Raw genomic sequence first — 56,464 nt, 5'->3', positions numbered from 1 at the left:
TCAGGATCTATCCGTTCGCAGACGTCAAAGAATTCGCCGGCCATCGGTGCCCCAACCATGTCGGCCCACGGCTCGACGACCATCAGCCTGCAAACTTCGATCAGGCGTTCAACTGGTGCACCACTTCGATCCGCCGCTGTTCTGGCCGCCGGGTGGCGCGAGACCAACCACTCTGCGAAGACTGCGGTGAAGATGTCCTCCTTATCCTTGAAGGTCCGGTACAGCAGCGTACGCGAGATGGTCGCGCGTTTCGCAATGTCGTCGAGCGACGTTTTCGAAAAACCAAAATTGAGAAAACACCAGCGGGCAGCCGTGAGAATCTTCAGCCGCCGCGCCTCTGCTTCGTCCTGGGTGAGCTTGTTTGACATCGCGAACTCTTTTGACAATAAACATACTTTCTGTCAAAGTATTTCAAATTGAGCGGAATCATCCGTAATAACAATAGGATCGACTGAAACCTTGGATGTGGGGTTGATCGGGAACGGAGAGAATTTTTGAAGCGGACGGGCTCGCTCTCAAGCGCTGCAGCCGTCTTGCCACTGGGGACCGGAGCGAGGACTTGAAATCCCTCGGCACCCAAGCGCTATGCCGTCTCGCCCCCACCCGCCCGCACCATCTGCGCTGACGAGGCCGACTGCGCCCAAAGCATGATCCAGAAGCAGATGATCGCGACCGTGAGCAGGTCGAATCCGTCCACGAACGCAATGCCCGCGACCGCCACCGCGAAGGGGATGGCAATCGCCATCGTCAGCATGACCGCTATCATCATCGCGGGCAAATCGACGATGAGGATGGCGGCATAGAGCGCCGCCTCAAAGAAGGCATAGACCTTCAGTCTCGGCGCGCAGAGATAGAGCGCGTACATCGCGAGCACGGTGATGCGCATCGCGGCGTCGGGATGATCCAGCAACCAGTCGTCGAGCGCCCTCAGCGACGGGATCCTCGTGCCCCTGCCCTGTGCCCTGACCATGCGCCACACGACAGCGGCGAGCGGCGCGAGCAGAAGCGCGACCGCAATGAGCCCGTAGAGCACGGCAACGACCGGCTTGCTGTCGGCGAGCGACACGCGGTCCGCAAGCGTCTGGGCGAAGAAGAGCAGCGACGGATTGTCCTCGCCTCCCGGCGAATGCTGTTCGGGAATCTGGCCGAGGATCGCGTTCAACCAGCTTGAAGACAGCTCCGGGTAGAACACCACCGACACCAGAATCGGCAGCGCGAACATGCCTGCCGCCACCGCGATCAGGACGAGTTTGCGACGTCTCGATTGCGGCAGCAGATAGAGCGCGGCAAGGACCGGAACGAACACCAGCTTGAACGAGGTGACGAGACCGAGCAGGGCCGCACCGGCGAGTTGCGGCACGAAGCTCGCGTCCCCCTGCCCTTCGGATTGCGCGTGACGCAGCAGCAGCGCAAGCGATGCAGCCGTCAGCAGGCCGCTCAGCATCGCGAAATTGCCGCTCGCCAAAACCCATTCAAACCCGAGAAATCCGCCAAGCGCGAACACGCCACGCAGCACGGCATCGCGCGGGCCCTCGCGCCTCCCGCCGAGACCGGGCAGCAGCAGGACGCAGATCAGCCCAAGAACGAGATAGATGGCCTTGTAGTGCGCGACCAGAAAGCCGCCGGCACAGAGCGGCCGAAAGGCATCGAGGGTGACTGGAAGATAGGGATAGGAAAGATCGGTGTCCTTCAGGTTTTTGACGAAATAGGGATCGCGTCCCTCGCGATGGGCGTCCACCGCCGCACAGTTCACCCGCACGTCCGAGCCGAAGGTGTTGTTGACGCTGAGATCGACGGCGACGGCGGTCGGGAGCAATACGGCCAAAATCAGCAGGAAACGGCTCAGCCGGCCCCTCGGCGGCATCCCGGCCGCAAGCGGCCGCCCCTCACCCGCATCTGCGGACGAGGCAACGCTCGTCATGGACGCACGCCGTGTTGCTCGAGACGCGTCGGCTCGGCGCGAAAATCGAGCAACAGGATCCAGAAGCACATCAGCGCGACCGCAACCTGGACGAAGCCACCTTCGATCGTGATCCCCGTGATCGAGACCAGCGTCGGCACGGCAACGCCGATGGTCAGCACGGCTGCAAGGGCCGCGGCCGGAAGATCGACGATCAGGACGGCGGCGTAGACCGCGAGCTCGAAGAGCGCATATTCCTTCAGGCGCGGCGAGCAGAGATAGAGGCCGTACATCGCAAGCACCGTGATCCGCATCGCGGCCTGCGGATGATCGATCAGCCAGCGGTCGAGGCGCGCCGGCAACGATCCCTCATTGTTGCGGATCGCACGCAGCAGCGACCAGCCGAGCGGCGCGAGCACGAATGCGGTCGCCGCCAGCGCGTAAATGGCGAACACGAGCGGCTTGCTGTCGACGAAGCCGACCCGGTCCACGATGGTCTGGGCGAGGAGCAGCAGCGACGGATTGGTTTCCTCGATCTGGACCGAATGCTGACCGGGGATTCCGCCCGTGATCGCGAGCAGCCAGCTCGCGAACAAGCCTGGATAGAAGACGACCGAAGCCAGGATCGGCAACGCGAAGCCGAGGCCCGCCACGATCATCAGGACCAGTTTTCGCCGCCGCGACAGCGGCAGGAAATAGAGCGCAGCCAGGACCGGGCAGAACACCAGCTTGAACGACATCACGAGACCGAGCAGCGCCGCGCCTGCAATCCGAACGACGTCATTTCGATCGTCGGGCTTCGCGGGGCGAAGCAGAAGGGCAAGTGCCGCGGCCGTCAGTCCGCCGCCCAGGATCGCGAAATTGCCCGAGGCCAGCACCCATTCGAAGCCGACGAAGGCGCCGAGCACGTAGAGGCTCCGCAGCGCCACATCACGCAGATTGCGCATCCGGCCGATCCCGGGCAGCACCAGGCCGCAGAGCGCGGCGATGACGAGAAAGACGCCGCGGTGATGCCCGACGAGAAAGCCGCCCGCGCACAGCGGTCGAAAGGCGTCCAGCGTCACGGGCAAATAGGGATAAGAGAGCTTGGTGCCCTTCAGATTTTTCACGTAGTACGGATCGAGCCCGTCGGCATGCGCATCGACGGCCGCGCAGTTGACGCGGACGTCCCAGCCGTAATTCACATCGAGCGCGCTATCGTTGGCGAGATTGCCGATCACCAGCACCGCCACCAGCGCGATCAGGCAGGCAAGCCAGGCGTTGCGCTTGCCGGCCATGTCGGCCGACGGTCCCGACCATCGTGCAGTTCCGGTGATGTCGGACACGTCTGATACCCTGCCTGTTGCCTGAGTTCCCTCGGCGCCTGACCCGGCGGCCGGTCTGGCCACATTGGACAGGATGCGTTGCGGATTCATCTCTCCGATGGGTTGTCCCCGCGGTTATGGTGAATCCCTGGTTTCCAACCATCGCCTATCGCGACGCGCGGGCGGCCAGCCAGGCATCGAGCGCCTCGCGCGTGTCCTGCGTCGCTGCCATCCGTGCGAACTGCTCGCTTTCGATGGCGAGGCCCTCCGCGATCGAGACGTTGAGGCCGCGGGTGGCAGCGGTGATGACCCGGGCCACCGCGAGAGGCGAATGCCGCGTGATGCGGCCGGCCAGCGTGAGAGCGGCGTCCAGGAGCTGCTCGTGCGGGACGACGCGATTGACCAATCCAATCTCGAGCGCGCGTTGCGGCGAAAAGGAATCGCCGGTCAGAAGATATTCCAGCGCCCGCTTCCGGCCCGCGAGCCGTGGCAGGCGCTGCGTGCCGCCGAAGGTCGGCGTGATGCCGATCGCGATCTCCGGCTTTGCAAATGTGGCGCGCTCGCTGGCGATTGCGAGATGGACGGCTTCGGTGATCTCGCAACCGCCGCCGAAGGCGATGCCGTTGACGGCGGCGATGACCGGTTTCGGAAACGCTTCCATGCGCGCCGTCATCGCCTGCCCGCGCCGCACGAAGGCTTTTGCCGCGGCATCGGGACCGGCCTTCACGCTCTCGGAGAACTCGGCGATGTCGGCGCCCGCGGAGAAGGCGCGATCTCCGGCGCCGGTCAGCACGACCGCGCGAATGTCTTCGTCGTCCTCAATGCGGTCGAGCATCGTCATCAGTTGATCAATCAGCGCGTAGCTCAGCGCGTTGAGCTTGTTCGGGCGGTTGAACGTCAGCAATGCGACGGCGCCGCGTGTTTCCGAGAGTACGAGATCAGGCAAGTGCAGGCTCCTTCCAGGCGCGAACAGGCGCGGAAGTCAGCCACAGCGGTTCCGTTGTGTATACTCACTAGGCGGTATACATTGTGCCGATGGCGGCAAGGGGTGACAGCACACGCGAGCAGATCGTCGTCGCGGCGACGCGCCTGTTCTATGGCGAGGGCATCAGGGCGGTCAGCATGGATGCCGTCGCGGAGAAGGCGGGCGTCACCAAGAAGACGCTCTATTATCACTTCACCAGCAAGGACGAGCTCGTCGCCGAAACCATCGCAGCCCGGGACCAGCCGACGCTCGAGCTCTACATGCGCTGGTTCGCCGAGACCGACGGAACGGTAGCGGACAAGGTCCGCGGTCTCTTCACCAGGCTCGGCAAATCGGTGGATACGCCGAAGTGGCGCGGCTGCGGCTTCCTGCGCACCATCGCCGAGCTCGCCAATACGCCCGCACACCCCGCGGTCAAGGCCGGCGCGGCCCACAAGAAGCGCTTTGAGGCGTGGCTGGAGACGGAGCTACGTGACCACGGCATTCACGGCGCGGCGGGACTTGCGCGGCAGATCGTGATCCTGCTCGACGGCGCCACGACCGTGATGCTGATCCATCGCGATCTCGATTATGTCGACGCGGCCGGCCGACTGGCGCTCGATCTGGTCGAACAGGCACCTCGCGCGAGCTGATCCCGGGCTGCCTGAGCCGGCGACGTCTTCACCATTTGTTGTCCGTCCCCGGCCCCGCCGGACAGCCATCCCAAAACATGGGTTGTGCGATGCAGCATGTACCTTAGATATGACCTTTGAAATCAGGGGTGAGCTGCTTGTCCGACGTCAATGCCGACGACTGGGTGTCCTCCGGACACCGTCCGATGGGATTTCCCGAATTCGTTGTCGTGATTGCGTCCATCATGGCGCTTAATCCGCTGGCGATGGACATGATGCTGCCGGCGCTGCCCAATATCGGGGCGGCCTTCGGCATTCCCAACGCCAATCATCTCCAGCTCGTGCTGTCGACCTTCCTGATCGGCTTCGGTGCCGGTCAATTCGTCATGGGCCCGCTGTCGGACCGGTTCGGGCGCCGGCCGGTGCTGCTCGGCGGCATGGCGGTCTATGCGGTGGCGAGCGTGCTGGCGGTCGCGGCGCCCTCGTTCGAGACGCTGCTGCTCGCGCGCGCGCTGCAAGGCCTCGGCACCTCGGCGACGCGCGTGATCGCGACCTCGATCGTGCGCGACTGCTATGCCGGCCGCCGCATGGCGAGCGTGATGTCGCTTGCCATGATGATCTTCATCGCCGTCCCCGTGATCGCGCCCTCGTTCGGACAGGCTGTGCTGCTGGTCACGCAATGGCGCGGCATTTTCGTCGTGCTGATGCTCTACGGCATCATCGCGCTGGCGTGGAGCGTGTGGCGGCTTCCGGAGACGCTGCCCGAGACGGAGCGCAGGTCGCTCGCGCCCGCCGACGTGCTCTCGGCCTTCCGCCAGACCGTCACCAACCGCCAGACCATCGGCTATGCGTCGGCCGCCGGCGCCGTCATGGGCGCGCTGTTCGCCTTCGTGTTCTCGGCCCAGCAGGTGTTCACCGGCATCTATCATCTCGGCCACTACTTCCCGCTCGCCTTTGCGGCGATCGCGGCCGGCACAGCGGTCGCCGGCTTCCTCAACGCAAAACTGGTCGGGCGGCTCGGCATGCGCGTGATCTCGCACGGCGCGCTGACGCTCTACACCGTGGTCGCCGGCGTGATGCTGCTGACCGAGATCCTCGGCGTGCTGCCGCTTCCCCTGTTCATGGTGCTGTCGGCGCTGATGATGTTCTCGTTCGGCATGATGGTCGCCAATTTCACCGCGCTTGCGATGGAGCCGCAGGGCCACATCGCCGGCACGGCCTCCTCGCTCTACGGCTCGATCACGACGCTGATCGGCATCGTGGTCGGAACAGCGATCGGCCAGAGTTTCGACGGCACGCTGCTGCCGTTCTCGATCGGATTCTTCCTGTCGACGCTTGCGGCGCTGGCGATCGTTCTGGTGGTGGAGAAGGGGCGGCTGTTCAAGCCGCATCATCGCCCGATCGTGTGAGGAACTTCGCAGGCGCCTCGATGTTGTCCTGCAGCATTTTCGAGAGGTCGCCTCATGGAACCGAAACGCAACGAAACCGATCACGCGTCGGAACCGACTGAGGCGCAGCGAAAGGCTGTTGGCGCCAAGCAGCCCGCCTTCACACCTCCCTTCGCAAGCGAAGGCCTTGAACGGGTGCGCGACAGCCACTGCTGAGAGATGCGCCCTATTCCGGGCTGCGCCGGCTGGCGCCGAACTCCAGCTCTGCGCTTTCGGGCGATGCGCCGCTGTTCGCACGCGGGGGCACCATCAGCACGATGACGTCCCGGCTCAGGCCCGGCCGGCCCCACAGCGAGGCCTGCACGGTGAACTCCCGCCGGACAAAATTCCCCGCGCGCGCAGACACAAATTCCATCCAGCGGCCGCAATAATCCTGGCCACGGAAGCAGAGCGCGGCCCAGCCGCGATCGAGCGTCGTCTTTCGCGGCAGGCCCCAATCGTACTGGTGCTCGAACGGCCGCGCATAATGCGGATGATCCGGACTGTAGAAGGCCGTGGCGAAGGCGAGCGAATCGTCGCCACTGACGGCGCCGAGCGGCTCGCCGGTCAGCTCGCGCCATTGCCGGGTGAGCTCGCCAGCTGCTTGCGCGTAAAGGTTCCGTCCCTCTTCATAACCGCCTCTATTGCGATAGACGGCATGGATTGGTGCGGCGACCAGCACCGCGACAAGCGCAACGCCGGCGACAATGACCGTGACATTGACGGTGTAGAAGCGTTCGAGCGGGTAACGGGCGCCACAGACGATCAGCACGACGAACAGGAACAATCCCTGCAGGGCCCATAGCGACGGCAAATCCGTCCCCATCGCGAGCGCGGTGAGGACCGGCAGAGCGATGGTGCCGATGGCAACGTAGAAGAGAAGCCGAAGGCTCGGGCTCATCGCGACGAAGTCGGCCGGGAACTGCTTGAGGCGCGTGCCCGCGATGAGCACCCAGAGCACGGCCGCGACGCTGATGGCCGCGACCAATCCCAGCAGGAAATTCGTCACGTCGTCGAGCGAGCTGACGGCATTGCCGTTGGCATGGTTCAGCGCGTAGGTGAAGGTCGATGCCCCCGTGGTCGCGAGCCAGTAGATGTGCGGCGACAACACCGCGAGTCCCGTGACGACCGAGATCCACGGCGACGCGGAGGTGAAATAGGCGCGCCGCGCCGGGTGCGCCAGCGCGGCGAATGCAAAGCTCGTGAGCAGGAAGATCGAGTAATATTTTCCGACCATGGCGAGCGCCGCGGTGCATCCAAGCGCGACCGCCCACACGGCGGACCTGGTCTCGAACGCGCGCAGAAAGCACCATGTGGCGAGCGGCCAGGTCGCGAGCAGCACGGCGTTGGCGTTGAAGCGCTGGGCGTGGAATTGATAGGCCGGCGTCAGCATCAGCAGCAGCAGCACCAGGATGCGCTTGTGCCCGGTCACGAATTGCCGCGCGACGCAATCGACGAAGACCAGCGCGAGGCCGGCGTTCACCATCGCCATCAGTTGCAGCGACCAGTCGCTGACCGGGAAGACGGCGGTCCAGCTGGCGGCGATCCAGCCCATCAGCGGCGGATGCTTGTGATAGCCGAAGGCGAAGTGCCGCCCCAGCGTCCAGGCTTCGAGCGTATCGGGATGCAGGCCGCCGCCGGCATAGGCGATGGCGAGATACAGCGTCCAGACCGCAACGAAGCACGCAATGAGAAGCGGCACGGCCCAGCCGGCCTCCACGCCGTCGAGCCAGCGCAGCAGCGGCCGCCGCCAGCGCGCCGGCGCGCGATCCGACCGTTCGGCCATCGCCTGGAGTGCAAAATCGATCGGCACGGGAATCAGATCAACAGATTCAAAACGATGGAAGGGAAAGTGATACTCGAAGACGAGCCATCTATTTCAGTTTGGAAACAAATAGCAATCATTGGAGTCTGGAAGACTTAAAAGCTCCCCGGCTTTCACCTCCACGGGGACCGCCAGAAGACACCGGCGCCGCTGATCACGGTGGCGCCGCGTGCTGATCGGCACCAAAGGTGCAGGAAGCACCCTCGCCCGGTTCCGGCGTGCCTCACTCGGACTTGTCGATGTTCCAGAACACCGGGGTCGCCGGGCCGTCGATGACGCCGCTCAGCGACTTGCGCCATGCGCTCGGCGACTGATACTGGCCGAGCGGTATGTACAGCACCTGGTCGTAGGCTTCCTGCTGGATCTCGGCCGCGATCTTCTTCTGCTCGTCAAGCGAGGCGGCGCGGACGAAGGCGTCCTTCAACTGTTCCACCTTGGCGTCCTCCGGCCAGCCGAACCAGCCGCCCTTCGTGCCCTGCCCACCGACGGCGATGTTGGAAATCGGGTTCGAGGCGTCGGCGCTGACAAAGTTTGTGACGAACATGTTCCAGCCGCCCTCCTTCGGAGGCTTCTGGCTGGCGCGCCGGCTTACCACCGTCTGCCAATCGGTGGCCTGCAAATCAACCTTGAAGCCGGCATCGCGTAGGTGCTGGGCCATGACGATCGGTTGAGCCTTCAGCGTCACGACGTCGCCCGGCGCCATGAGCACGACCGGTGTGCCGTCGTAGCCGGACTCGGCGAGCGCCTTTCTGGCTGCAGCCATGTCGCCGCCCTTCGCAAGGACCTCACCGCCAATCTCCGTCGCGAACGGCGTGTCGCAGATGAAGGCCGCAGCGCACGTCTTGTAGTATTTGGGATTGCCGATCAGAGCATCGAGCACGTCCTTCTGGTTGACCGCCAGGAATGCTGCGCGACGAACCTTGACGTTGTCGAATGGCGGATGGAGGAAATTCATCCGCGCACCAGTCTGGAATCCGAACTTGTTCAGGATATCGACCTTGAGGTCCTTGTCGGCCTCAATGGTGGGCAACATTTCGATGGCAGGCACTTCCATGAAATCGATGTCGCCCGACTGCAGCGCGTTCAACGCCGTCTGCGCGTCCGGCATGGTGATCCATTCGACGCGGTCGACCTTCACCACCTTGCCGCCGGCCGTCCAGCTCGGCGGCTCCTTGCGTGGTACGTAATCAGTGTTTTTGACATAGACCGACTTCACGCCCGGCTGGAATTCAGTCGGAACGAATTTGAAGGGGCCGGAGCCGATCTGCTCGGGAATCTGCTTGTCCACCGGGGTATCGGCCAGACGCTTCGGCATCATGAAAGCGACGCGCGAGGACGGCTTACCGATCGCGTCCAGCACCAGCGCATAAGGCTCCTTCAGCTTCAGCGTGATGGTCTTGGGGTCAGTCGCCTCGAGACTCGCAGTGAACAGCATCATCTGCTGCCCCATGCTGTCGACAGCGGCCCAGCGCTTCAGCGAGGCGACGCAGTCTTCCGCCGTCACCGGCGTACCGTCATGCCACTTCAGGCCATCGCGCAGCGTAAAGGTGTAGGTCAGCTTGTCATCGGAGATTGTCCAGTCCGCCATCTGCGGCTGGATCTTGAAGTTGGAATCCGTCGCGATCAGCGTGTCGTAGACCATGTAGCCATGGTCACGCGCGATATAGGCGCTGGTGAAAATCGGATCGAGGATGCGCAGATCCGAATGCATCACCGCGGTAATGGTCTTGCCCGCGGCAAGAACCGGCGTGGCCAGTGCCGAAAGCGCCAAGACTGAAAGCGCGGAGACTGAAAGCGCCGAGACCGAAAGCGCAACTCTGGAGGCGAACGCACGACGCAAATGTCGGAACATTGAAGCTCTCCTGGAAAGCGGCGCCGCTGACGACAGCGGCGCCGCTTGATGATCGGGACCAAAGGCGCGAGACGCGCCTTGGTTTGACTTGGCCTTGTTTGACTTGGCCTTACTCGGACTTGTCGATGTTCCAGAAGATCGGCGTCGCCGGGCCGTCGAGCACGCCGGACAGCGACTTCCGCCACGCGCTCGGCGCCAGGTACTGACCAAGCGGGATGTAGATCACCTGGTCATAGGCTTCCTTCTGGATCTCGGTCGCGATCTTCTTCTGATCGTCGAGCGAGGCCGCGCGGACGAAGTCGTCCTTCAGCTTCTCGATCTTGGCGTCTTCCGCCCAACCGAACCAGCCGCCCTTCTTGCCCTGGCCGCCGATCGAGAGATTGGAGATCGGGTTGGACACGTCGGCGCTAACCCAGTTGGTGAAGAACATGTTCCAGCCGCCCTCCTTCGGGGGCTTCTGGCTGGCTCTGCGGCTCACCACCGTCTGCCAGTCCGTCGCCTGCGCATCGACCTTGAAGCCGGCTTCGCGCAGCAGCTGCACCGCGACGGTCGGCTGCGCCTTCAGCGTGACGACATCGCCGGGCACCATGACCACGACGGGCGTGCCGTCATAGCCGGACTCGGCGAGCGCCTTCTTGGCTTCCGCCATGCCACTGCCCTTGACCAGCGTCTCGGAACCGACGTCGGTCGCGAACGGCGTATCGCAGATGAAGAAGGCGCCGCAGATCTTGTAGTACTTCGGGTTGCCGACCAGCGCGTCGAGCACGTCCTTCTGGTTCATCGCCAGGAAGGCGGCGCGGCGGATCTTCGGATTGTCGAAGGGCGGATAGAGGAAGTTCATGCGACCGAGCGTCTGGTAGCCGAACTTGTTGAGCGTCTCGACCTTGAGGTCGGAATTGCCTTCAAGCACGGGGAGCAGATCCCACGGCGGCACTTCCATGAAGTCGATGTCGCCCGACTGCAGCGCGTTCACCGCGGTCTGCGAGTCCGGCATGGTGATCCACTCGACGCGATCGACCTTCACCACCTTGCCGCCGGCGGTCCAGCTCGCCGGCTCCTTGCGCGGCACGTAGTCGGTGTTCTTGACGTAGACCGCCTTCACGCCGGGCTGGAATTCGCCCTGCACGAACTTGAACGGACCGGAACCGATCTGCTCGGGGATCTGCTTGTCCGGCGGCGTCTCGGCGAGGCGCTTCGGCATCATGAAGGGCACGCGCGAGGACGGCTTGCCGATCGAATCCAGCACCAGGCCGTAGGGTTCCTTCAGCTTCAGCGTGATGGTCTTGGCGTCGGTCGCCTCGATGCTGGCTGTGAAGGTCATCATCTGCTGGCCCATGCCGTCGACGGCGGCCCAGCGCTTCAGAGAGGCGACGCAATCCTCGGCGGTGACCGGCGTGCCGTCATGCCACTTCAGGCCGTCGCGCAGCGTGAAGGTGTAGGTGAGCTTGTCGTCGGAGATCTTCCAATCCGCCATCTGCGGCTGGATCTTGAAGTTCGCATCCGTCGTGATCAGCGTGTCGTAGACCATGTAGCCATGGTCACGCGTGATGTAGGCGGTGGTGAAGATCGGATCGATGATGCGCAGATCCGAATGCATCACCGCGGTGATGGTCTTGCCGGCCGCAAATACCGGCGATGCCATCGCCGTCGAGAGCGCGACGACCGACAGCGCGAGTGTGGAGGCGAACGCGCGTCGCCCCCGGCGCATCAAGCTCAACATAGAAAGTTTCTCCTGACGTGAAACTGTTCAAAGGCGGGTTATTGGTTGAGCATTCGGTTCGTTCCCTAGGCGAACTAACCTCATGCAATGCCTTTATCTTTCGAGACTTGCAGACAGTCTTGAGCGCGTCAATCCGGTTTCGGTGCAAGCCCTTGCGGCGCATGCACGGGCTCCACAAAGATCGGTTTGGCTCTACAACTCTCCCCGCTTGTCCTGCCCGCGCTGATGCAATGCGCATTCCATCTTTCGAAGCTTGAGAGACATTAAGATGAATCCAGCCAATCTTCCCTTCGATTCCGAGGCGATGCTCGAGGGCCTGCGCACCTGGGTGGAATGCGAAAGCCCGACCTGGGATGCGGGCGCGGTCAACCGCATGCTCGATATCGCAGCGCGGGATATGGCGATCATGGGTGCGACCATCGAGCGCATCGCCGGCCGTCAGGGCTTCGGCGGCGTCGTTCGCGCGCGCTTCCCGCATCCCAGGCAAGGCGAACCCGGCATCCTGATCGCCGGGCACATGGATACCGTCCACCCGGTCGGCACCATCGAGAAGCTGAAATGGCGGCGCGAGGGCAACAAGTGCTACGGCCCCGGCATCTACGACATGAAGGGCGGCAACTATCTCTCGCTGGAAGCGATCCGGCAGCTGGCGCGCGCGGCCTTCACCACGCCGCTTCCGATCACCATCCTGTTCACGCCGGACGAGGAAGTCGGCACGCCCTCGACGCGCGACATCATCGAAGCGGAAGCCGCGCGCAACAAATATGTGCTGGTGCCCGAGCCTGGCCGCGCCGACAACGGCGTCACCACCGGACGTTACGCGATCGCGCGCTTCAATCTGGAAGCGACGGGGCGGCCGAGCCACGCCGGCGCGACCTTGTCGGCGGGACGCTCGGCGATCCGCGAGATGGCACGGCAGATTCTCGCGATCGACGCGATGACGACGGAGGACTGCACCTTCTCGGTCGGCGTCGTGCATGGTGGCCAATGGGTCAATTGCGTTGCCACGACTGCCACCGGCGAAGCGCTGTCTATGGCCAAGCGCCAGGCCGATCTCGACCGCGGCGTCGAACGGATGCTTGCGCTCTCGGGTACGGCGAATGATGTCTCCTTCAAGGTGACACGTGGCGTGACGCGGCCGGTGTGGGAGCCTGATGCCGGTACCATGGCGCTGTATGAAAAGGCGCGCGGCATCGCCAAATCTCTTGGCGCGGAATTACCGCATGCGAGCTCCGGCGGCGGCTCCGACGGCAACTTCACGGGCGCGATGGGCATCCCGACGCTCGACGGCCTCGGCGTGCGTGGCGGCAATGGCCACACGCTCGAAGAGTTCATCGAGGTCGATAGCCTGGTTGAACGCGGCCGCCTGATGGCGGGACTGCTGGCGACGCTCGACTAAAGTGAATCAACTTCGCACTGCACAATGCATTGGCAGTCGCGGATGAAATTTAGCCTTGTCTAAAAATGAGGCGCATCGTACTGCTCGATGGTCCACGCGACGATGCGGGAGAGATCGCAATGAAGGCATCCAGCTTTCATTGCGGCGCCGACGGAGCAACCGCCCCGGAAACTCTCAGGCAAAAGGACTGTATCGTCAGGACGATCTGGAGAGAGACGGCACGATCGACGTCGTGACGTCCACCGAAGGGGATAGTCTGCGCAGGTCTCGTGAGGTTCTGCCTCGTCGAGGTCCGTGCCGGATCAAGCTCTCAGGTAACCGTGACAGATGGGGCGCCGCCAACGGCTTTCGGGCCGGCGGTTAGCCTATCCTAACTCACGGGAGCCCCTGCTCAACATGACACATATCGCCATCATCGGCGCCGGCATCACCGGCGTGACGACCGCCTATGCCCTGCTCGAACGCGGCTACAAGGTCACGGTGCTCGACAAGCATCGCTACGCCGCGATGGAGACCTCGTTTGCGAACGGCGGACAGCTCTCCGCCAGCAATGCCGAGGTGTGGAACAGCACCGCGACGATCCTCAAAGGCCTGCGCTGGATGTTCCGGCGCGATGCGCCGCTCTTGATGAACCCGCGGCCGAACTGGCACAAATATTCGTGGATGAGCGAGTTCGTCGCCAATATCGGCAACTACCGCGCCAATACGATTTTGACGACGCGGCTCGCGATCGAAGCCCGCAAGCACCTGTTCGAGATCGCGACGCGCGAAGGCATCGACTTCGATCTCGAACGCCGCGGCATCCTCCACATCTATCACGACAAGAAGGGTTTTGAATCCGGCCTGCGCGTCAATGCGCTGCTGCAGGAAGGCGGACTCGATCGCCACCCGGTGACGCCGGAAGAAATCCGCACGATCGAGCCGACGCTGCGCAAGGATTATTACGGCGGCTTCTACACGCCGTCGGATGCCACCGGCGACATCCACAAGTTCACGCGCGGGCTGGCAGAGGCCTGCAAGCGGCGCGGCGCAACCTTCATCCATGAGGCCAATATCGATTCCATCGCGCAAGCTCGCGGCGGCTTCGTCATCGGCTGGGCCGATCTCAGCGCAAGCGACGCGGTCGCCTCCGCGCGCGGCATGCTGAAGGTCGATGGCGTCGTGGTCTGCGCCGGCGTTGCCAGCCGTCATTTCGCGGCGATGCTCGACGAGCGCGTCAATGTCTATCCGGTGAAGGGTTATTCGATCACCATCCAGCTCGACACTGCCGAGAGCCGCAATGCGACGCCGACCGTCAGCCTGCTCGACGAGGCCGCCAAGATCGTCACCAGCCGGCTCGGCGCCGATCGTTTTCGTGTGGCCGGCACGGCCGAGTTCAACGACTTCAACCGCGACATCCGCGCCGATCGCGTGCAGCCGCTGGTCGACTGGGTGCGCAGCAACTTTCCGGCGGTCGAGACGTCTCGCATCATTCCGTGGGCCGGGCTCAGGCCGATGATGCCGAACATGATGCCGGTGGTGCGCGCGGGCCGGATGCCCGGCGTGTTCTTTAACACCGGCCACGGCCATCTCGGCTGGACCTTGTCGGCCGCGACCGCGCAGATGATCGCCGGAACCATCGACGGCTGGCGCGGGCTCAACGCACCGCCAACCGTCCCCTCATTTCGGGGCGAACTTGGGGTTGAGCGCGAGATGCGTCGTGCATCCTGAGTGGTCGCAAATCGATGCGGGGCGGCCCCTTGCGACCGCCCTGCCCTTGGCACACAATTTGCCCCACGAGGACGGCTCTCCGGCCGGGTCTTCCAGCCCGAGAGACAGGCGCGCATGATAGACACGACCGAATCCACGGGCGCCTCTCGGCCCCCCACAATCTGCAGCCGGAGATAGGTGCATGCTAGGTTATCTCATTCGCCGCGTTCTGGCTGCGGTGCCCGTGATGGGCGTCGTGGCGCTGTTCGTGTTCCTGCTGCTGCGGCTGACGCCCGGCGACCCCGCCGCGATCCTCGCCGGCGACAATGCGACACCTGAACGGCTGGAGCGCATCCGCACCTCGCTCGGCCTCAATGAACCCCTGATCGTGCAGTTCGTCACCTGGGTCGGCAAGCTGCTGCACGGCGACCTCGGAACCTCCCTGATTTCCAACCTGCCGGTCATGAAGATGATCGGCCAGCGCGTCGAGCCGTCGATCTCGATCGCGCTGTCGACCATCATCCTCGCCGTCATCGTTGCGGTGCCGCTCGGCGTCATCGCGGCCTGGAAGCACGGCACCTGGATCGACCGTTTCGTGATGGGCCTGTCCGTGCTCGGCTTCTCGGTGCCGGTGTTCGTGGTCGGCTATGTCCTGATCGAGGTCTTTGCGATCGATTTGCGCTGGGTGCCGGTGCAGGGCTTCAAGAGCATCTCTGCCGGCTTCGGCGCGTTCTTCGAGCGCATCATCCTGCCGACCTGCGCGCTCTCCTTCATCTACATCGCGCTGATCGCGCGCATGACGCGCGCCGCGATGCTCGATGTGCTCGGCGAGGATTACGTGCGAACGGCGCGCGCCAAGGGCATCAACGAGGTCGCGGTGATGATGCGGCACGCGCTGCGGAACGCCGCCGTGCCCGTGATCACCGTGATCGGCACCGGCTTCGCGCTCCTGATCTCCGGCGTCGTCGTCACCGAGAGCGTGTTCAACATCCCCGGCATCGGCCGCCTCACCGTGGATGCGGTGCTGGCGCGCGACTATCCGGTGATCCAGGCGATGATCCTGCTGACGTCGCTGATCTACGTCGTCGTCAACCTCCTGATCGACGTCGCCTACACGCTGCTCGATCCCCGGATCCGGTACTGAGGCAAGGACAACAACAAGATGTCAGTCGATACCCTTCCCCAGTCGTCCATCCCGATCACGTCGCCGCTGCGGCCGCGTTTCGGCTTCCTCACCTCGACGCCGATCATCGCCACGGCGACGGTGTTGCTCGCGCTGATCGTGCTGATCTCGATCCTGGCGCCGTTGATCGCGCCGCACGATCCGATCCAGCTCGCGCCGTCGCAGCGGCTCAAGCCCGCGTCGGCGCAGTTCCTGCTCGGCACCGACGCCTACGGCCGCGACCTGCTGTCGCGCGTCATCTATGGCGGCCGCATTTCGCTCCTGATCGGCATCGGCTCGGCGATCCTCTCGATCGCCATCGGCCTTGTGATCGGTCTCGTCTCCGGCTTCTTCAAGCTGATCGATTCCGTCCTGATGCGCATCATGGACGGCCTGATGGCGATGCCGAGCATCCTGCTTGCAATCGCCGTGGTGTCGCTGTCCGGCGCGAGCATCTGGACGGTGCTGGTCGCGATCACGATCCCCGAAATCCCGCGCGTGGCACGCCTAGTGCGCTCGGTCGTCCTGTCGGCGCGTGAGGAGCCCTATGTGGAAGCCGCGATCTCGGTCGGCTCCTCGCTGCCGAAGATCATGTGGCGGCACCTGATGCCGAACACGATCGCGCCGCTGATCGTCCAGGGCACCTATGTCTGCGCGTCCGCGATCCTCACCGAGGCCATCCTCTCCTTCCTCGGCGCCGGCATCTCGCCGGAGACGCCGACCTGGGGCAACATCATGGCCGAGGGCCGCCAGTATTTTCAGCTCAAGCCGACCCTGATTTTCTGGCCGGGCCTGCTGCTCTCGATCGCCATCCTCAGCATCAACCTGATCGGCGACGCCGCCCGCGACGCACTCGATCCCCGCATGAAGCAGCGGGAGGGCAAATAATGACCGATCAAGTGATGACCAAAGACATCGTTCTCGACATCAACAACCTCGTCGTCTCCGTCGGCAAGAAGCCGGGCGGTGCGAAAATCATCGACGGCATCTCGATCCAGGTCCACCAGGGCGAGACGCTGTGCCTGGTCGGCGAAAGCGGCTCGGGCAAGTCGGTGACCTCGCTGACCACGATGGGCCTGCTGCCGAAGGGCACATTGGTTCCGACCAGTGGCAGCGTAAAACTCGTCGGCGAGGAGATCCTAACGGCGACTGATCGCCGCCTGCGCCAGCTGCGCGCGACGAAGATGGCGATGATCTTCCAGGAGCCGATGACCGCGCTCAATCCGGTCGTGCCGGTCGGCCGACAGATCGATGAAGTCTTGCGCGCCCACACCAAGCTCGACGCGAAGGCACGGAAGAAGCGCATCCTCGACATGATGGAGCAGGTCCACCTGCCTCAGGTCGAGCGCATCTTCGCCTCCTACCCGCATCGGCTCTCCGGCGGCCAGCGCCAGCGCATCATGATCGCGATGGCGCTGGTGCTGGAGCCGAAGCTGCTGATTGCGGATGAGCCGACCACCGCGCTCGACGTCACCACGCAGAAGCAGATCCTGTCCCTGATCCGCGAGCTCCAGCGCGATCATGGCACCGCCGTGCTGTTCATCACCCACGACATGGGCGTGGTCGCCGAGATCGCGGACCGCGTCGCGGTGATGCGGCAGGGTCGCCTGGTCGAGACCGGCCCGCTCGAAACCGTGCTGCGCAATCCCACGATGGAATACACCCGCAATTTGCTCGCTTCGGTGCCGAGCCTGGTGCCGCGGCCGCCGCGCGAGGAGAGCAAGGAACCGGTGGTGCTCGAGGCCAACGATCTCAGCAAGATCTACAAGGAGCGCGCGTTCTTCGGGAAAGGCCGCGAGGTCGTCGCCGCCGACAAGGTGACGCTGACGCTGCGCAAGGGCCGCACGCTCGGCATCGTCGGTGAAAGCGGCTCGGGCAAGTCGACCGTGGCGCGCTGCATCGTCCGCCTGATCGATCCGACCTCCGGCGGCGTACGGCTGGCCGGCCGCGAGATCTCCGACATCTCGCGACGCCTGCTGCAGCCGCACCGGCAGAAGATCCAGATCGTGTTCCAGGATCCCTACCGTTCGCTCAACCCGCGCATCACCGTCGGCGAGAGCATCGCGGAAGGCCCGATCAACTACGGCACCTCGCATGCCGCTGCGATGAAGCGCGCGCGCGAGCTGCTCGAACTCGTCGGCCTGCCGGCCGATGCGGTGTCGCGCTATCCGCACCAATTCTCCGGAGGCCAGCGCCAGCGCATCGCCATTGCCCGCGCGCTCGCGCTCGATCCTGACGTGCTGGTCGCGGACGAAGCGGTCTCCGCGCTCGACGTCTCCGTGCAGGCGCAGGTGCTGGAACTGCTCGACGAGATCCAGAAGCGGCTCGGCATCGCCATCCTGTTCATCACCCATGATCTGCGCGTCGCAGCCCAAATCTGCGACGAGGTCGTGGTGATGCAGCACGGCCGCGTCGTCGAACAGGGCCCGGCCGCCGAGGTGCTGACGCATCCGCAGGAGGCCTATACCAAGGCCCTTCTGGATGCGGCACCAGGACGCAACTGGGACTTTGCGAATTTCCGACCGGTGTCGGAGGGTGTGGGGGCCACGGCTTGATGTCGTCCTGGCGAAAGCCAGGACCCATTACCCCAGGGAGACGTTTGGCGAAGACTCGTCGTCCGGGACTCACACCGTGCGCAGCGGATGGACCTCGCGGTATGGGTCCTGGCTTTCGCCAGGACGACACCGAGGGTGTTGCAGGCTGCTGCGCTCCACCGCATCCGCAGCATTCCCAAAACAGCCTGAGGCCATGCGTGGCGCGACTGCTTCCCACCTTGCCCTCGCCGCAGCGCCATGGCTAATTTCGCGCAACTTTTAACGCTGGACTTGCATTGATGACACGCATCGCCGTCGGCGGCTTCCTGCACGAGACCAACACCTTCGCCCCGACGAAGGCAACGTTCGCGGACTTCCAACATGGCGGCGGCTGGCCGGCGATGACCACAGGTCCCGACGTGCTGAAGGTGATGCGGCGCATCAATGTCGGGCTCGCCGGTTTCGTCGACAGCGCCGAGGCCAACGGCTGGGAACTCGTTCCGACGATTGCCTGCGGCGCGAGCCCGTCCGCGCACGTCACCAAGGACGCGTTCGAGCGCATCGTGAAGGTCATGGTGGACGGCATCGCAGCCGCCGGCCCGCTCGACGCCGTCTATCTCGATTTGCACGGCGCGATGGTCACCGAACATCTCGACGACGGTGAAGGCGAGATTCTGGCGCGCGTCCGTCGCGTCATCGGCAAGGATGTCCCGCTGGTCGCGAGCCTCGACCTTCACGCCAACGTCACGCCCGAAATGATGGAACATGCGGACGCGCTGATCGCCTACCGCACCTATCCCCACGTCGACATGGCCGAGACCGGCCGTGCCTCGGCCAAGCACCTTGCTCTGCTTCTGAAGACAAAGCAGCGCTTCGCAAAATCGTTCCGGCAGTTGCCGTTCCTGATCGCGATCAGCTGGCAATGCACCAACGACTTTCCGACCAAAGGCATCTACGAGAAGCTCGCAGCGCTGGAGAACGATGCGGTTCCCACGCTCTCCTTCGCGCCGGGTTTTCCAGCCGCTGATTTCCGCGATTGCGGGCCGAGCGTGTTCGCCTACGGCAGGACGCAAGCAGATGCCGACCGCGCGGCAGATGCGATCGTCAGACTGATCGAAAGCCACGAGGACGATTTCGACGGCAAGATCTGGTCGCCCGATGACGGCGTCCGCCACGCCATGGAACTCTCGAAGAACGCCAGCAAGCCGATCATCATCGCCGATACCCAGGACAATCCCGGTGCCGGCGGCGATTCCGACACTACCGGCATGCTGCGCGCGCTGGTGCGCAACAAGGCGAGCGCCGCGACCGGCGCTATCTACGATCCGGTCTCCGCCAAGGCCGCGCATGCAGCCGGCGTCGGCGCCACCGTGACGCTCTCGCTCGGCGGCAAGTCCGGCATTCCCGGCGACGAGCCCTATACCGAGACCTTCGTCGTCGAAAAGCTCTCCGACGGCCGCTTCATCGCGCCCGGCCCTTATTATGGCGGCCGCGAGATGGAGATGGGCCCGTCCGCGGCCTTGCGTATCGGCGATGTCCGCGTCGTCGTCTCCTCGCACAAGGCGCAGCTCGCCGATCAGGCGATGTACCGCTATGTCGGCATCGAGCCGACGACAGAGAAGATTCTGGTCAACAAGAGCTCGGTGCATTTCCGTGCCGATTTCGAGCCGATCGCGGAAAAGCTGATGATCTGCGCGGCGCCCGGCGCGATGCCGGCCGACACCGCCACCCTGCCCTGGACGCGCCTGCGGCCGGGGATCCGCATCAAGCCGAACGGCCCCGCTTTCGCGCCCAAATCTCGCTAATCAAGTCACGCCAACCGGACAGGACACATGCCCACCATTGACCGCATCGACGGCTACGCCGACGAACTCACCGCCATCCGCCGCGACATCCACGCCCACCCCGAGATCGGCTTCGAGGAGGTCCGCACCTCCGGCATCGTCGCCGACAAGCTGAAGAGCTGGGGCATCGAGGTGCATCGCGGCCTCGGCGGTACCGGCGTGATCGGCGTCATCAAGGGCAAGGGCTCGGGCGGCAAGCGCATCGGCCTCCGCGCCGACATGGACGCGCTGCCGATGGAAGAGAACACCAATCTGAAATGGAGCTCGAAAATCCCCGGCCGCTTCCACGGCTGCGGCCACGACGGCCACACCACCATGCTGCTCGGCACCGCGCGCTATCTCGCCGAGACCCGGAATTTCGACGGCACCGTGCACCTGATCTTCCAGCCGGCCGAGGAAGGCCTCGGCGGCGCCCGCGCGATGATCAAGGACGGCCTGTTCGAGAAATTTCCCTGCGACGAGCTCTACGGCCTGCACAACGCGCCCGACCTCAATCTCGGCGAGATCGCGATCCTGCCCGGTCCGGCGATGGCCAGCGCCGACTTCTTCGATCTCCGCATCACCGGCTACGGCGCGCATGGCGCGATGCCCGAGCGCTCCAAGGACGCGGTGATCATCGCGACCACGCTGGCACAGGCGATCCAGACCATCGTCAGCCGCAACGTCGAGCCGCTGCAGGCTGCTGTCGTCTCGATCACCCAGATCCACGCGGGCTCCGCCTACAACGTCATTCCCGGCGACGCGCATCTTTGCGGCACCATCCGCACCTTCTCCAAGGAAGTCCGCACCCTGGTCAGCGAACGCATCCGCACGATCTGCGCCGGCATCGCGAGCGCCTATCAGTGCGTGATCGACGTCGACATCCGCGACACCTTCAACGTGCTGGTCAACCAGGTCGAGCAGTCCAAGGTGGTCGAGGACGTCGCCCGCACCATCATCGATCCCGCCAAGGTGATCACCCGCAGCCAGCCGAAGATGGGCAGCGAGGATTTCGCCGACATGCTGGAGACCATTCCCGGCGCCTATTTCTGGGTCGGTCATGACGGCTCGGTGCCCGTGCACAATCCCGGCTTCGTACTCGACGACAAGATCCTGCCGATCGGCGCCAGCATGTTCGCCCGGATCATCGAAACGCGCATGCCGGTCGCTTAACAATGCAGAAAAAGAGCGTCGAAGAGGCGGTCACCTCGCTGCACGATCTGTCCGCCGTCGATCTGATCGCGGGCTATCGGGCCAAGCAGTTCTCGCCGAGCGAGGTGCTGGAGGACGTGCTTGCGCATGTCGCTGCGTGGGAGCCGCACCTGAAGGCGCTCTATGCGTTCGATCCCGACAGCGCGCGGGAGGCCGCAGCCGCCTCGACCGCGCGCTGGTCAGGCGGCGAACCGTCAGGCCCGCTCGACGGCGTGCCTGTCACGGTGAAGGACAATATTGCGACCAAGGGCGTGCCGGTGCCGCTGGGGGCTGCGAGCGTCAAGCTCGTGCCGGCCGAGAAGGACGCCCCGCCTGCCGCGCGTCTGCGTGAGGCTGGTGCGATCATCTTCGCCAAGACCACCATGCCCGATTACGGCATGCTGTCATCGGGGCTCTCCTCGTTCCATGCGCTCGCGCGCAATCCCTGGGATCTCTCAAAAAACCCCGGCGGCTCCAGCGCGGGTGCAGGCGCTGCTGCGGCGGCCGGCTATGGGCCGCTGCATCTCGGCACCGATATCGGCGGCTCGGTGCGCCTGCCCGCGGGCTGGTGCGGTCTCGTCGGCCTGAAGCCCAGCTTTGGCCGCGTGCCGATCGATCCCACTTATGTGGGCCGCGTCGCCGGCCCCATGACCCGCACGGTCGACGATTGCGCGCTGATGATGAGCGTGATCGCCAAGCCCGACCGGCGCGACGGCATGAGCCTGCCGGCAGAGCCGCTGAACTGGAAAGGGCTGGAAAAATCTCCGCGCAAATTGCGGATCGGCCTGATGCTCGATGCCGGCGTCGGCCTGCCGGCGGAAAAGCCGGTCCGCGACGTCGCGGTGAAAGCCGCAAAGGCGTTCGAATCCGCTGGCAGCGTCGTCACCGAGGTCGACGGCATCCTCACGCGCGAGATGCTCGATGGTCTCGACAATTTCTGGCGCGCGCGGATGTGGGACGATCTGTCGAAGTTGACGCCGGCCGAACAGGCAAAGGTGCTGCCCTATATCTTCAAATGGGGCGCGTCCGGCGCGAAGCTGTCGGGCGTCGACGTCATCCGTGGCTTCAACCAGACCATGGCGATCCGCGCTGCGGCCTCAAAACTGTTCTGCGAGCTCGACTATGTGATCTCGCCGACCGCGCCGAACGTGAACTATGCGGCGGAATGGGCCTCGCCCACCAACGATCCGATGCGGCCGTTCGAGCACATCTGCTATACCGTACCGTGGAATATGTCGGAGAACCCGGCCGTCTCCATCAATGGCGGCTTCGACGCCAACGGTTTTCCCATCGGCGTGCAGATCGTCGGCCGCCGCTTCGACGATATCGGCGTACTCGGCATGGCCAAGGCCTTCGAGGGCCTGCGCGGGGCGCAGCAGCCCTGGCCGAAGCCGCCGGCGAGGTAGCTTTCTCCGTCATGGCCGGGCTTGTCCCGGCCATCCACGTTCTTGTACTGCATCATCAGATGCCCAGTCCGCGCAAGACGGACAGTGGCGACCGTGCGTCTCGTCTCATCGAGACCGCATTTAAGCTAAGGAAGGAAACCACATGGCGTATGAGACGATCAAATACGAGGTCGCCGAGCAGATCCTCACCATCACGCTGAACCGGCCCGACAAGCTCAACGCCTTCAACGCGCAGATGCAGGCCGAGTTGATCGACGCGTTCGATGCCGCCGACAAGGACGACAATGTCCGCGCCATCATCGTCACCGGCGCCGGCCGCGGATTTTGCGCGGGCGCGGACCTCTCGTCGGGCGCGGATACCTTTGATCGCGACGCGCGGCGCGGGCCGGTGAAGCGCTTTGCCGACGGCAAGGTCGATTACAGCGATCCGCAGGTGCGGGATGGCGGCGGCCAGGTCACCTTGCGCATCTTCAAGTGCCTGAAGCCGGTGATCGCCGCGGTGAACGGGCCAGCCGTCGGCATCGGCGTCACCATGCAGCTCGCCATGGACATCCGCATCGCCTCGGACGCAGCGCGCTTCGGCTTCGTGTTCTCCCAGCGCGGCATCGTGCCGGAGGCGGCCTCGAGCTGGTTCCTGCCGCGCATCGTCGGCATCTCGCAGGCGCTGGAATGGTGCTATTCGGGCCGCGTCTTCCCGGCCCAGGAAGCGCTCGCCGGTCGCCTCGTCAGTAAGGTCGTGGCGCCGGATGATCTGTTGCCGACCGCCCGCGCGCTCGCCAAGGAATTCGCGGCCAAGACCGCGCCGGTGTCGGTGGCGCTGATCCGGCAGATGATGTGGCGCATGATGGGCGCGGACGATCCGATGGAAGCCCACAAGGTCGACAGCCGCGGCATCTACGCCCGTGGCCGCTCCGAGGATGTGAAGGAAGGCGTGGTGTCGTTCCTGGAGAAGCGGCCGGCGCAGTTCAAGAACAAGGTGTCGAGCGATATGCCGGACTATTTCCCTTGGTGGACGGAGCGGGAATACAAGTAGCTTCGTAGGGCGGGTTAGCCGAAGGCGTAACCCGCCACTTCTCTCGCGGCAATCAAACGGCGGATTACGCTTCGCTAATCCGCCCTACGAACATAGCGGCACCGTCAATCCATCACCAGCGCCACGCGCCCGATCGCCTTGCGGTCGAGCAGCAACCGCATCGCCTTGGCGTAATCCTCCAACGGCAGGCGATGCGAAATGTTCGGGCGCAGCTTGCCCTCCTCCGCCCATTGCAGCAGCGCCTTCAGGCGCACTTCGCCAAGCGCCGGATTTTTCCGCACCGCCTCGCCCGCACGCACCCCTAACACGCTGGCGCCCTTGATCAGCAGCAAATTGGTCTTGGCCGAGCCGATGCCTCCGGTGAAACCGATCACCAGCAGCCGCGCGCCCCAGGCGATGCAGCGCATCGAGTTCTCGAACACGTCGCCGCCGACAGGATCGAACACCACGTCGGCGCCGCGGCCATCGGTGATGCGCTTGACGGCATCACGAAACGGTTCGCGGTCGTAGCGCACGAGATGATCAGCACCGCGCGATTTGGCAATGGCCAGCTTCTCGTCGCTGGACGCCGTCGCGATCACGGTCGCGCCCAGCATCTTGCCGATCTCGACAGCCGCAAGGCCGACGCCGCCGCCGGCGCCGTGCACCAGCAATACCTCGCCGGGCTCGACCCGGCCGCGATCGATCAGCGCGTGATAGGCCGTGCCGTGACCGGCGAGATAGGTCGCACCTTCCGCATAGTCGAACGTCGACGGCATCGGCGTGAGCTGCGCCGGCGTCACCACGGCTTCATCCGTGAAGGCGCCGTGACGCATCTTGACGATGACCTTGTCGCCGATAGCGACGCCCTTCGCCTCCGCGCCGACTTCAGTCACATCGCCGGCGGCTTCCATACCGGGCGTGAACGGCAACTCGGGCTTGAGCTGGTATTCGCCGGCGGCCATCAGCACATCAGGGAAATTCAGGCCAGCGGCGCGGATCGCGACACGGACCTCGCCCGGCTTCAGGGCGCGCGAGGGAAACTCTTCCAGCAGCAAGCGCTCGGGCGCACCGAGCGCGCGGCAAACAACAGCCCGTACCATCAGGCCGCGCTCGCCTTGCTGCGCTTAAGCGCCTCGCGGATCAGCGGCAGGCGGTCATTGCCGAAATACATGTCGGTCTTGTTGACGAAGATCGTCGGCGAGCCGAAGCCGCCGCGGGCGACGACCTCCTCCGTGTTGGCTTTGAGCTGGTCCTTGATCGCCTGCTCCGAGATGCCCGCGAAGAACTTTTGCTCGTCGATGCCGGCTTTCTTGCAGATCTCGGCCAGCACCGCGTCCTGCGAAATGTCCTTGTCAGCGCCCCAATAGGCCTCGAACACGCTCGTGGCGAACGGCACCATGTCCTTGCCCAACCAGATGCAGCCGCGCATCGCCTTGACGCTGTTCACCGGAAACACCGTCGGCGGCATCTTGATCGCAAGGCCAGCCGAGCGCGCCCAGTCGGCGAGGTCCTTCTTCATGTAACGCGCCTTCAACGGCACCGGCGTCTCCCGCTGCGCGTAGACGCTCGGGTTGACGGTGTTGAAGATGCCGCCAACCAGGATCGGCCGCCAGATGATCTCGGCGCCGAGCTCGCTCGCGAGCGGCTGGATGTTGTGGAAGGCGAGATAGGTCCAGGGGCTGGAACAGTCGAAGAAGAACTCGATCATGGTGTTTCCTTTACTGACGGACCTCATCCTGAGGAGGCCGCATAGCGGCCGTCTCGAAGGATGGCCGCGGGTGACAACCGGGCCTTCATGGTTCGAGACGCGCCTGCGGCGCTCCTCACCATGAGGAGCACTACCTCTTTCCCAACACTTCCTTAGCCCGCTGGCCGAACATGATCTTGCGTGATTCCTCGTCGAACGGCTCTTTCACGAATTTTCCGATCGCGAGCCCGGCCTGCACCTGCGGCCTGGCTCTCACCTCGGCGTACCAGCGCTTCACGTTCGGATAGTCGTCGAGCGTAAAGCCCTGCGCCTTGTGGGTCATGGTCCAGGGGAAGCAGGCGATGTCGGCGATCGAATAGTCGCCGGCGACATAGGCGCCGGTCGTGGCGAGTTGGCGATCGAGCACGCCATAGAGCCGCGCAGCCTCGTCGCGGTAGCGCTCGATCGCATAGGGAATCTTCTCCGCCGCATAGAGCGCAAAATGGCCGTGCTGACCGAGCATCGGCCCGAGCCCCGCCATCTGCCACATCACCCATTGGATGGTGGCGGAGCGGCCGCGGAGATCACCGGGGAGAAAGCGGCCGGTCTTCTCCGCCAGATAGATCAGGATGGCACCGGTCTCGAAAACCGAGAACGGCCCACCGCCATCGGCGGGATCATGATCGACAATCGCGGGAATGCGGTTGTTGGGCGAGATCGCCAGAAAGTCGGGACTGAACTGCTCGCCGGCGCGGATGTTGACGGGCTTCACGGTATAGGGAAGCCCGAGTTCCTCCAGCATGATCGAGATTTTCCAGCCGTTCGGCGTCGGCGCGTAGTGGAGGTCGATCATCACCTTCCCTGTCGTCGCCGATGGAATGGAGGGCGACTTTTGTTGTTCTGTACCTCGACGTTAAGACATGGCAGACAGAGGCGCAATCACAACCCGCCGGGAGGGACCCATGCTGTTTCCAACGACGATCGCCGGCTCCTTGCCGAAGCCGGAATGGCTCGCTGAACCCAACATGCTCTGGGCGCCCTGGAAGTCGCAAGGCGACGAGCTGCTCCGCGCCAAGCGCGACGCCACGCTGATCTGGCTGAAGATCCAGGAGGACGCCGGCATCGACATCGTCACCGAGGGCGAGCAGGCCCGGCAGCATTTCGTGCACGGTTTCCTCGAGAAGATCGAGGGCATCGATTTCGCCCACAAGGTTGAGATGGGCATCCGGAAAGATCGCTACAAGGCAATGGTGCCGCAGGTCGTCGCGCCGCTGCGGCTGAAGGGGCGCGTCCACGACTTCGAGGCCCGCGTCGCGCGCACGCATACGAAGAAGAAGCTCAAGTTCACCCTGCCCGGCCCGATGACCATTATCGACACCATCTCCGACAGTTACTATGGCGACCGCGTCAAGATGGCCTTTGCCTTCGCCGAGCTCTTGAACGAAGAAGCCAAGGCGCTGCAGGCCGACGGCGTCGATCTCGTGCAGTTCGACGAGCCCGCCTTCAACGTCTACATGGACGAGGTCAACGACTGGGGCATCAAGGCGCTGGAGCGCGCCGCGCAAGGCCTCACCTGCGCCACCGCCGTCCACATCTGCTACGGCTACGGCATCAAGGCCAATACCGACTGGAAGGAGACGCTCGGCGCGCAGTGGCGGCAGTACGAGCAGATTTTTCCGGCGATCGATGCGAGCCCGATCCAGCAGGTCGCGATCGAGTGCCGCAATTCCAAGGTGCCGCTCGATCTGCTCGCGCTTTTGAAGACCAAGATCGTCCAGGCCGGCGTGATCGATGTCGCCAGCGATACGGTCGAGACTGCCGAGGACGTCGTCAAGGTGATCGACGCGGTGTCGAAATTCGTGCCCAAGAGCAACATCATCGCCACCACCAATTGCGGCATGGCGCCGATGCGGCGCGAGATCGCCGAAGCCAAGCTGATGGCGCTCGGCGCCGGCGCTGCGCTGGCGCGTGAGAAGCTCGGGTGATGGTGGTTGTTCGGACGGCACTTGCCGCCGTCGCGCTGGCAGCGCTCATGCTGCCGGCGCAGGCGGAAGATCGCTCGGTGCTCATGAATTGCAAGGCGATGGTGGAGCGTGCGTCGAAGGATGCCAGTGCCGCGAGCGAAGCCGAGCTGACCCGCTGCCGCCAGGTGATCCGCGAATGGGCGCTGCGCGATGCGCGCACGACGGTGGATGAAGAGGGCAAGCCGCTGCGCTAGCCGCGTGCGGTCGGATGCAGCACGGGCTGGTAGCCCGCGTTCATCGTGCGCAGCGTCGATGGCGGCGTCAGCAGTGTCGCTTCAACGGGGTGACGCTCGACCGCGCCATAGCCCTCCGGCGACCACAGCAGCGCCCTGCCTCGCGTGACCAGATAGCTCTCCTCCCCCTGCTGCAGCATCGCGCCTTCGGGAAGCTGGTCGAGCGGCACCAGCAGCGCGTGCAGCCGCTTCCTGCCGTGATCGAGCCGCTCGTGGTGCAGCACGGTGTCGATGTCGTGCATGCGGACGTCGTGCACGCGGTTGCCCTTCTCCCACGCGGCGCGGAAGCGGTTGGCGTCGTCGCGACGGCAGTAGAAGCAGGGACGATGCCCGGCAGCGAGCGCGGTCGCTTCATCGAGAAAGAACAGCTCGGTCCAGCTCCGCTGCGCCATCACCTCGCGGCGGCGGCCCCGGAATTCGCAGGTGCAGGTGAGCCAGGCCGGCGACGACCAGCGCTTCTTCAGCAGCGTCTTCGTCGCGGGATCGTGGATGATGCCGCGGTTGCCGGTGAACAGCCCACGATGCGGGGTGGCGATGATGTCGCCGGTCGGCGTGACGCGGTTTTGCAGGGGCATTATTTTGTCGCCGCTGTGACACGCATCTTCCAGAGATTCCAGACGCGATCGAGCACCTGAACATTGACCGCATCGGCCTTCGTCGCCTCGGTCGGGGTCAGATAGTTGACCTCGCCGCCGAGCGCGAGGGCCTGCGACAGCAGCCGCGCATCGACGTCGGTGTAATAGGCGCGGAACACCGCGAGCTTCACGGATGGGCCGACCGTCGCATCGCCATGGCCACGCATCAGCACCACCGATTTGTCTGCGAGCGCGAGCGCCAGCGACTTGCCGATCGCCGCGTTGCTGACGAGCATGTTGGTCTCGCCGAACTCCTTGCGTATCTCCCAGACCGGCGCCCCCGCGCCGAGGAAGGCCGCGTTGTGGAAGATGGGCCGCAAGCTCACCTGGCTGACCGTGAACGGGATCACGCCGGGCGAGTGCGTATGCACCACCGCCATCACGTCCGGCCGCGCCCTGTAGATCTCGCTGTGGATGAAGCGCTCGAGGAAGACGGTGCGGCCCTTGGCATCGACGGCGTTGCCGTCGAGATCGAACTCCATGACGTCGTCGGCGGTGACCAGCGCCGGCGCCAGCGAGCGCGACATCAGGAAGCGATCGGGATGGCCGGGATCACGCGCGCTGACATGACCGAATGCGTCAACCACACCGAACTCGGCGAGCACGCGGCTGCCGACCACGATGTCGTCGATGACAGAAGCACGGTCCTGGCTGCGCGCCTCGGCCGTCAGGCCCATCGCCGCGAGCGCGACGATGAAGCCACAAAGTGCCAACCGCGCGCGTCCGGCCATGGCCATCAGCCTTTCGTGCCTACGCAGCACCGTCGCGGAGCGGCGGGTGGTAGGAGAGCGCAGTATCCCAGGGGAAGAAGATCCAGGTGTCCTGCGAGACCTCCGTGATGAACGTGTCGACCAGCGGACGCCCCTTTGGCTTGGCGTAAACTGTCGCGAAATGCGCATCGGGCAGCATCTCGCGCACCAGCTTGCCGGTCTTGCCGGTATCGACGAGGTCATCGACGATCAACAGGCCCTTGCCGGTGCCGCCGCCGAGCGTCATCGCTTGTTCCGAGATACCTTTCAGAACCTGGAGCTCACCCTGCTTGTCATGATCGTAGCTGGCGATGCAGACCGTATCGATCACGCGCACGCCGAGCTCGCGCGCCACGATCGCAGCCGGCACCAGGCCGCCGCGGGTGATCGCGATCACCGCATGGAACGGACCGACCTCGTTGAGCCGCCAGGTCAGCGCCCGGCAATCCCGGTGGAACTGGTCCCACGACACCGGAAAGGGCCGGCCCGCCCGCTCCTGCGCGCTCAGTTCCGGTGCTTCACCAGCCATCATCGTCTCCTGCATTCGTCTGCCGGCAGCTCCATTTGCTACCGGGTGATGTTCAATCCCGCCAGCATTTCCTTCACCGCCGACATCGCGGATGCGAGCTTATCCGCATCGCGCGAGCGCACCACCAGATTGGTGTTCGGCTTTTGCTCCTCGTCCATGAAGGGATAGCTGCCGATGATGGTGTCGGGATGAGCGGCGGCGATCGCCCGCAGCGGGCTGCCGATGTCGCCTTCCCGCGCATTGGCACGGACCGATTCCGACAGCATGCGAACGCCGGATTTCAGCTTGGGCGAGACGATGTCCATCATCGCCTGCATGATCGAGGGCACGCCGGCCATCACGATGACATTGCCGATCTTGAATCCGGGGGCGAGGATGGTCGCGCTCTGGATCAGCTCGGCGCCGTCGGGAATGCGAGCCATGCGCAGGCGGGCCTCGTTGAGGTCCTGCTCGCTCCAGCGCTCCTTGAAGCGGGCGACCACCTCCGGGTGATGGTCGATGCCGACGCCGAACGCCTTGGCGACGCTATCAGCAGTGATGTCGTCATGGGTTGGCCCAATGCCGCCGGTGGTGAACACATAATTGTAGCGATGCCGCAGTGCATCCAAGGCGGCGATGATGTCGGGCTCGTCGTCGGAGACGACCCGGACTTCCTTCAGGTCGATGCCGATATTGGTCAGGTATTCGGCGATGAAGCCGATATTCTTGTCCTTGGTCCGGCCGGACAGGATTTCATCCCCGATGACCAGAATGCCCGCCGTGACGATCTCGCTCATGCCTTAAGTCCCTCACCTCTGGTCCCGACTTTGCCGAGGTAACGCGTTGAAGTCACGCGGTTTTGCTGCCGAAATAAGCAGTCCTCAGCCATTTTTTCAGGCAGGTCACCGGTCATCCCCGGCAAATGCCCCTTCTCAATGCTTATAGCGCTGGCCCGCCCCTTGCTACCTCCTCAGAGTCATGCACTCTTGCCGCATGGCCAGGACGTTGCGGTCTTCACCAAGGCCTGACGACCTGTCCAATGGCGCAACGCCTAGCGGAGACAAGTCGGGATCTATGGCAGTCGCGTTTGACGAAATGAATATTCCGGGTGGGGACCTTCGTCCCGCCTATCAGGAGCTGGCACGCTGGCTCAAGGAGACGCCTCCAGAGGCGCTCGAATATCGCCGCCAGGAGGCCGAGCTCCTGTTCCGCCGCATCGGCATCACCTTTGCGGTCTATGGGGACTCCGAATCCACCGAGCGCCTGATCCCGTTCGACGTGATCCCGCGGATCATGTCCGGCAAGGAATGGACGCTGCTGGAGAAAGGCCTGAAGCAGCGCGTCAAGGCGCTGAACATGTTCCTGCGCGACATCTATCACGGCCGCGACATCCTCCGCGCCGAGATCGTGCCCGACGATCTGATCTTCCAGAACCCGGTCTTCCGCCCCGAGATGAACGGCCAGCAGGTGCCGCACGACGTTTACGTGCACATCGCCGGCATCGATATCATCAGGGTCGATGCCAACGACTTCATCGTGCTGGAGGACAATGCGCGCACGCCGTCGGGCGTGTCCTACATGCTGGAAAACCGCGAGATCATGATGCGGCTGTTTCCGGATCTGTTCGCCCGCCACAGAGTGGCGCCGGTCGAGCGCTATCCGGACGAACTGCTCTCCGCGCTGCGATCGGTCGCACCGAACAGTGCCTCGGGTGAACCGACGGTCGCTCTGCTCACGCCCGGCGTCTACAACTCCGCCTATTACGAGCACTCCTTCCTTGCCGACAAGCTCGGCATCGAGCTGGTCGAGGGCCGCGACCTCATCGTCAAGAACAACGAAGTGTTCATGCGGACGACCGAGGGCGTGAAACGGGTCGATGTGATCTACCGCCGCGTCGACGACGATTTCCTCGATCCCCTCACCTTCCGTCCCGACTCCGCGCTCGGTGTGCCCGGGCTGATGTCGGCCTACGCGGCCGGCAACATCACGCTCGCCAATGCGGTCGGCACCGGCATCGCCGACGACAAGGCGATCTACTCCTACATGCCGGAGATCGTGAAATTCTACCTCGGCGAGGAGCCGATCCTGAAGAACGTGCAGACCTGGCGCTGCCGCGAGCCGAAGGATCTCGCTTACGTGCTCGACCATCTCGGCGATCTCGTCGTCAAGGAAGTGCACGGCTCTGGCGGCTACGGCATGCTGATCGGCCCCGCGGCGACGAAAGCAACGATCGAAGCCTTCCGCGAGAAGCTCAAGCGCGAGCCGGAAGGCTTCATCGCCCAGCCGACGCTGGCGCTCTCGACCTGCCCGACCTGCACGGCAAGCGGCCTCGCGCCGCGCCATGTCGACCTGCGCCCCTTCGTGCTCACCGGCAGCAAGAGCACGACGATCGTGCCGGGCGGGCTGACACGTGTTGCGCTGAAGGAAGGTTCGCTCGTGGTGAATTCGAGCCAGGGCGGCGGCACCAAAGACACCTGGATTTTGGACGAGTAGAGAGATGCTGTCGCGTACCGCCGAAAACCTCTACTGGCTCGCCCGCTATGTCGAACGGGCCGAATATCTCGCGCGCACCATTGATGCGACCTTGCGCGTCACCGCGCTTCCCGCCGCCTATATCGGCAAGACCAACGAATGGGACTCCGCCCTGCTCACCGCCGGCGTCGCGGAAAGCTTCTATCAGACCCACGAGGAAGCCAACGAGCACAACGTCGTCGACTACCTGTCGTTCTCGGCCGACAACCCGTCCTCGATCAGGAACTGCATCGAGGCCGCGCGGCTGAATTCGCGCTCGGTGCGCACCGCGCTGACCAGCGAGATGTGGGACACCATCAACTCGGCCTGGATCGAGCTGCAGGCGGTCTGGAGCAAGGGCACCTCCACACGCGAGGACCTCGCGAAATTCCTGCGCTTCGTGCAGGAGACCTCGCTGCGCTTCGACGGCTCGGCATACCGCACCATGCTGCGCAACGACGCCTACTGGTTCTCGCGCCTCGGCCTGCATCTGGAGCGCGCCGACAACACCGCACGCATTCTCGACGTCAAGTATCACGTGCTGCTGCCCGAGGAGGAGCACGTCGGCGGTCCGCTCGACTTCTATCAGTGGAGCTCGATCCTGCGTTCGGTGTCGGCGCTGACGGCGTATCACTGGGTCTACCGCGAGACGCTGAAGCCCTGGCTGGTCGCGGACCTGCTCATTCTCAACGGCACGCTGCCGCGCTCGCTGGCCAGCTGCTACGACAATCTCACGCGCAACCTCGACCAGATCGGCGTCGCCTATGGCCGCCAGGGTCCGGCGCAACGCCACGCCCGCGGCATCCGCAACCGGCTGGAACACAGCAACATGAACGACATTTTCCAGCACGGCGTGCATGAATTCATTCAGGAATTCATCGCGGACAATTCCAGGCTGGGCGAAATCATCACGAAGCAGTATTTGATCTGATGTCCCCCGGCTGACGAAACGGGATATCGTCATGGCCGGGCTTGTCCCGGCCATCCACGTTCTTGCTGCCGCGCGGTGAGGAAGAGCGTGGATGCCCGGGACCAGCCCGGGCACGACGAGCTTCTTCGCGAAAGGCAGTCGGGCCTAACCACTAACTGCACGGTTCCCCATGCGCCTGCGAATCCAGCACACCACGACCTATCGCTACGAGCCGCAGGCGACGAGCGTGATCCAGATCCTGCGCATGACCCCGTGCAGCCATGACGGGCAATATGTGGCGGAATGGCAGATCGACGTCTCGACCGACACCAAGCTCGACATCCATGAGGACGCCTTCGGCAACGTCACCCATGTCTTGTCATGCGGACCCGTCGGCGACATCAAGATCACGGCCGAGGGCCTGATCGAGACCCACGATACAGGCGGCGTGCTGCGCGGCGCCGACGAGCGCTTTCCCGCCGACATGTTTCTGCGCACCACCGATCTCACGACCGTCAATCCTGCGATGGCAGCGGTCGCGCGCCAGTTGCGCAGCGAGGCCGAGAGCGACACGCTGGGCTTCCTGCACACGCTGATGAGCGAGATCAGCGACCACATGACCTTCGACGAAGATCCGACCAACAGCGGCACGTCGGCGGCCGAAGCGTTCACGCTCAAGCGCGGCGTCTGTCAGGACTATGCGCATATCTTCATCGCCTGCGCCCGCACCGGCGGCGTGCCGGCGCGCTTCGTCTCCGGACACTTTTTGCGCTCCGACGGCACCGTGCATCAGGACGCCGGCCATGCCTGGGCGGAAGCCTACGTTCCCGATCTCGGCTGGGTCGGTTTCGACCCTGCCAACAGCATCTGCACCACCGACGCCCATGTCCGCGTCGCCATCGGGCTCGATTATCTCGGCGCGGCACCGGTGCGCGGCACCCGCTATGGCGGGGGCGCGGAGACGCTGACGGTCGCGGTCAGGGTCGAGCAGGCCGGCCGCGGCGGCCAGTCGCAATCGCAATCCCAGCGGCAGAGCTAGGCTCGGCGGCAAGCGTTACAGCCGTAATCGACGGCGACCGCGCTGAAACCGCATCGTAGCGCCGTCTCTTCAACCTCCGTTGCGATCCATCCCGCAACAGAGGTTGAGACAGATGCGGCTTCAAGAAAAAATCAGCAATTCCCTGGCACTGCGCGATCCTCACAAGGGCATGCTTCTGGGCATCGGCGAGTTGGCGCCCGAGATCACGGCACGCGCCGCCGAGATCGAAGCTGCGCGCCGTCTCCCGCCCGATCTGGTGGAACGGCTGAAATCAATCGGACTGTTTCGGATGTTCGTGCCGCGGAGCCATGGCGGGCTGGAGCTTGATCTGCCGGCCGGGCTCGAGGTGATGAAGACGCTGACCCGTCTCGACGGCTCGATCGGCTGGCTCGCGATCGTTGCCGGCGTCGGCGGCCTTTTCGCCGCCGCGTCGCGTCCTGAACTGTATCAGCAGATCTATCAGGACGGACCGGACGTGGCGATCTGCGGCTCGTCGCAGCCGGCAGGAACGGCGGAGCGCGTGGCCGACGGCTATCGCGTCAAAGGGCGCTGGCCGTTCGCCAGCAGCTGCACCCATGCCGACTGGATCGGCGGGTTTTGCGTTGTCACCGACCGCGGCAAGCCGGTCCCGGGCCCGCAGGGCAAGCCGTTGGTTCGTGCAATCATGCTGCCGGCGCGCGATTGGGAGATCGAGGACACCTGGCACGCAGCAGGGCTCAAGGGCACCGGCAGCCATCACATCACGCTGCGGGAGACATCCGTTCCCGATACCCACGTCTTCGATGTCGATGCTGCCCCGCGCCTGTCGGGTCCGCTCTATCAGTCGTTGCGGCAATGGCTGCCGTTGCTGCACGGGACCTTCTCGGTGGGCCTCGCCGAGGGCACCGTCGATGATCTGCTCGCGCTGGCCCATACCGGGCGGCAGCAATTATACGCGGCCGTGCCGATGCGGGAGTCCGAGATTTTCCAGTACGAGCTCGGCCGGATTTCCGCGGACCTGAAGGCGGCGCAGGCGTTTCACGAGGTGCAGGTCGCCAGCCATTGGCGGCGCGCGCTGTCGGGAACGCTGAACGACCCGGATCTCCTGGTCGAAGGGGCCCGATCCGCGGCCTGGCTCGCCACGACCTGCGTCGGCATTGCGGACGCCTGCTTTGCGCTGGCGGGTAGCAGCGCGGTCTATGACAGCTCGCCGCTGCAGCGGCGTCTGCGCGATCTTCACGTCGGCGCGCAGCACGCTCACGCACAGCAGCGCCAATATGTCGAGGTCGGCAGGCTGGCGTTGCGTCGCTCGGCCGAGCAGGCCTGTTGATCGCACCAGCCGTGCTACAATCGCAGGATCAGACCTGACCCTGCGAGGACCCCCATGGCGACCGTGAAGCTGCTTTCGGACGATGAACTCTCCAGCGAGGCGCGCGCCGTTTTCGACGACATCCGAAAAGTCCGGCAATCGGATTTCGTCAACAATTTCTGGCGCGCGCTGGCGCATGATCCGAAGACGCTGCGGCGGACCTGGGAGAGCATCATGGAGGTGATGGCGCCGGGCGCGCTCGATCCCAAGGTCAAGGAGATGCTTTATGTCGCGGTCTCGATCGCGCATGGCTGCAGCTACTGCATCCATTCGCACACCGCGGCCGCCCGGGCCAAGGGCATGACCGAGGCCGAATATGGCGAGCTGCTTGCCATCGTCGGCATGGCTTCGGAAACCAACCGGCTGGTCACCGCGCTCGGCGTCCCCGTCGACCGGGCGTTTCTCGCCGATGCCGCTGACTGAGCTAGGCTTTTTGCCCCGTCGATGCATCCCATTGGGGGTTTCATGCGCCTCCGAAATTGGCTACTAGATTGGCGCCGGCAAAAGCGCTCGCGTTCGGGGACTGGAAATGACCTATTGTTGTGGAATCCTGGTTCGGGACGGGCTGGTCATGATCGCCGACACCCGTACCAACGCCGGCCTCGACAATGTCTCGACCTTCCGCAAGCTGCACATCTTCTCCAAGCCGGGCGACCGCATCATGGCGATCGCCAGCGCCGGCAATCTCGCCATCAGCCAGTCGGTGCTCTCCACCCTGACCGAGGGTCTTGAGGACCCGAACACGGGCGAGATCGAGACGCTGATGAACGCGCCGACCATGTTCCAGGCCGCCCAGCGCATCGGTCGGGCGATCCGGGCGGTGCACGCGACCGAAGGCCCGGCGCTGAAATCCGAGGACGTGTCGTTCGACGTTTCCTTCCTGTTCGGCGGCCAGATCAAGGGCGCACGCATGCGCCTGTTCATGGTCTACACGGCCGGCAATTTCATCGAATGCACCACCGACACGCCCTACCTGCAGATCGGCGAGCACAAATACGGCAAGCCGGTGCTCGACCGCGCCATGCATTACGACGTCGAGCTCTACGAGGCGCTGAAGACCGGCCTGATCTCGATGGACTCGACCATGCGCTCGAACCTCGGCGTCGGTCTTCCCATCGACGTGCTGGTGGTGCGCGCGGATGCCTGCGATGCCGATCTCAACCACCGCATCGAGGCAGGCGAGCCCTATTTCCACGACCTGCGCTCGCGCTGGTCGGCGGCGCTGCGCGCGGCGCATCAGAATATTCCGCGGCCGCCCTACAAGAACGAAAAAGAACCCAAAACCTGACAACTGAAGAAAAGGCAGGAAACGATGAGTGAAGCAAAAAAGATCGCAGTGGTGACGGGCGCCGGCACCGGTGTCGGACGCGCCGCGTCGCTGGCGCTGATGAACACCGGCTTCACCGTGGTGCTGGTCGGGCGCCGGCTCGACATGCTCGAGGAGACCGCCAAGCTCGGCCCCGCGGGCAAGAGCCTCTGCGTCACCGCCGACATGACCAAGCCCGACTCGATCGCCGCGCTGTTCGACAAGGTGAAGGCGACCTACGGCCGGCTCGACGTGCTGTTCAACAATGCCGGCATGGGCGCGCCCGCCGTCAATTTCGAGGACCTCAGCCTCGAGCAGTGGCAGGCGGTGGTGAACACCAACCTCACCGGCCCGTTCCTGTGCACCCAGCACGCCTTCCGCATCATGAAGGACCAGAGCCCGCGCGGCGGCCGCATCATCAACAACGGCTCGATCTCGGCGCATGCGCCGCGGCCGTTCTCGGCGGCCTACACCTCGACCAAGCACGCCATCACCGGCCTGACCAAGGCGAGCAACCTCGACGGCCGCATGTACGACATCGCGGTCGGCCAGGTCGACATCGGCAATGCCGCAACGCCGATGACCGACCGCATGGTCAACGGCCCCGGCGTGCTGCAGCCGGACGGCACCACCAAGCACGAGCCGCGCATGGATGCGAAGGCGGTCGGCGATGCCGTGGCCTACATGGCCGGCCTGCCGCTCGACGCCAACGTGCTGACCATGACGGTGATGGCCAGCAAGATGCCGTTCGTCGGACGAGGCTGAACCAAAACTACGAAAACAACCCCATGCACAGTAGGCGCCAAGAGGCGCCTGCTGCTGCCGGGCTTGCGGGGTGACGCGGCGTAAGTCCACGCGCTGCTTCAGCAATCGTCATTGCGAGCGCAGACTTGCCGCTCTCGTGCCCCGGACGCAGCGCGGCATGCAATGACGCGCTGCAGCGCGTCCGGGACACGAGCCCTACTCCAAACTCTCCACCTGCCGCAGGCTGGGGAACAGCTTCATCCACAGCAAGGCCACCGCAACCGTGCAGACGCCGCCGAGCACGGCGGCCGGCATGGCGCCGAACAGCGCGGCGGTCAGCCCGCTCTCGAACTGGCCGAGCTGGTTCGAGGCGTTGATGAAGAGAAAATTGACCGCGCCGACGCGGCCGCGCATCTCGTCGGGTGTGGACAATTGCACCAGCGAGAAGCGGATCACGACGCTGATCGTGTCGGCGGCACCCAGAACTGCGAGCGACAGCACCGACAGCCACATCCAGGACGACAGCGCGAACACGATCGTGGCCACCCCGAACACGATCACCGCCTGGAACATGCGCAGGCCGACATGCCGCGTAATGGCGTGGCGCGCCAGCACCATGGTCATCAGCAGCGCGCCGACGGCCGGCGCGGCACGCAGCACGCCGAGCCCGACCGGACCGGTCTGCAGGATGTCGCGGGCATAGATCGGCAGCAGCGCGGTTACGCCGCCGAACAGCACCGCGAACAAATCGAGCGAGATGGTGCCGAGGATCGCCGGATTGCTGCGGATGAAGCGGACGCCGGCAAAGATATTGTCCGTGCTCTCGTCCCTGGCCACGGCCTGCGGACGCGGCTGGATGAAGCCGGTCAGGATCATCCCGAGAATCCAGAACAGCAGCATCACGGCGTAAGCGAGATGCGGCGCGATCGCATAGGCAAAGCCGCCGAGCGCCGGCCCGGTGATGGTCGCGACCTGGCCTGCGCCGCTCGCTACTGCGGTGGCACGCTGCAGCGAGCCCTGCGGCGCGATGAGCGGCAGCAGGGCCGCCGTGGTCGGGCTCTCGAAGGCGCCGGCAATGCCGAGCACGAAGGTCGCGACGAAAATCTGCACCTCGCTGACCGCGCCGAGATAGGTAATGACGGCGAGATAGAGCGCGGTCGCGGCTTCCACCAGCTGGCAGAGCTGGACCACGCGCTTGCGCTCAAAACGGTCGGCGGCGTGGCCGGCGACGAAGACGAGCAGCGCGGTGGGCGCGAACTGTACGAGCCCGACCATGCCGAGGTCGAAAGCCGAGCCGGTGAGATCGTAGATCTGCCAGCCGATCGCGACCGCCGCGATCTGGCTGGAAAAGCGTGACAGGCTGCGCGAGAGCAGGAAGAACAGGAAGGCGCGGTGGCGGAGGAGCTCTCCGGCGCTGACCGCCGGACGGGCTGAAACTGGCTGCTCTGGCATTGCCTCTTCGGTCACGCTCGGCTGGTCCGCCCCTGATATCGACGCGCTCCCCGCGTGGCTGACGCGGGCCTGCTTGTCAACAGCGGGCGGCCCCCGGCGCCATCCGGCATTGCGTTTGCAACGCACGCGCGGCCATAATCATTGGGGCTTTGGGGACATCATGCTGCGGCTGCAATCGACACTCGGCGTTTTCGCATTGCTGCTGATCGCGTTCGCGCTGGCGGAGAATCGCCGCGCGGTCTCGCTTCGGCAGGCGCTGATCGGCCTCGTCGTGACCTTCGTCACCGCGATCGTGCTCTTGAAGGTGCCGATCGTGGCGCATGCCTTCGGCGCCATCAATGACGCGGTCGGCGCCATCTCGGCGGCCTCGCGCGCGGGCTCCTCCTTCGTGTTCGGCTATGTCGGCGGCGGTCCCCTGCCCTTCGACCTGAAGGTACCGGGCGCCGATTTCATCCTGGCGTTCCAGGCGCTGCCGATCGTGCTCGTCATGAGCGTGCTGACGACGCTGCTGTTCTATTGGCGCGTGCTGCCGCCGATCGTGCGCGGCATGGCGTGGCTGCTCGAACGCACGCTCGGCGTCGGCGGTGCGGTCGGGCTCTCGACCGCCGCCAACATCTTCCTCGGCATGGTCGAAGCGCCGCTGTTCGTGCGGCCGTATCTGGCGCAGATGAGCCGCAGCGAATTGTTTCTGGTGATGACCGGCGGCATGGCCGGCATCGCCGGCACCGTGCTGGTGCTCTATGCGACGCTCCTTGCTCCTCTTATTCCCGATGCGGCCGCGCATTTCGTCATCGCCTCGGTGCTGGGGGCGCCGGCCGCGATCCTGGTCAGCCTGATCATGGTGCCCGAGACATCAGACAAGCGCACCGGCGGCGCGCTGGAAGATCCGGAGATGGAAGTCTCCGGCACCATGGATGCGATCGTGAAGGGCACGACCGCGGGGATCGAGCTATTGATCAACATCGTCGCAATGCTGCTGGTGCTGGTGGCGCTGGTCTACCTCGTCAACGCCATCCTCGGCCTGCTGCCGAACATCGGCGGCGGTGCGATCTCGCTGCAGCGGTTGCTGGGCCTCGTGATGGCGCCGGTGTGCTGGCTGATGGGATTGCCCTGGGACCAGGCCGTCACCGCCGGCAGCCTGATGGGCACCAAGACTGTGCTCAACGAGCTGATCGCCTATGTCGACTTCTCAAAGCTGCCGCCGGGTACGCTCGATCCGCGCTCGCGCCTGATCATGCTCTACGCGATGTGCGGCTTCGCCAACTTCGCCAGCCTCGGCATCATGATCGGCGGCCTCGGTGTGATGGCGCCGGAGCGGCGCGACGAGATCAACGCGCTGGGGCTGAAGTCGATCGTGTCGGGCACGCTGACGACGTGCTTGATGGGCGCGATCGTGGGGGTGTTGAGTTAGCAACAGGCCCGCAGCCCGTCACTTCAGCGTATGCCCTAAGCCAAGGCTCCAGCCACGGCGCGAAATGCCGTGACCGCGCGCTCAATATCCGCGTCCTCGATATGGCGATGGGTCACGCAGCGCAATCGCTGCTTGCCCCAAGGCCTCGCCTTCACGCCCATCCCCTCCAGAGCCTCCGACCACGCGGCGCTGTCGCGCCCGGAGCGAGAGACATCGACCTGCACGATATTCGTTTGCGGGATTGTCGCGCTGATCCTCGGATGCATCCCGTTCAGCGCATCGCTCAGAGCGCGCGCACGCCGATGGTCCTCCACCAGACGCACGCCCATGACCTGAACGGCCTCCAGGCCGGCGGCAGCCAGGATGCCGATCTGGCGCTGCGTGCCTCCCAGCATGCGGCGAAATCTGCGGCTCCGGTCGATCGCCGCGCCCGGCCCTGCGAGCACGGCACCGGCCGGCGCGCTCAGGCCCTTCGATAGGCACAGCGAGACCGTGTCGCAATGCCTCGCAACCGCGGCCGGCGCCGTTTCGAGCGCGACCGCGGCGTTGAAGAGCCGCGCACCGTCGAGATGCACAGGGACGCCACGCGCCGAAGCCATGGCGTGCACCGCCTGCATGTGCTCCAGCGGCAGCACGGCGCCACTTGCATTGTTGTGCGAGGTTTCCATCGCGACAAGGGCGGTCCTGAGCTTGTGCCCGTCGCTCTGTAGGGCATCCTCCAGCAAGTTCAGGTCCATCGCGCCGTCGGTACCGGCAACAGCGAGGTAGAACTGTCCCGTGAATGTCGCCGCTCCTCGCTCGGAGGTGTACATATGGGCACGCGATTCCAGCACGATCTGTTCGCTGCGCTGCGACTGCGCCAGCGTCGCCAGCAGATTGGCCATGGTGCAGCTTGGCACAAACAGGCCGGCCTCCTTGCCCAATGCGGCAGCCGCGACGGCCTCCAACTCCCGTACCGTGGGGTCACCGTCGAGCCCGTCATCACCGATCGGCGCCGAGGCCATGCGGGCATACATCGCCTCGGTCGGCTTGGTGACCGTGTCGCTGCGCAGGTCGATGGGCGGCGCCCCGGCGCCCGCCGCGTTCGTCACATGTTGATCTGCCATTGCGGGACCTCTAGAGCGCCTGGTGCTTCATTCGTAGGCTGCCGGGTCGCCGGAATCGGTTGGGTTGGCCAGCGCCCGCTTGAGGGCGGCGCTCATCGGGAATTTCAGGTTGAGGCCATACGGCGGGATCGGTGAATTGAAATATTTGTCGTAGAGCGCCGCAATCTGTCCGTTCTTCATCAGGTCGATCACGGCTTCGTCGACCACCTTCTTGAAGGCAGGATCATCCTTGGGTTCGACGATGCCGTAAGGCGCCATCTCGAGACCCTTGCTGCCGATCACGAAGTCATCCGGCGTCCTTGAAGTTGCGACCGTGGCATAGGCGAGACCGTCGTCGTTGGCGGTGCCGGCCGCACGGCCCGACGACAGCATCAGGAAGGTCTCGGCGGTGTCCTTGGCCGGCACCACCGAGATGCCGAGATTGTTCTTGGCGTTGATCAGCGTGATCACCTTGAAAGTCTGGCCGCCGGCCTGGGCAGCGATGGCCTTGCCGCGAAACGAAGTCGGGTCGTTGACATCGACCCCGCCATCCTTGCGCGCGACGAGGACCACCTGCGCAACGAAGATGGTGGGAGAAAAAGCGGCGAGCTTGTGCCGCTCGATATTGTTGGTGGTGTTGCCGCATTCCAGATCGATCGTGCCGTTGGCTAGCAGCTGAATGCGCGTCGCCGAGGTGATGGGTTGATAGCGGATCTCGAGCTTGGGGAGCTTGAGGGCCGTCTTGATCGCCTGCACCACCTGTTCACAGATTTCCACGGTGTAGCCGATCGGCTTCTGGTTGCCATCGAGATAAGCGAAGGGCACCGAGGTCTCGGGATACCCCAGCGTGATCGAGCCGGTCTCACGGATCTTGTCGAGCCTGCCCGCACCCTGCGCCATGGCCTCGCCGGAAAGAACAAAAGCAGCGACGGCCGCCGCGGCGAGCGCCTTGATCGTTATCGCTTTCATCTCGTCCCCTTCTTCCGCTGATGTCCGTGATGCCGTCCACGGTAGCCAACGAAAGGACGGCCCGGCGCGAACGGCTTCATGCTCTGGACTATCGTCCAAAAGGTCGATCTGATGAAATTCCAGTTTCACACTCTCCTATACGGATTTGATATGGCCACCAGACGGATGGGCTTGAAGCATGTGGAGGCCTTTCGGGCGGTCTTCGTGACGGGATCGATGACGCAGGCAGCTCAGCGCATGCATACCTCGCAACCCCAGATCAGCCGCCTGATCGGGCAGCGGAAGCGATCACGCAATTCCCGCTGTTCGACCGCAGCGGCGGTCGCCTCCGCCCGACCGTGGACGGATCGCGCTTTTTTCAGGAGGTCGAGAAGACCTTCATCGGCCTCGCCGGACTGGAGGCCAGCGCAGCCAGCATCCGTTCGTTCGGTATGGGTCGGCTAAGCGTTGCGGCGATGCCGCGCCTGGCCGGCGGCCTGCTGACGCGCATCGCGGCGCGTTTCAAGATGGACTATCCGCATGTGATGATCTCGATCCGGTCCGGCACGGCGAGCGCCGTGCACGACTGGATCAGCTCCGGGCTCTGCGACATCGGGTTGGCCATGCTCTATGGCGAGGTTGCGGGGGTGCATGTCGAGCCGGTGCTCAGGACACGTTGCGTCGCAATCATGCCGAAAGCACATCGCCTTGCGCAGAAGAAGACGCTGCGCCCTGCCGACTTCGCCGATGAGGCCTTCATCTCCTTCGCCACAGGGAGTCCGCTCTACGATCGCATCGATGCGATCTTCGCGCAGGCGGGCGTTGCACGCCGCATTGTTGCCGAGACCGATCTGGGCGCATCGGTCTGTGCCCTGGTCGCAGCCGGCCTCGGCGTCAGCATCATCAACCCGATTGCCGCACACGACGAAAGCTCCGGCGCGGCTCTGGTCACGCGCCCCTTCAACCCTATCGTCCCCGTGACGATCGCGCTGCTCCATCCACCTCATGCCGCGCCCGGCCGGTTGATTGATGCCTTCGGCGAATATGCCCGCAAGGTCATGGGCGCGGAGTTGGGCTATCTCGAGCGGTAGGCGACCGGCGCAATTCCGCTCAGCTGCACAGTTTCTGCTTCTGCAGGATGCGACGCACTTCAGCCATCTTGGCGCGGCACGGCTCGGCCGCCATGGCCTTCGCCTCGCTGGTTCGTCCCTGTGCCAGCAGCAACACCGCCATAAGGCTCTGCGCGCCGGAGCGCACCGGCCCGCCCGCGACATCCGAGGCGGCGAGCGACATGGCGGTTCGCGCTTCGGTCTCGGCGGAGTTGAAGCTGGCTTTTTCCAGGTAGGCGATCGCGCGGAACAGATGAGCCCGCGGGTCCTTCGGATAGCGGGTCACGAGATCGAGCGACCGGCTCGCCATCTCTTCAGCATTCGTCGGCGCTTCCGACGCGCGGATGTAGTGCAAGGCATCGGCCATGTAGGATGAATAATGCATGGCGGCGAAGCCGGCGCAGACCAGAGACACCGCCAATCCTGCGAACAACGTCATGCCGGCGCTCCGTGGCAGGCTGTCATAGGACCAGAAGGCGAGCCACGGCGTGATCGCAAGCGCGGCGCCGGCCAGCGCACCGCCTGCATGGGCATAGTAGTTGACGTTGCCGGAGGCGCCAAAGGCGAGCGGCAGCAGCGCGGGAATGCCGAAGAACAGCGACGTCTTCAGTCGCGAGATTGTTTGCGCGGCGTCCGCCTCCGGATCGAAGCTCGATACGAACAGCGCGGCGATGAGCCCGGTAATGGCGCCGGACGCACCGACGCCCACCGCGACGGCGGGGCCATTGCCCAGCAACGAGCCGATTTCGCCGGCGACTGCGCTGGCGACGAAGATCAGCGAAAACCAGCCACGGCCGATGAGGCTCTCCAGCCTGACGCCGACGATGAACAGCGCAACGCAATTGCCGACGAGGTGCCACTGGCTGCCATGCAGAAGCGGCGCAAGGCCGATCCGCCACCACTCTCCCCGTCCGACGACCAGATCGTAGCCGGATGCGCCCTGAGCGATCAGCGAGCGGACATCGAGTGAGCCATCCTTGGCAATGTCGATGGCCAGGCTGCGTTGCAGCGCATAGACGAGCAGCAGAACGAAAATCAGGCCAATGGTGAGGAAAGGGATATCGGCCAGAAGCCTGTTGTCGCGAAACAGCGAGCCCTCATCGGACGAGGGCTGAGTGTCGTCGCGCTCGACCGCCGGGGCGATCGGCGCGGCGGGTTGAAACGATCGACCTGGAGCTGGCGCTACAACGCCGCGTCGGCCAAAAGTGGTCGCCATGAATGCATCTCTCGCGTTCTCACAGCCTTGAGTTGACGCGAGGAATGTTTTCGACGGGTTAGCGCAAGCCCTGCGGGCGGCAGGAACCTTCCGACTGGTAACGGCCCGGTTTCCCGGATCGCGGGCTTTTTAGGGATTGCCTGGAGCCCTTCATACGGACGCCATAGCTCGGATGGAGCGCAGCGCAATCCGGGACCAGCTTCGCCGGGGAGAGACTTTCCCGGATTTCGCTTCGCTCCCATCCGGGCTACGCGCTGTCATCGCGGGCTTCTCGCAACGACGTGGAGAGAGTGGCCTACGCCTTCAGCTCCACCGTCTTGAACTCCGCCGGCAGGATCACTTCCAGCAGTTCGACGTCATCGGAGTAATCCAAAATCATGTGCTTGATCTTCGGCGGCTGGGTCCAGGCGCTGCCTTCTTTCATCAGGGTCTCGCCCTGCCCGTCCATGTAGGTCTTCACCCAGCCCTTGAGCACGTAGACCATCTGGAAGTCGACATCGTGGAAGTGGAGCTTCGAAACCTCGGCAGGATCGCAGGGACCCTGCAGGCGGATCACGTGGGCTTGCGCGAGGCCGTGGCTGGCCGCGGCAATGCCGAGGTCGCGATACTTGGCGTAGGCGCGCAGGCCGTCGGCTTTGAAATCTTCCTCGCGGTGATGGCTGATGGCGATGCGCTGCCTTGGGCGGCCGGGTTTCTTCGTCGCGGACGTTTTCGCTGAAGTCTTGGCGGTGGTCGTGCGCGCCTTCGACTTCACGGCCTTGCGTGCGGAGGAACGCACGGCGGCCTTGGCACCGCTTCGTTTCTTCACAGCGGTCTGGGCTGCGCTGCGCGATTTTGTTTTTTTGGTTGTTGTCTTGGCCATGAGCCGGCCTCCCCTGTTGTTATGGGAAGAGGCTAACACGGAAACAGGTCTCGTAGGGTGGGCAAAGCGACTTGTCCGCCGAAGCTCGAAGAGCGAAGGCGGAAGCGTGCCCACGTTCTGCGCGTGATCATGAAGAGATCGTGGGCACGGCGCTTGCGCGCCTTTGCCCACCCTACGAGAGCGGTGCTCGCCGCGAGACCTGGGCCCTATCTCAATTCAATCGGAACACGCCGTCCACGGCGCGCAGCTCGGCCGGCTTGATCAGCTTGGAATGCGCCACCGTCACCGAATGCAGCGGCCCGTCGAGCTTCTCGGTCCAGAACGCGAGGAAGTCTGTCAGCGCCGGGAATTTCGGAAACATGTCGTAGTTCTGCCAGACGTAAGTCTGGAGCAGCGACGGGTGATCCGGCATCCGGTAGAGAATCTGGGCCGTCGTCAGCCCGTAGCCCAGCATCTGTTTCCGGAAGTCCTCGGAAACGCCCCCAACCCGCAATCCCATGCCAACCTCCTTTGCAGGAGCGCATTCAGGGGGCGGCTTGCCGGTACGCTGCTTACGAGCCACCCGGTGGAGATGCGCTCACATGAGAGAAATGTGACGCAAACTGATAATCCATCTCAAGCCCAAAGGTTTAACAAGCTGTTGAAATTCAATGCTTTAGCAGCAGAGACAGCTCCGTGCTAATACGGCCCCGGCGGGTCCCCAAGCTCGGTTAACGATGGTAAAGAGATTTTGGCAGGGCGGGCCTTCAGAGTGCCGATTTTTCTGCTAGAAGCCCTTGCCCCCGCAAAATTCCTGTCCTATTTCAGCCTCGCCTGTGCTAGCACTCGTGGGCACAGACTGCTAATGCCAAAAAATCCTTAACTCGTGCAAATGCTTAGGAGAGCTGCATGAAATTCCGTCCGCTTCACGACCGCGTCGTGGTCAAGCGTATCGACGCAGAAGAGAAGACCGCCGGCGGCATCATCATCCCCGACACTGCCAAGGAAAAGCCCTCGCAGGGTGAAGTCGTCGCCGTTGGCCCCGGTGGCCGCGACGAGGCTGGCAAGCTGATCCCGATCGACCTGAAGGTCGGCGACCGCGTGCTGTTCGGCAAGTGGTCCGGCACCGAAGTGAAGATCGACGGCGTCGATCTCTTGATCATGAAGGAAAGCGACATCATGGGCGTCCTCGACGTCCCCGCTTCCAAGAAGAAGGCGGCCTAACAGCCCCTCTCTCCCTCCCGTCATTCATTATCCAAGGAAAAACTCCAGATGGCAGCCAAAGAAGTCAAATTCTCGGTTGAAGCGCGCGACAAGATGCTGCGCGGCGTCGACGTTCTCGCCAACGCGGTGAAGGTCACGCTCGGTCCGAAGGGCCGCAACGTCGTGCTCGACAAGTCGTTCGGCGCTCCCCGCATCACCAAGGACGGCGTCACCGTCGCCAAGGAGATCGAGCTCGAGGACAAGTTCGAGAACATGGGCGCGCAGATGGTGCGCGAAGTCGCCTCCAAGTCCGCTGACGCGGCCGGCGACGGCACCACCACCGCCACCGTGCTGGCCCAGGCGATCGTGAAGGAAGGCGCCAAGTCGGTTGCCGCCGGCATGAACCCGATGGACCTCAAGCGCGGTATCGACCTCGCGGTCGAAGCCGTGGTTGCGGACCTGCAGAAGAACTCCAAGAAGGTCACCTCGAACGACGAGATCGCCCAGGTCGGCACCATCTCGGCGAACGGCGACCAGGAGATCGGCAAGTTCCTCTCCGACGCCATGAAGAAGGTCGGCAACGAGGGTGTCATCACCGTCGAGGAAGCCAAGTCGCTCGAGACCGAGCTCGACGTCGTCGAGGGCATGCAGTTCGACCGCGGCTACATCTCGCCCTACTTCGTCACCAACGCCGACAAGATGCGCGTTGAGATGGACGACGCCTACATCCTCATCAACGAGAAGAAGCTCTCCTCGCTGAACGAGCTGCTCCCGCTGCTCGAGGCCGTGGTGCAGACCGGCAAGCCGCTGGTCATCGTCGCCGAGGACGTCGAAGGCGAAGCGCTCGCGACCCTGGTCGTGAACCGCCTCCGTGGCGGCCTGAAGGTCGCAGCCGTCAAGGCTCCGGGCTTCGGCGATCGCCGCAAGGCCATGCTGCAGGACATCGCGATCCTGACCGGCGGCCAGGCGATCTCGGAAGATCTCGGCATCAAGCTCGAGAACGTCACGCTCAACATGCTCGGTCGCGCCAAGAAGGTGATGATCGACAAGGAGAACACCACGATCGTCAACGGCGCCGGCAAGAAGGCCGACATCGAGGCGCGCGTGGCCCAGATCAAGGCGCAGATCGAGGAAACCACCTCGGACTACGACCGTGAGAAGCTCCAGGAGCGTCTCGCCAAGCTCGCTGGCGGCGTCGCGGTGATCCGCGTCGGCGGCGCGACCGAGGTCGAGGTGAAGGAGCGCAAGGATCGCGTTGATGACGCGATGCATGCGACCCGCGCGGCTGTCGAGGAAGGCATCGTCCCGGGCGGCGGCGTCGCCCTGCTCCGTGCGTCCGAGCAGCTCAAGGGCCTGCGCACCAAGAACGACGACCAGAAGACCGGCGTCGAGATCGTTCGCAAGGCTTTGTCGGCTCCCGCTCGCCAGATCGCGATCAACGCCGGTGAAGACGGCTCGGTGATCGTCGGCAAGATCCTGGAGAACAAGACCTACGCTTACGGCTTCGACTCCCAGACCGGCGAGTACGTCAACCTCGTCACCAAGGGCATCATCGACCCGACCAAGGTGGTCCGTACCGCGATCCAGAACGCAGCTTCGGTTGCCGCGCTCCTGATCACCACGGAAGCCATGGTCGCCGAGTTGCCCAAGAAGGGCGGCGCCGGTCCGGCAATGCCCCCGGGCGGCGGCATGGGCGGCATGGACTTCTAAGCGACGAAGTCGTCCCGGACGCGGCGCAGCGCGAAGCGGTGCACCGCAGATCCGGGATCTCGCTCCAAATAATACGAAACCCCGGCAGCAATGCCGGGTTTTTGTTTGTGGGGATCGTCATTCCGGGGCGCGCCCGCTTGGGCGCGAGCCCGTGACGAGACGAGAGACGCGGCTGCCTCACCCCACCTTCCCCATCCGATCCGGACGCAGCTCGCCTCGGGAATCGAGCGACCAGAAGATCCGCGTCACCTTGCCGACGAGATTGTCCATCGGCACGAATCCCATCGCACCCATCGCGCGGCTGTCGGTGGAGTTGTCGCGGTTATCGCCGAGCACGAAGACATGGCCGGGCGGCACCGTGACGACATTGGTGTTGTCGTAATAGCCGTTGTCGATGCAGTCATAGGTGACGTAGTTCGCGTCGTTCGGCAGCACCTCGCGCCAGCGCTTGATCTTGGCGCCGGCCTCCAACCCGCAAGCAGCCCCGCCTGCGGCAAAATCCTTGAGCGCAACGCGGATCACCGGCTTGTCGTTGAGGACGAGTTGCCCCTGTCGCATCTGGATGCGGTCGCCGGGCAGGCCCACCACGCGCTTGACGTAGTCGACGGAAATGTCCTTCGGGTTGCGAAACACCACGATGTCGCCGTAGCGGGGCTCCGCGGCAAGGAAGCGGCCCGAGATCCATGACGGCGAGAAGGGAAACGAATAGCGGTCGTAGCCATAGGCATATTTGGCGGCGAAGACGTAGTCGCCGACCACCAGCGTCGGCATCATCGAGCCGGATGGAATGTTGAACGGCTGATACAGGAAGATGCGAAACAGGAACGGCGGCGACCACAACACGGGGACGAGCAGGATCAGGATGACGATCGCCTTCCATTCGCTGGATTTTGCCCGCGGCTGGATGGTGTCCTGAAGAGTGGTCATCGCCTGCCCTGCCCGATGAGGTTGTGCACGGAGACTAGCGCAAGCGATGGCACGCGCAATCCCGATCAGCTCTGTGATCTTGGTCGCACCGATGTGCTCGCGCGTTCGAGACCGACGACAACGCGAAGGACAGCGAAGGGCCGCCCGTGGGCGACCCTTCTATCCTATGCAGTCTCGGGCGCCTTCAGGCGTACGAGCCGGGTCAGGAGGGCATCGAGGCCCTCGCCGTTGCCGGCGTGGAGATCGATGCGGCCGACCTTCTCGACCAGTCGCTCCAGCGACTCCAGCTCCTTGAGCCGAAGCAGCAGGGGGTTCTCCTCCATCAGGCGGGCGGTGTTCAGGAGCGAACGCGTTGCCGCGGTCTCCTCCTGCCGGCGGATCAGGTTCGCCTTCGCGACCCGCTCCGCCTCCACCACCTTGTTCACCAGCTCCCGGATCTCGCCGGGCAGGATCACATCCTTGACGCCGAGCTCGGTGACCTCGACACCGGACTCCGCGACGCGTGCACGCACGTAGTCGCGCAGCTCCGCATCCAGCGCCGCCTTCGCAGACAGCACCTCGTCCAGCGTCCGGCCCGCAACCGCCTCGCGGATCGCGAACTGCACCAGGCGGTACAGCCACGCATCCACGTCGGGCACGGTCGCCACCGTGCGCTCGGGATCGACCACCCGGCGGAACGCCGTCAGCGTCACCCGCAGCGCGATGCGATCCTTGGTCAGCATCTCCTGCGCGGTGATCTCGACCGCCTGGGGCCGCAGGTCGAGGCGCTTCACCTCGATCTTGCGGCCGACGGTCCAGAACGCGTGCCGGCCAGGCGCGAGCCGCTCGACGAGCCGGCCCTCGACGTAGAGCAGGCCCGCCTCGTGGTTCTCGACCACCGTCTCGGACGACACGGCCGAACGGTTGCGCTCGATCATGCTCAGGTGGCGCGCGTCGATCTTGGGATCGCTGGACACATCGATGCGCTCGACATCGATGCGGGTCGCAACCTTCCAGTAGACGCGCACCTGCCAGGGCGTCATCAGATGCACGGGCCGGCCGTCGAGGCTGACGATGGCGATCTCGTCAGCCCGCGTCTCGACCGCCTCGAACAGTTCGGCGGCAAGATCGGGACGCGCGGCCTTCAGCACCGCGTAACGATCCGTGGGGAATTCAGTTCCCACGACGTTGTACACGGTGGCCGTCAGCTCGTTGCGCCAATCGATCAGACGATGCCGACCAGGCGCGAGCACCCGCTCGAGCTGGCCGTTTCGCGTGAGTAGCGCGCGCTCACCGTCCTTGACGGTGACAGTGGTCGTCAGCAAATGCCAGGTCATGACACGCCTCCTTCGTTGCGCCCGGCGGGATGCCGGACGGACAGTTTTCGTTTGCAAAGGACGTGAGGACGCGGACGACGCTTCCTGCAGAGATCGGCGGGCCGTGGCTTGAGCTTGCACGATGACGGGCGCACGCGCGCGATCGCGCGACATCTGTCGCGCGGCCGTGCGGAGCCACCCGGCATCAGCGCAAGCGGTATCTACCGCGGCGCGAAGCCGGTCTCACAGTGTCTAAGTTCGGACGGAAAGCCTTGCGGCAAAACGGCCGGACTGCGACTGAAGCGCGCGTCCGGTCCCCTTCAGAGGAATCAGCTTTTCAGGCTGAAACGGAGCGCTGGAGCGGGATTCGAACCCGCGTCACGATGAGTAAAGATCATCTGCTCTACCACTGAGCTATCCTTTTGGTGCAAGAGACCGGAATCGAACCGATGTCTTCGAGCTTTCAGCCCGACGCTCTCCATGAGCTACGTCCTGCGTTTGCCTTCGTTCGGCGGAACACGAAACCGGAGACCGGCTCGCGCCAGCCGGGATCTCAACGAGCCCGGGCACATGGCCTAGCGAAGGAGCGCGCTAATAAACGAAGCACGTTCGGGTTGCAAGAGGGCGGTAAAGGATTTTTCGTCACGCGCCTTCCGCTGTGACGCAATCGTCACACCGCAGCAACGCCTCAACCGCGCGCCACATCCTGGAAACACGCCCTCACCCACTCGATCGTCACGCGCGTTGCGGCGTCGCGCTTGAGGTGATTTTGCACGAGCAACCAGACGTCGCGCCGTTTCGGCAGCAGCGTCGCGCGCAGGCGACGATCGCGGAGCAGATCCGTGCAAACATACTCCGGCAGCACGCCGGCAGCCTGATACGAGCGGATCAGGCTGCGGATGACGCGGACGTTGTCGGTGACGCAGCGCGCGCGTGCTTGCTTCGTGCGCAGGAACTGCATCTCGGGAATCGCACCGAGCTCGTCGGGATAGGCGCACAGCACCGGCTCGCCCTCGCTCGCAACAGGCTCGAAATAATAGATGCGGGTCTCGCCGAGTTTTGAGATCGCGAAGTCGCCCTTGTCGGGCTTGCGCAGCCGGATGGCGAGATCGGCCTCCCAGCGCGAGAACCTGACGTTCTCGCTCGAGGTGAGGAATTGCAGTGTCAGGCCGGGATTGTTGCGCAGGAAGTCACTCGCGCGCGGCGACAACACCTCCTCGGCGACCGTGTTGGTGGAGGCGATGCGCAGGCGTCCCACCGGACCAGCCAGGCTCGCACCGACGCGACCGATCTCGGCGGCATGCGAGGCCATCGCCTCGACATGCGCCAGCACCGCCTCGCACTGCCGCGTCGGCCTGCGGACGCCGTCGGCGGCCTCGAACAGACGCAAACCGAGCGCGCGCTCGATGCGCGCCAACCTGCGTCCGACCGTCGTCTCGTCGATGCGCAGCCGCGCGCTGGCCCCGGCATAGGTGCCCTCGTCCCTGACGGCAGCGATGATGCGTAGATCGTCCCAGTTCATCGATCGAAGCTATACCGGCCGGTGGCGGCCTGCAATATCGCAGCCACCCGCTGCAATATCCCTGCATATCGGCAGGCGTTACCGGGGCTATCCTTTGCGCGTTTCTGTCCCGGAGATTTCCAGACCATGACGACCGCAAAGACCCTGCTGCAGCTCGCCGGTGCCGATCTCAACCCGCCGCGTCTTGGCGACGCCGCGCTGGTGCTGATCGACATCCAGAACGAATATCTCGCAGGTCCCCTCGCCTTGCCCGACGCCAAGCCCGCGATCGCGCGGGCGGCTGCGCTGCTGGCACGGGCACGCGAGGCAAACGCGGCGATCATCCATATCGCACATCGCGGCAAGGCCGGCAGCCTGTTCGATCGCGGCGCCGACCGCGGCGCCATCGTCGCAGAGCTGGCACCTCGCGCCGGCGAGCTGGTGATCGAGAAGGAGTTGCCGAATGCGTTTGCCGGTACCGATCTGCAGGCGCGCCTTGCCGCAACCGACAGGAAGAACATCGTGCTGGCCGGCTTCATGACGCATATGTGCGTCAGCTCCACCGCGCGCGCCGCGCTCGACCTCGGCTTTCGCACGACGATCGACGCCGACGCCTGCGCCACACGCGACCTTCCCGACGGCCGCGGCGGCACGCTGGATGCCCGAACCATCCACGAGGTCGCCCTCGCCGAGCTATCCGACCGCTTCGCGATCATCGCGCGCGGCGACGTGCTGACATAACGGAGCAACGCGATGCTGCAGCTCTATTTCTCGCCGATGGCCTGCTCGCTTGCGAGCCGCATCGCGCTGATGGAAGCCGGCCTCGATGCGCACTATCATCTGGTGCATCTCGGGACCAAGAAAGTCGCGGACGACGACGGTGATTTCCGCGGCATCTCGTCGAAGGGCGCCGTGCCGGTCCTGGTGCTGGAGAACGGCGAGCGGCTGACCGAGAGCGCGGCGGTGCTGCAATACATCGCCGACCTGAATCCTGAGCGCGGCCTTGCGCCGCGGCCGGGAGAAGCGGATCGCTACCGGTTGCAGGAATGGCTGAGCTTCATCGGTACGGAGATCCACAAGGCGTTCCTGTTTCCGACCTTCTGGTACAAGGACGAGGGCTCGCTCGCCAAGCCGCGCGCGAGGATCGGACAGACATTATCGGTGCCGGCGGCCTATCTTGCAGACCGTGAATTCCTCGTGGGTCAACGCTTCACTGTTGCGGATGCCCATCTCACCTGGGCTTTGCTGCTGCTCCGTGCCGCAGGTGTCGACGTCGCGCAATGGCCGTCGTTGACTGCCTATCTCGAACGCATGCAGGCGCGGCCCACGGTGAGAGAAGCAGTCGCGACCGAGATGGCGCTGCGCAAGACCATGGCAGCCAGCCCGGCGTGACGGGATGTCACGACCGCCAGATCTGACGGTTCCATAGCGGCGAAGCCATTGATGCCGGCGCGGCATGCGCTAATCTGGGAAATATTTTTGATATTTCCCAGGAAGGCATTCATGCGTGCTGCTTCTGGAATTTTACGTCGAATTTCCCTGACTCTTCTCGCCCTCTGGCTGAGCTTTGTCCCCGCGTCGGCGGACAGGCGCGTTGCGCTGGTGATCGGCAACGGCGCCTATGTCTCTACGGCGCAGCTTGCCAACCCGTCGCACGATGCGGAGGACGTCGCGGCCTCGCTCAGGCGCAGCGGCTTCGAGGTCCTGCAAGGCATCGACCTGCGCCAGGCCGACATGCAGGACCTGACCATCCGCTTCGCGCGCGCCGCGAGCCAAGCCGACGTCGCCCTGTTTTATTACAGCGGCCATGCGATGCAGTACAACGGCGTCAACTATCTGATGCCGGTCGACGCCGTGCTGGCCGATGAAGCGGACCTCAAGCGCTTCGTGCGGGTCGACGACATCGTGAACGATTTGCAGCAGGCCAAGAACCTGCGCATCCTCGTGCTGGATTCCTGCCGCGACAATCCGCTCGCCGAAAACCTCAAACGTTCCGCCACGCGCGCCGCCTCGATCGGTCGCGGCCTGTCGAAAGTCGAAGCGCCGCGCGGCACGATCGTGTCGTTCTCGACCCAGTCCGGGCAGACCGCTGCGGACGGCAGCGGTCGCAACAGCCCCTATACGACCGCGTTCCTGAAGCACATCGAGGAGCCGCAGGAGATCGGCGACGTCTTTCGCGACATCAGCAGCGACGTCTATGATTCCAGCGGCAAGACGCAGCTCCCCGAGCTCTCGCTCTCGATCATCGGCAAGTTCTATCTGAACGGGCCGGTGTCGGTCACGGTCGCGCCAGCTGCGCCGCAGGCTGCGCCGAAGGCCGATCCCTGCGCCTCCGCCGAGGCGCACTGGAAGGCGGCCGACAGCATCGGCACGGCCGCTGCCTTCGAGGATCATCTTGCGCGGTTCTCGAATTGCAGCTTCGCCAGTCTCGCCAAGGGACGGATCGAAGCCCTGAAGCAGAAGGTGGTGCTGGCGCCGGCAGCCGGCGACAGCAAGACGTTCGACGGCAAGTGGGACGTCACCATAAGTTGCACGAACTCCGGCAAAGCGCTCGGCTACACCCGATCCCTGTCGGCCACCGTCACGAACGGCGCGCTCCATGCCGAGGATTCGGAGCCGCGCACGAACAACACGCTTGCGATCGACGGACAGATACCGGCTGACGGAAAGACGACGCTGAGCGCTCGGGGCACGACGGGACCGAGCGCCTATACTGTCAACAACGCCGTTCCCGGCTCGCCTTACGCGTACACGATCGACGCGCAATTCGAGCGCACCCGCGGCAGCGGAAAACGCAACGAACTGCGTCCGTGCAGTTTCAATTTCGTCAAACGCTGATCGTGCGATATCACGCACGAGCGGAGACGGCGATCGGCCTCGATCCCGTAGCAAGCTGACATCTCACAACGGGAACAAGATCATGACATCGCATGACGCTACGAAGATATTGGCCGGCAAGGTCGCGCTGGTGACCGGCGCAGGGCGCGGGCTCGGCCGCGCCTTTGCAGAGAAGCTCGCCGCGCTCGGCGCCGATGTCGCCATCCACGGCATGCGCGAGAACGGGCCGGCGGAATATGGCGAGGGCACGACGCTGACCGCAGTGGCCGCGGAGATCGGCCAGCAATTCGGCGTCCGCAGCCAGCGCGCGCTCGGCGATCTCACCAGGGGCGACGACATCGCGCGCGTGGTGGCCGAGACGGAAGGCGCGCTCGGACCGATCGACATCCTCGTGCACAATGCCGGCGGCGACATCGCAGCCGCGGGCGGCAAGCCCGATCCGAACGACGCGGTAAACATCAAGGAGGCCGATGTGCGCGCGGTGCTGGAGCGCAATCTGCTCTCGACCATCCTGACCTGCCAGGCGGTCGCGAAAGGCATGATGCAGCGGCGGCGTGGCCGCATCGTCACGCTCGGCTCGGTCGCCGCCTTCAAGGGACGCACCCAGGGTTCGATCTATGCGGTGTCGAAGGCCGGCGTGACCCACTACACGCGATGCCTGGCCGACCAGCTCCGCGAATACGACATCGCCGTCAACTGCATCGCGCCCGGCGACACCCGCACCGGCCGCTTTCTCGGCACCCGCGCGGTCGACCCCAACCGGATGGTCGAGACCGGCACGCTCGACCGCATCGCGACCGTCGACGAGGTCGCGCGCGTCGTCGAGTTCTTCGCAGGTCCGATGGGCGCCTTCGTTTCGGGCCAGGTGCTGCGGATCGACGGCGGCGGGCAGTGCTGGCCGGGCTGACAACGCAGAGCCAAAAAAGAAAAGGGCCGCAGCGAGCGGCCCTTTTGCATTGCCTGGACTTGGCTGAGATCAGTCGACCCGCGCCAGCACCGCGAGCTTGCGGATGCCCTTGTTGCGATAAGCGTCGAGGAACGCGTAATAGTCCTTGAACGACACGCAGCCGTTGGAGTCGCCGTTCGGCCCGAGCATGAAGGTGTGCGCAAGCAGACCGTCACGGCCGTAGATCGCGCTCTCACCGCCGATCGGGGTCAGACGCAGCGCCGGCACGCCGTGGAACAGCGCTTCGCGCGGCTTCAGATTGTAGATGTGCGGTGGCGTCACGCCGCGCATGCGGACCCGCGAGGAACGGGGATCGTCGAGATTGGAGCCGAGGCCGGAATGCGCCTCAAGCTTGGTGCCATCGGGCAGGTAAACCGTCTTGGCGGTGATGTCGTAGACCGCGGTGTCGCGCTCATAAGGCGCCGAACCGCCAAGCATCGGGTTC

The 56,464-nt window shown here is 64.6% G+C and carries 53 protein-coding genes, 1 tRNA gene and 2 riboswitches (2 of these 56 running past the window's edge); of the genes, 29 read left to right on the top strand and 25 right to left on the bottom strand.

Annotated features, from left to right (window positions below; translation table 11 throughout):
• From QA645_RS16405 to QA645_RS16390, 4 genes are all read right to left on the bottom strand, one after another.
• Nucleotides 1–368: the 5' portion of a TetR/AcrR family transcriptional regulator gene (locus tag QA645_RS16405; RefSeq protein WP_283051498.1), read on the bottom strand. Its footprint begins 193 nt before the window's first position; only the first 368 of its 561 coding nucleotides appear in the window; it begins with the start codon at nt 366–368; its stop codon lies off the left edge, out of view.
• A gap of 215 nt (nt 369–583) precedes the next feature.
• Nucleotides 584–1,921, bottom strand: coding sequence for a hypothetical protein (locus tag QA645_RS16400; RefSeq protein WP_283051497.1), 1,338 nt, complete (start codon nt 1,919–1,921; stop codon nt 584–586).
• A complete protein-coding gene (locus QA645_RS16395; protein WP_283051496.1) occupies nt 1,918–3,225 on the bottom strand; it encodes a hypothetical protein in 1,308 nt (435 codons plus the stop codon). Before QA645_RS16395 ends, QA645_RS16400 begins: the two co-directional genes overlap by 4 nt.
• A gap of 145 nt (nt 3,226–3,370) precedes the next feature.
• A complete protein-coding gene (locus QA645_RS16390) occupies nt 3,371–4,150 on the bottom strand; it encodes a crotonase/enoyl-CoA hydratase family protein (protein WP_283051495.1) in 780 nt (259 codons plus the stop codon).
• A gap of 89 nt (nt 4,151–4,239) precedes the next feature.
• Here QA645_RS16390 and QA645_RS16385 point away from each other — a divergent pair, with 89 nt between their 5' ends.
• Nucleotides 4,240–4,821 carry a TetR/AcrR family transcriptional regulator gene (locus tag QA645_RS16385; RefSeq protein WP_283051494.1) on the top strand — a complete coding sequence of 194 codons (582 nt, stop codon included), beginning with the start codon at nt 4,240–4,242 and terminating at the stop codon, nt 4,819–4,821.
• Nucleotides 4,822–4,958: 137 nt separating this feature from the next.
• Complete coding sequence (locus tag QA645_RS16380; RefSeq protein ID WP_254132381.1) at nt 4,959–6,209, top strand: multidrug effflux MFS transporter; 1,251 nt, start codon at nt 4,959–4,961, stop codon at nt 6,207–6,209.
• Nucleotides 6,210–6,414: 205 nt separating this feature from the next.
• On the opposite strand, the gene QA645_RS16375 is transcribed toward QA645_RS16380, so the two are convergent.
• The 3 genes from QA645_RS16375 to QA645_RS16365 form a co-directional block, all read right to left on the bottom strand.
• A complete protein-coding gene (locus QA645_RS16375) occupies nt 6,415–8,013 on the bottom strand; it encodes a glycosyltransferase family 39 protein (protein WP_283053223.1) in 1,599 nt (532 codons plus the stop codon).
• Nucleotides 8,014–8,275: 262 nt separating this feature from the next.
• Complete coding sequence (locus QA645_RS16370; protein ID WP_283051492.1) at nt 8,276–9,904, bottom strand: ABC transporter substrate-binding protein; 1,629 nt, start codon at nt 9,902–9,904, stop codon at nt 8,276–8,278.
• Nucleotides 9,905–10,013: 109 nt separating this feature from the next.
• Nucleotides 10,014–11,624 (bottom strand): ABC transporter substrate-binding protein, encoded by a 1,611-nt coding sequence (locus QA645_RS16365; RefSeq protein WP_254132383.1) that lies wholly within the window; start codon nt 11,622–11,624, stop codon nt 10,014–10,016.
• Nucleotides 11,625–11,892: 268 nt separating this feature from the next.
• On the opposite strand from QA645_RS16365, the gene QA645_RS16360 reads away from it, so the two are divergent.
• The 9 genes from QA645_RS16360 (at nt 11,893) to QA645_RS16320 (ending at nt 23,861) form a co-directional block, all read left to right on the top strand.
• Nucleotides 11,893–13,023, top strand: coding sequence for a M20/M25/M40 family metallo-hydrolase (locus tag QA645_RS16360; RefSeq protein ID WP_283051489.1), 1,131 nt, complete (start codon nt 11,893–11,895; stop codon nt 13,021–13,023).
• Nucleotides 13,024–13,118: 95 nt separating this feature from the next.
• Nucleotides 13,119–13,223: riboswitch (glycine riboswitch) on the top strand.
• A gap of 3 nt (nt 13,224–13,226) precedes the next feature.
• Nucleotides 13,227–13,352, top strand: a riboswitch (glycine riboswitch).
• 67 nt (nt 13,353–13,419) lie between these two features.
• Nucleotides 13,420–14,733 carry a D-amino acid dehydrogenase gene (locus QA645_RS16355; RefSeq protein ID WP_283051488.1) on the top strand — a complete coding sequence of 438 codons (1,314 nt, stop codon included), beginning with the start codon at nt 13,420–13,422 and terminating at the stop codon, nt 14,731–14,733.
• 181 nt (nt 14,734–14,914) lie between these two features.
• The gene (locus tag QA645_RS16350) at nt 14,915–15,856 is read left to right on the top strand and encodes an ABC transporter permease (protein ID WP_254132386.1); all 942 of its coding nucleotides are present in this window, start codon (nt 14,915–14,917) and stop codon (nt 15,854–15,856) included.
• Between the two features lie 18 nt (nt 15,857–15,874).
• Entirely contained in the window at nt 15,875–16,762 is an 888-nt protein-coding gene (locus QA645_RS16345) for an ABC transporter permease (protein WP_254194340.1), read from the top strand.
• A 14-nt stretch (nt 16,763–16,776) separates the two neighbouring features.
• Nucleotides 16,777–18,429, top strand: a complete 1,653-nt coding sequence (locus QA645_RS16340; protein WP_283053220.1) for an ABC transporter ATP-binding protein — start codon at nt 16,777–16,779, stop codon at nt 18,427–18,429.
• Nucleotides 18,430–18,707: 278 nt separating this feature from the next.
• A complete protein-coding gene (locus tag QA645_RS16335) occupies nt 18,708–20,213 on the top strand; it encodes a M81 family metallopeptidase (RefSeq protein ID WP_283051487.1) in 1,506 nt (501 codons plus the stop codon).
• A gap of 27 nt (nt 20,214–20,240) precedes the next feature.
• Nucleotides 20,241–21,404, top strand: a complete 1,164-nt coding sequence (locus QA645_RS16330; protein ID WP_254132389.1) for a M20 aminoacylase family protein — start codon at nt 20,241–20,243, stop codon at nt 21,402–21,404.
• A gap of 2 nt (nt 21,405–21,406) precedes the next feature.
• Nucleotides 21,407–22,828: an amidase gene (locus QA645_RS16325; protein WP_283051486.1), complete on the top strand. Its 1,422-nt coding sequence runs from the start codon at nt 21,407–21,409 to the stop codon at nt 22,826–22,828.
• A 142-nt stretch (nt 22,829–22,970) separates the two neighbouring features.
• Nucleotides 22,971–23,861 (top strand): crotonase/enoyl-CoA hydratase family protein, encoded by an 891-nt coding sequence (locus QA645_RS16320; RefSeq protein ID WP_194482029.1) that lies wholly within the window; start codon nt 22,971–22,973, stop codon nt 23,859–23,861.
• Between the two features lie 104 nt (nt 23,862–23,965).
• Here QA645_RS16320 and QA645_RS16315 read toward each other — a convergent pair whose 3' ends face one another.
• The 3 genes from QA645_RS16315 to QA645_RS16305 form a co-directional block, all read right to left on the bottom strand.
• Nucleotides 23,966–24,943 (bottom strand): NADPH:quinone oxidoreductase family protein, encoded by a 978-nt coding sequence (locus QA645_RS16315; RefSeq protein WP_283051485.1) that lies wholly within the window; start codon nt 24,941–24,943, stop codon nt 23,966–23,968.
• On the bottom strand, nt 24,943–25,551 hold the full coding sequence (locus tag QA645_RS16310) for a 2-hydroxychromene-2-carboxylate isomerase (protein ID WP_283051484.1): 609 nt from the start codon (nt 25,549–25,551) through the stop codon (nt 24,943–24,945). The genes QA645_RS16315 and QA645_RS16310 overlap by 1 nt, the downstream gene beginning before the upstream one ends.
• A gap of 130 nt (nt 25,552–25,681) precedes the next feature.
• A complete protein-coding gene (locus QA645_RS16305) occupies nt 25,682–26,383 on the bottom strand; it encodes a glutathione S-transferase N-terminal domain-containing protein (protein ID WP_283051483.1) in 702 nt (233 codons plus the stop codon).
• A gap of 109 nt (nt 26,384–26,492) precedes the next feature.
• Here QA645_RS16305 and QA645_RS16300 point away from each other — a divergent pair, with 109 nt between their 5' ends.
• Together QA645_RS16300 and QA645_RS16295 are read left to right on the top strand one after the other, a co-directional pair.
• Entirely contained in the window at nt 26,493–27,515 is a 1,023-nt protein-coding gene (locus tag QA645_RS16300; protein ID WP_283051482.1) for a methionine synthase, read from the top strand.
• A complete protein-coding gene (locus tag QA645_RS16295) occupies nt 27,515–27,748 on the top strand; it encodes a hypothetical protein (RefSeq protein WP_283051481.1) in 234 nt (77 codons plus the stop codon). The genes QA645_RS16300 and QA645_RS16295 overlap by 1 nt, the downstream gene beginning before the upstream one ends.
• Here the strand turns inward: QA645_RS16295 and QA645_RS16290 are convergent.
• The 4 genes from QA645_RS16290 to QA645_RS16275 form a co-directional block, all read right to left on the bottom strand.
• Nucleotides 27,745–28,362 carry a hypothetical protein gene (locus QA645_RS16290; RefSeq protein WP_283051480.1) on the bottom strand — a complete coding sequence of 206 codons (618 nt, stop codon included), beginning with the start codon at nt 28,360–28,362 and terminating at the stop codon, nt 27,745–27,747. The genes QA645_RS16295 and QA645_RS16290 overlap by 4 nt on opposite strands.
• Nucleotides 28,362–29,027, bottom strand: a complete 666-nt coding sequence (locus QA645_RS16285; RefSeq protein WP_283053218.1) for a class II aldolase/adducin family protein — start codon at nt 29,025–29,027, stop codon at nt 28,362–28,364. The genes QA645_RS16290 and QA645_RS16285 overlap by 1 nt, the downstream gene beginning before the upstream one ends.
• A gap of 145 nt (nt 29,028–29,172) precedes the next feature.
• On the bottom strand, nt 29,173–29,700 hold the full coding sequence (gpt, locus tag QA645_RS16280; protein ID WP_283051479.1) for a xanthine phosphoribosyltransferase: 528 nt from the start codon (nt 29,698–29,700) through the stop codon (nt 29,173–29,175).
• A gap of 38 nt (nt 29,701–29,738) precedes the next feature.
• Nucleotides 29,739–30,476, bottom strand: coding sequence for a molybdopterin-binding protein (locus QA645_RS16275; protein WP_254132399.1), 738 nt, complete (start codon nt 30,474–30,476; stop codon nt 29,739–29,741).
• A 277-nt stretch (nt 30,477–30,753) separates the two neighbouring features.
• Between QA645_RS16275 and QA645_RS16270 the strand changes: the two genes are divergently transcribed.
• The 7 genes from QA645_RS16270 (at nt 30,754) to QA645_RS16240 (ending at nt 37,558) form a co-directional block, all read left to right on the top strand.
• Entirely contained in the window at nt 30,754–32,172 is a 1,419-nt protein-coding gene (locus tag QA645_RS16270; RefSeq protein ID WP_283051478.1) for a circularly permuted type 2 ATP-grasp protein, read from the top strand.
• Nucleotides 32,173–32,176: 4 nt separating this feature from the next.
• The gene (locus QA645_RS16265; RefSeq protein WP_234679117.1) at nt 32,177–33,121 is read left to right on the top strand and encodes an alpha-E domain-containing protein; all 945 of its coding nucleotides are present in this window, start codon (nt 32,177–32,179) and stop codon (nt 33,119–33,121) included.
• A 169-nt stretch (nt 33,122–33,290) separates the two neighbouring features.
• Nucleotides 33,291–34,139, top strand: a complete 849-nt coding sequence (locus QA645_RS16260; RefSeq protein WP_283051477.1) for a transglutaminase family protein — start codon at nt 33,291–33,293, stop codon at nt 34,137–34,139.
• Between the two features lie 112 nt (nt 34,140–34,251).
• Nucleotides 34,252–35,448, top strand: coding sequence for an acyl-CoA dehydrogenase family protein (locus QA645_RS16255; protein WP_283051476.1), 1,197 nt, complete (start codon nt 34,252–34,254; stop codon nt 35,446–35,448).
• 54 nt (nt 35,449–35,502) lie between these two features.
• On the top strand, nt 35,503–35,910 hold the full coding sequence (locus QA645_RS16250; protein ID WP_283051475.1) for a carboxymuconolactone decarboxylase family protein: 408 nt from the start codon (nt 35,503–35,505) through the stop codon (nt 35,908–35,910).
• Between the two features lie 106 nt (nt 35,911–36,016).
• Complete coding sequence (locus QA645_RS16245; RefSeq protein WP_011088363.1) at nt 36,017–36,775, top strand: proteasome-type protease; 759 nt, start codon at nt 36,017–36,019, stop codon at nt 36,773–36,775.
• Between the two features lie 24 nt (nt 36,776–36,799).
• Complete coding sequence (locus QA645_RS16240) at nt 36,800–37,558, top strand: SDR family oxidoreductase (RefSeq protein ID WP_254132404.1); 759 nt, start codon at nt 36,800–36,802, stop codon at nt 37,556–37,558.
• A 195-nt stretch (nt 37,559–37,753) separates the two neighbouring features.
• Here QA645_RS16240 and QA645_RS16235 read toward each other — a convergent pair whose 3' ends face one another.
• Nucleotides 37,754–38,989 carry an MFS transporter gene (locus QA645_RS16235; protein WP_283051474.1) on the bottom strand — a complete coding sequence of 412 codons (1,236 nt, stop codon included), beginning with the start codon at nt 38,987–38,989 and terminating at the stop codon, nt 37,754–37,756.
• A 160-nt stretch (nt 38,990–39,149) separates the two neighbouring features.
• On the opposite strand from QA645_RS16235, the gene QA645_RS16230 reads away from it, so the two are divergent.
• Entirely contained in the window at nt 39,150–40,400 is a 1,251-nt protein-coding gene (locus QA645_RS16230) for a nucleoside transporter C-terminal domain-containing protein (RefSeq protein ID WP_283051473.1), read from the top strand.
• 35 nt (nt 40,401–40,435) lie between these two features.
• On the opposite strand, the gene QA645_RS16225 is transcribed toward QA645_RS16230, so the two are convergent.
• Both QA645_RS16225 and QA645_RS16220 read right to left on the bottom strand, forming a co-directional pair.
• Nucleotides 40,436–41,506 carry a GntG family PLP-dependent aldolase gene (locus tag QA645_RS16225; RefSeq protein WP_283051471.1) on the bottom strand — a complete coding sequence of 357 codons (1,071 nt, stop codon included), beginning with the start codon at nt 41,504–41,506 and terminating at the stop codon, nt 40,436–40,438.
• A gap of 27 nt (nt 41,507–41,533) precedes the next feature.
• Nucleotides 41,534–42,454 carry an amino acid ABC transporter substrate-binding protein gene (locus tag QA645_RS16220; protein ID WP_283051469.1) on the bottom strand — a complete coding sequence of 307 codons (921 nt, stop codon included), beginning with the start codon at nt 42,452–42,454 and terminating at the stop codon, nt 41,534–41,536.
• 78 nt (nt 42,455–42,532) lie between these two features.
• Between QA645_RS16220 and QA645_RS43345 the strand changes: the two genes are divergently transcribed.
• On the top strand, nt 42,533–42,898 hold the full coding sequence (locus QA645_RS43345) for a LysR family transcriptional regulator (RefSeq protein ID WP_349253182.1): 366 nt from the start codon (nt 42,533–42,535) through the stop codon (nt 42,896–42,898).
• Nucleotides 42,793–43,524 (top strand): LysR substrate-binding domain-containing protein, encoded by a 732-nt coding sequence (locus tag QA645_RS16215; protein WP_283051467.1) that lies wholly within the window; start codon nt 42,793–42,795, stop codon nt 43,522–43,524. The genes QA645_RS43345 and QA645_RS16215 overlap by 106 nt, the downstream gene beginning before the upstream one ends.
• Nucleotides 43,525–43,543: 19 nt before the next feature.
• Here QA645_RS16215 and QA645_RS16210 read toward each other — a convergent pair whose 3' ends face one another.
• From QA645_RS16210 to QA645_RS16200, 3 genes are all read right to left on the bottom strand, one after another.
• Nucleotides 43,544–44,758, bottom strand: coding sequence for a rhomboid family intramembrane serine protease (locus tag QA645_RS16210; RefSeq protein ID WP_283051466.1), 1,215 nt, complete (start codon nt 44,756–44,758; stop codon nt 43,544–43,546).
• A gap of 295 nt (nt 44,759–45,053) precedes the next feature.
• Nucleotides 45,054–45,620, bottom strand: a complete 567-nt coding sequence (locus tag QA645_RS16205) for a cupin domain-containing protein (RefSeq protein WP_283053217.1) — start codon at nt 45,618–45,620, stop codon at nt 45,054–45,056.
• Nucleotides 45,621–45,831: 211 nt separating this feature from the next.
• Complete coding sequence (locus tag QA645_RS16200) at nt 45,832–46,119, bottom strand: usg protein (protein WP_254132412.1); 288 nt, start codon at nt 46,117–46,119, stop codon at nt 45,832–45,834.
• A gap of 389 nt (nt 46,120–46,508) precedes the next feature.
• On the opposite strand from QA645_RS16200, the gene QA645_RS16195 reads away from it, so the two are divergent.
• The gene (locus QA645_RS16195; RefSeq protein ID WP_014494241.1) at nt 46,509–46,823 is read left to right on the top strand and encodes a co-chaperone GroES; all 315 of its coding nucleotides are present in this window, start codon (nt 46,509–46,511) and stop codon (nt 46,821–46,823) included.
• Between the two features lie 48 nt (nt 46,824–46,871).
• Entirely contained in the window at nt 46,872–48,512 is a 1,641-nt protein-coding gene (gene groL, locus QA645_RS16190) for a chaperonin GroEL (RefSeq protein WP_283051465.1), read from the top strand.
• Nucleotides 48,513–48,689: 177 nt separating this feature from the next.
• Here groL and lepB read toward each other — a convergent pair whose 3' ends face one another.
• The 4 genes from lepB to QA645_RS16170 form a co-directional block, all read right to left on the bottom strand.
• Nucleotides 48,690–49,439, bottom strand: coding sequence for a signal peptidase I (gene lepB / locus QA645_RS16185; RefSeq protein WP_283051463.1), 750 nt, complete (start codon nt 49,437–49,439; stop codon nt 48,690–48,692).
• Between the two features lie 164 nt (nt 49,440–49,603).
• Complete coding sequence (locus QA645_RS16180; protein ID WP_283051462.1) at nt 49,604–50,755, bottom strand: SPFH domain-containing protein; 1,152 nt, start codon at nt 50,753–50,755, stop codon at nt 49,604–49,606.
• Nucleotides 50,756–51,157: 402 nt separating this feature from the next.
• Nucleotides 51,158–51,230, bottom strand: a tRNA-Phe gene (locus QA645_RS16175).
• Between the two features lie 192 nt (nt 51,231–51,422).
• Nucleotides 51,423–52,256, bottom strand: a complete 834-nt coding sequence (locus QA645_RS16170; protein WP_283051460.1) for a LysR family transcriptional regulator — start codon at nt 52,254–52,256, stop codon at nt 51,423–51,425.
• A 126-nt stretch (nt 52,257–52,382) separates the two neighbouring features.
• Between QA645_RS16170 and QA645_RS16165 the strand changes: the two genes are divergently transcribed.
• From QA645_RS16165 to QA645_RS16150, 4 genes are all read left to right on the top strand, one after another.
• Nucleotides 52,383–52,976, top strand: coding sequence for a cysteine hydrolase family protein (locus QA645_RS16165; protein ID WP_283051459.1), 594 nt, complete (start codon nt 52,383–52,385; stop codon nt 52,974–52,976).
• Between the two features lie 12 nt (nt 52,977–52,988).
• On the top strand, nt 52,989–53,627 hold the full coding sequence (locus QA645_RS16160) for a glutathione binding-like protein (RefSeq protein WP_283051457.1): 639 nt from the start codon (nt 52,989–52,991) through the stop codon (nt 53,625–53,627).
• A gap of 111 nt (nt 53,628–53,738) precedes the next feature.
• Nucleotides 53,739–55,073, top strand: coding sequence for a caspase family protein (locus QA645_RS16155; protein ID WP_283051455.1), 1,335 nt, complete (start codon nt 53,739–53,741; stop codon nt 55,071–55,073).
• A gap of 82 nt (nt 55,074–55,155) precedes the next feature.
• Nucleotides 55,156–55,980, top strand: a complete 825-nt coding sequence (locus QA645_RS16150; protein WP_283051453.1) for an SDR family NAD(P)-dependent oxidoreductase — start codon at nt 55,156–55,158, stop codon at nt 55,978–55,980.
• A 69-nt stretch (nt 55,981–56,049) separates the two neighbouring features.
• On the opposite strand, the gene QA645_RS16145 is transcribed toward QA645_RS16150, so the two are convergent.
• Nucleotides 56,050–56,464 carry the end of a tlde1 domain-containing protein gene (locus QA645_RS16145; protein WP_283051450.1) on the bottom strand. It continues 662 nt past the right edge of the window, so only the last 415 of its 1,077 coding nucleotides appear in the window; the start codon falls outside the window, past its right edge — the gene reads right to left on this strand; the stop codon is at nt 56,050–56,052.

It is taken from the genome of Bradyrhizobium sp. CIAT3101 (assembly GCF_029714945.1).
Lineage (GTDB): Bacteria > Pseudomonadota > Alphaproteobacteria > Rhizobiales > Xanthobacteraceae > Bradyrhizobium.
The sequence above is the reverse complement of the archived record's forward strand: the minus strand, read 5'-3'. Positions and strand labels throughout refer to the sequence as shown.

Coding starts and splice junctions, on each gene's coding strand:
- QA645_RS16400 (WP_283051497.1), bottom strand. CDS start 1,921: ATGACGAGCGTTGCCTCGTCCGCAGATGCGGGTGAGGGGCGGCCGCTT.
- QA645_RS16385 (WP_283051494.1), top strand. CDS start 4,240: ATGGCGGCAAGGGGTGACAGCACACGCGAGCAGATCGTCGTCGCGGCG.
- QA645_RS16375 (WP_283053223.1), bottom strand. CDS start 8,013: ATGGCCGAACGGTCGGATCGCGCGCCGGCGCGCTGGCGGCGGCCGCTG.
- QA645_RS16370 (WP_283051492.1), bottom strand. CDS start 9,904: ATGTTCCGACATTTGCGTCGTGCGTTCGCCTCCAGAGTTGCGCTTTCG.
- QA645_RS16365 (WP_254132383.1), bottom strand. CDS start 11,624: ATGTTGAGCTTGATGCGCCGGGGGCGACGCGCGTTCGCCTCCACACTC.
- QA645_RS16360 (WP_283051489.1), top strand. CDS start 11,893: ATGAATCCAGCCAATCTTCCCTTCGATTCCGAGGCGATGCTCGAGGGC.
- QA645_RS16355 (WP_283051488.1), top strand. CDS start 13,420: ATGACACATATCGCCATCATCGGCGCCGGCATCACCGGCGTGACGACC.
- QA645_RS16350 (WP_254132386.1), top strand. CDS start 14,915: ATGCTAGGTTATCTCATTCGCCGCGTTCTGGCTGCGGTGCCCGTGATG.
- QA645_RS16345 (WP_254194340.1), top strand. CDS start 15,875: ATGTCAGTCGATACCCTTCCCCAGTCGTCCATCCCGATCACGTCGCCG.
- QA645_RS16340 (WP_283053220.1), top strand. CDS start 16,777: ATGACCAAAGACATCGTTCTCGACATCAACAACCTCGTCGTCTCCGTC.
- QA645_RS16335 (WP_283051487.1), top strand. CDS start 18,708: ATGACACGCATCGCCGTCGGCGGCTTCCTGCACGAGACCAACACCTTC.
- QA645_RS16330 (WP_254132389.1), top strand. CDS start 20,241: ATGCCCACCATTGACCGCATCGACGGCTACGCCGACGAACTCACCGCC.
- QA645_RS16325 (WP_283051486.1), top strand. CDS start 21,407: ATGCAGAAAAAGAGCGTCGAAGAGGCGGTCACCTCGCTGCACGATCTG.
- QA645_RS16320 (WP_194482029.1), top strand. CDS start 22,971: ATGGCGTATGAGACGATCAAATACGAGGTCGCCGAGCAGATCCTCACC.
- QA645_RS16315 (WP_283051485.1), bottom strand. CDS start 24,943: ATGGTACGGGCTGTTGTTTGCCGCGCGCTCGGTGCGCCCGAGCGCTTG.
- QA645_RS16310 (WP_283051484.1), bottom strand. CDS start 25,551: ATGATCGAGTTCTTCTTCGACTGTTCCAGCCCCTGGACCTATCTCGCC.
- QA645_RS16305 (WP_283051483.1), bottom strand. CDS start 26,383: ATGATCGACCTCCACTACGCGCCGACGCCGAACGGCTGGAAAATCTCG.
- QA645_RS16300 (WP_283051482.1), top strand. CDS start 26,493: ATGCTGTTTCCAACGACGATCGCCGGCTCCTTGCCGAAGCCGGAATGG.
- QA645_RS16295 (WP_283051481.1), top strand. CDS start 27,515: ATGGTGGTTGTTCGGACGGCACTTGCCGCCGTCGCGCTGGCAGCGCTC.
- QA645_RS16290 (WP_283051480.1), bottom strand. CDS start 28,362: ATGCCCCTGCAAAACCGCGTCACGCCGACCGGCGACATCATCGCCACC.
- gpt (WP_283051479.1), bottom strand. CDS start 29,700: ATGGCTGGTGAAGCACCGGAACTGAGCGCGCAGGAGCGGGCGGGCCGG.
- QA645_RS16275 (WP_254132399.1), bottom strand. CDS start 30,476: ATGAGCGAGATCGTCACGGCGGGCATTCTGGTCATCGGGGATGAAATC.
- QA645_RS16270 (WP_283051478.1), top strand. CDS start 30,754: ATGGCAGTCGCGTTTGACGAAATGAATATTCCGGGTGGGGACCTTCGT.
- QA645_RS16265 (WP_234679117.1), top strand. CDS start 32,177: ATGCTGTCGCGTACCGCCGAAAACCTCTACTGGCTCGCCCGCTATGTC.
- QA645_RS16260 (WP_283051477.1), top strand. CDS start 33,291: ATGCGCCTGCGAATCCAGCACACCACGACCTATCGCTACGAGCCGCAG.
- QA645_RS16255 (WP_283051476.1), top strand. CDS start 34,252: ATGCGGCTTCAAGAAAAAATCAGCAATTCCCTGGCACTGCGCGATCCT.
- QA645_RS16250 (WP_283051475.1), top strand. CDS start 35,503: ATGGCGACCGTGAAGCTGCTTTCGGACGATGAACTCTCCAGCGAGGCG.
- QA645_RS16245 (WP_011088363.1), top strand. CDS start 36,017: ATGACCTATTGTTGTGGAATCCTGGTTCGGGACGGGCTGGTCATGATC.
- QA645_RS16240 (WP_254132404.1), top strand. CDS start 36,800: ATGAGTGAAGCAAAAAAGATCGCAGTGGTGACGGGCGCCGGCACCGGT.
- QA645_RS16235 (WP_283051474.1), bottom strand. CDS start 38,989: ATGCCAGAGCAGCCAGTTTCAGCCCGTCCGGCGGTCAGCGCCGGAGAG.
- QA645_RS16230 (WP_283051473.1), top strand. CDS start 39,150: ATGCTGCGGCTGCAATCGACACTCGGCGTTTTCGCATTGCTGCTGATC.
- QA645_RS16225 (WP_283051471.1), bottom strand. CDS start 41,506: ATGGCAGATCAACATGTGACGAACGCGGCGGGCGCCGGGGCGCCGCCC.
- QA645_RS16220 (WP_283051469.1), bottom strand. CDS start 42,454: ATGAAAGCGATAACGATCAAGGCGCTCGCCGCGGCGGCCGTCGCTGCT.
- QA645_RS43345 (WP_349253182.1), top strand. CDS start 42,533: ATGCTCTGGACTATCGTCCAAAAGGTCGATCTGATGAAATTCCAGTTT.
- QA645_RS16210 (WP_283051466.1), bottom strand. CDS start 44,758: ATGGCGACCACTTTTGGCCGACGCGGCGTTGTAGCGCCAGCTCCAGGT.
- QA645_RS16205 (WP_283053217.1), bottom strand. CDS start 45,620: ATGGCCAAGACAACAACCAAAAAAACAAAATCGCGCAGCGCAGCCCAG.
- QA645_RS16200 (WP_254132412.1), bottom strand. CDS start 46,119: ATGGGATTGCGGGTTGGGGGCGTTTCCGAGGACTTCCGGAAACAGATG.
- QA645_RS16195 (WP_014494241.1), top strand. CDS start 46,509: ATGAAATTCCGTCCGCTTCACGACCGCGTCGTGGTCAAGCGTATCGAC.
- groL (WP_283051465.1), top strand. CDS start 46,872: ATGGCAGCCAAAGAAGTCAAATTCTCGGTTGAAGCGCGCGACAAGATG.
- lepB (WP_283051463.1), bottom strand. CDS start 49,439: ATGACCACTCTTCAGGACACCATCCAGCCGCGGGCAAAATCCAGCGAA.
- QA645_RS16180 (WP_283051462.1), bottom strand. CDS start 50,755: ATGACCTGGCATTTGCTGACGACCACTGTCACCGTCAAGGACGGTGAG.
- QA645_RS16170 (WP_283051460.1), bottom strand. CDS start 52,256: ATGAACTGGGACGATCTACGCATCATCGCTGCCGTCAGGGACGAGGGC.
- QA645_RS16165 (WP_283051459.1), top strand. CDS start 52,383: ATGACGACCGCAAAGACCCTGCTGCAGCTCGCCGGTGCCGATCTCAAC.
- QA645_RS16160 (WP_283051457.1), top strand. CDS start 52,989: ATGCTGCAGCTCTATTTCTCGCCGATGGCCTGCTCGCTTGCGAGCCGC.
- QA645_RS16155 (WP_283051455.1), top strand. CDS start 53,739: ATGCGTGCTGCTTCTGGAATTTTACGTCGAATTTCCCTGACTCTTCTC.
- QA645_RS16150 (WP_283051453.1), top strand. CDS start 55,156: ATGACATCGCATGACGCTACGAAGATATTGGCCGGCAAGGTCGCGCTG.